Below are 57,001 nucleotides of genomic sequence, written 5' to 3' on the forward strand. Positions count from 1 at the left end.
CCGCCCACGCCTGGTCCAATGCTTCCACGTCGCTGAGCGAACGCCTGGTCGCGCCGGGCGGCACTTCGCCGCTCGTGCCGCAGGAACGCCTGGAGGCCATGATCGCCACCCTGCGCAGCCGCAGCGGCCATGTGGTCACCGCCGAGGGCATTCCATTGTTCTGGCGCGCGATCGATCCGGGCGACTACCGCCTGCGCTTCGGCTATCGCGCCGCCTCGAACGCGCACGGCGCGGACTTCTCGCTCGACTTCACCCCGCCGCAGGGCCCGGCGCCGGCGCCGCGCGGCACCGTGATCCTGCTGCACGGCTGGATGATGGACGGCGACTCGCTGCTGCCCTGGTCGCTGCAACTGGCGCAGGACGGCTATCGCGCGATCAGCATCGACCTGCGCAACCACGGCCGCTCGGGCGGCGGGCCGTCCGGCTACGGCACGCGCGAGGCCGACGACGTGGCGGCGGTGATCGCGGCGCTGCGCGCGCGCGGCGAGGTGCAGGGGCCGCTGTACCTGTTCGGCGTGTCCTACGGCGCGGCCACCGCGCTGTTCGCCGCGCAGGCGCTCGGCGACGAGGTCTCCGGCGTGGTGGCGATGGAATCCTTCGCCAATGCCGGGCGCGGCATCCGCGACATGGTGCCGCATCTGCTGCACGGCCAGCCGCAGGGCTGGGGCGCGCAGATGAAGACGCAGCTGGCGCGGCTGCGCTACGGCGGCCAGGACCTGGACGCGGTGATCGCCGACGCCGACAGGCAGCTCGGGCTCGACCTGGATGCGGTGGACGTGGCCGGCGCCGCGCGCGAGGCCAAGGCCTGCGTGCTGCTGCTGCACGGCCGCAACGACCGGCACATCCCGGTGAGCCATGGCCGCGCGCTGGCCGCCGCCGCGCCGCGCGCGCGCTACCTGGAAATCGACGGCGAGGACCACCTCACCCTGCCGATGCGGCTGGACCGCCTGGCGCCGACGGTGGAAGGCTGGCTGGATGCGCTGCAGGCGCGGCGCGCGGATGGCGCCGACTGTCCCGCGCCGGCCGGCGCGGGATTGCTGGCGCGCGCGCCGCTCAAGCCGGCGGGTCGATCCAGCGCCGGCTGACCGCCTCGGCCCATTGCTGCGGCGTATCCAGGTCGAAGCCCAGCGCCGCATCGCGCAGGCGGCCCATGCGCTCCCACGGCCATTCGGCCAGCACCCCGCGCAGGCCGCGATCGCCGTCGGCCGGCATGCGCGCCAGCAAGGCCGTCGGCACCACCGCCGGGGTGCCGGGATATCCGTCGTGGTCGGTGGCCGCGCACCCCGAAGGCGCCCGCGCCGCCGCGTCCAGCAGCCATTGCAGGTGATCCGCGCGCAATGCCGGCTGGTCGCAGCCCAGCCACAGCACGCGCGCGATCCCGTCGTCGCCAGCCTCTTCGAGCGCCTGGCGCGCGCGGTGCAGGCTGCCGGCCAGGCCGCGCTGCCAATCGGCATTGACGTGCACCTGCACGGGCAGGTCGACGACCGCCTCGGCGATCGCGTCCGCGTGCGCGCCGGCCACCAGCAGCAGGCGGCGCGGCGCGGTGGCGGCGGCCAGGCGCACCGCGCGATGCACCAGGGTTTCGCCGTCGCTGCGCAGTAGCTGCTTCGGGCGGCCGAGGCGGCGGCTGCCGCCGGCGGCGAGCACGACCGCGGCATGGTCGGCGGCGCGTTCGGTCATCCGCCGCCGTCCCCGTGACGCCAGGCCTGCAGCTGCGCGGCGATGCTCAGCGCGATGGCCTGTGGACCCTGCCCGCCCAGGCGCAATCCGACCGGCGAGCGCAGGCGCGTCGAGAGCGCCTCGCGGCACGCGGCCGGCAGCACGCGGAACAGGTCCTCGCGGCGGCGCGCCGGACCGAGCAGTCCGACGAAGGCAATGGCGCTGCCGGCCAACGCGTCGAGCGCTTCGCGGTCGAGCTCGAAGTTGTGGTGCATCACCAGCACGGCATCGAAGGCCGCCTCCATGCCCAGCGCGGCGGCCGGGCCGGCGTCGAGATGGCGGTCGGCGAAGCGCGCCTGCGCGCGCCAGCGTTCGCGGCGCTCGGCCAGCGTCGTGCGCCAGCCGGTCTGGCGCAGCAGCGGCAGCAGCAGCGGCGTTTCCGGACCGGCGCCGAGCACCAGGATCTCGGGCGGGGCCTCGATGCGCAGCGTCCATGCGCCGCCCGCCGTCGCCCATTCCGCCACTTCCGTCGGCAGGCGCCAATCGCGTCTCTCGCCGCCGGCGGAGAACGCCACCGCGCCGTCGCCGCCGAGGCTCAGCGCCAGCGGCGCGCGCCCGCGCTGCCATGCCGCCAGCGGCGCCTGCGCATCCGGCAGGCCGCGCAGCGGCAGCAGCGCCAGGCGCAGCCGTCCGCGACAGCCAAGCGCCGAGCCGGACAGCAAGTCCTCGTCCTCGCGGGTGTCGATTTCCATCCAGCGCAGCCGTCCGTCGGCGGCGGATTCGGCGGCCAGCCGTTCGATCGCCGGTTCCAGGCAGCCGCCGCTCAGCCATCCCGCCTGACCGGACCCGGCGCCGAACAGCGCCAGCGCGCCGGCGCGGGCGTAGGTGGAGCCTTCGGTGTCCACCACGACGGCCAGCGTCGCCGCATCGTCCTCGCGCAGCGCGCGCAGCGCGGCCTCCAACACACTTCGATGCTCAGACATGGACGGCCGCGCGCTTCCCGCAGACGGAGGGATCGCGGAACGATAGCGCCGCCGCCGGCACGGTGCCTATCCCCGGGTGGCGCGCATCAGCGCCGCGCGCGGCGGAACGCGTTCGGGGTCACGCCCTCGTGGGCCTTGAAGGCGGTGGTGAAATGGCTGTGGCTGGCGAATCCGGTGGCGACCGCGATCGTGGTGATGTCCTGCCGGGTCTCGGCGAGCAGCGCCTTGGCGCGCGCCAGGCGGCGCCGGATCACGTACTGCGCCGGCGTGGTGCCGAAGGCGGCGCGGAAGGCGACCAGCAGGCGGTGCACGCTCATCCCGGCGAGTTCGGCCAAGGCGTCGAGCGTGATCCGCCGGGACAGATTCGCCTCGATGTAGTCCTCCAGCCAGTAGCGGGCCTGCATCGACAGCCGCGCCGGGTCCGCGGCTGCGCCGGCCTTCGCGCCGTCCTCGCCATAGCGCTCGAGCAGGTGCAGGCCGATCACCTGGCTCAGCGCGGCGCCCATCATCCGCGACAGGTCGTCGTCGCGCCGCGCCTGCTCGGCCAGGCGCCGCACCGCCAGATGCAGGAACTCGTCGCGATGCATCAGCCGCGCCGGGAGATCGCGAAAGCCTCCGGCGCGATCGGTCAGCGCCTCGAAATGCTCCGGCGCGATGCGCAGCTCGGCGCATTGGAACCGGCCGCCGCGCGCCTGGCTGGCGTAGCGGCGCCCGGCCGGGATCAGCAGCACGTCGCCGCCGCTGGGCTCCGCGCGGCGGGCGCCCTGGCCCTCGATCTCCGTCACCAGGCCTTGCATCCGTCCCTCGAAATGCACGATCAGGGTATGCGCGCGGCCATGGATCGCCCAGTCGGCGGGGGCCAGGATCCGTTCGGACAGCAGCGACAGCTCCACCCCCGGCCAGGCGGCCAGGGTCTCGGTGCGGGGATTCGCGGCCGCGGCGGGCGCGGCGAATCCGCTCGGGAAATCTGCAAGCTCCACGGAGATTTTGGAAGCCGGTGCGGTGGGCCGGGACCATCATAGCCATCGGCCCGTTTTGTGCCCAACGTCGCACAACGCGCCGCGGCGGGCGCCGATCCGCCGCGCTCCCCCACTTCCGCCACACCACCAAGGAAATCCTCATGGCAGACCATTCCATCAAGGGCAAGACCGCCCTCATCGCCGGCGGCGCCAAGAACCTGGGCGGCCTGATCGCCCGCGACCTCGCGCAGCAGGGCGCCAGGGCGGTGGCGATCCACTACAACAGCGCGGCCAGCAAGGCCGAGGCGGAGGCCACCGTCGCCGCGATCCAGGCCGCCGGCGCCCAGGCCGCCGCCTTCCAGGCCGACCTGACCACCGCGGGCGCGGTGGAGAAGCTCTTCGCCGACGCCGTGGCCGCCGTCGGCCGCCCGGACATCGCCATCAACACCGTCGGCAAGGTGCTGAAGAAGCCGTTCGTGGAGATCAGCGAGGCCGAATACGACGAGATGACCGCGGTCAATTCGAAGGCGGCGTTCTTCTTCCTCAAGGAAGCCGGCAAGCACGTCAACGACAACGGCAAGATCGTCACCCTGGTGACCTCGCTGCTGGGCGCGTTCACGCCCTTCTACGCCGCCTACGCCGGCACCAAGGCGCCGGTGGAGCATTACACCCGCGCCGCGGCCAAGGAGTTCGGCGAGCGCGGCATCTCGGTGACCGCCGTCGGTCCCGGCCCGATGGACACGCCGTTCTTCTATCCGGCCGAGGGCGCGGACGCGGTGGCCTACCACAAGACCGCCGCGGCGCTGTCGGGCTTCACCAAGACCGGCCTGACCGACATCGCTGACGTGGTGCCCTTCATCCGCCACCTGGTCTCCGACGGCTGGTGGATCACCGGCCAGACGCTGCTGATCAACGGCGGCTACACCACCAAGTAAGGCGCGTTCCGGCCGGCGCCCGCGCGGCGCCGGCCCTTGCGGAGATTCCCGCGATGGCCAATCGATTCCAGGCGATCCTCGATGCGCAGCGGGCGCGCTTCGACAGCGACGCCACCAAGCCCCTTGCCTGGCGCATGGACCAGCTCGACCGCATGGAACGCATGCTGCGCGAGCGGCAGGACGCATTCTGCGCCGCGCTGCACCAGGATTTCGGCAAGCCGCCGTTCGAGCAGCTGTTCGAGATCACCGTGCCGCTGGGCGTGATCAAGTACTACCGCGAGCACCTGGAGGCGCTGATGGCGCCGCAGCCGGTGCCGATTCCCGAGGGGCTGGAAGCCACCGGCAACCGCGGCGTGATCTACAAGGAACCCTACGGCGTCACCCTGGTGATCGGCCCTTTCAACGCGCCGGTGCTGCTGTTGCTCGATCCGGCCATCGCCGCATTGGCCGCGGGCAATCCGGTGATCCTGAAGCCGGCCAACACCACGCCGGCGACCGCCGCGCTGTTCCAGGAATACGTGCCGCGGTATTTCGCGCCCGAGGACGTGGCGGTGGTGACCGGCGGCCGCGAGGAGATCACCGAGCTGCTGCAGCTGCCCTTCGACTTCATCTTCTTCACCGGCAGCTCGAACGTGGGCAAGGTGGTGATGCGCGCCGCCGCCGAGCATCTGACGCCGGTTATCCTGGAGCTGGGCGGACAGAACCCGACCATCGTCGACGAGACCGCCAACCTCGACATCGCCGCCGACCGCATCGCCTGGGGCCACAACGCGATATCCGGCCAGTGGTGCATTGCCCCCGGCTACGTCTGCGTGCACGAGCGCATCGCCGACGCGTTCCTCGACAGGCTCAAGGCCGCGATCGTGCGCATGTACGGCGCCGATCCGAGCCGAAGCCCCGACTTCGCGCGCATGATCAGCGAACGCGACGCCGAGCGCGTGGCGTCCTACATCCTGCCCGGGAAAGTGGTCCTGGGCGGCCGCTACGACATCCCCGCGCGCTACGTCGAACCGACCCTGCTCTACCCTTCGGACTGGGAGGACCCCGCGCTGCAGCAGGAGATCTTCGGCCCGGTGCTGCCGGTGATGCCCTACCGCGACCTGCGCGCGCTGGTGGCCGCGATCAAGAAGAAGCCCAAGCCGCTGGTCGCCTACATTTTCAGCAAGGACCAGGCCGCCATCGACTATGTGCTGGGCAGCCTGTCCTTCGGCGGCGGCTGCGTGAACCAGACCAACCTGCATTGCTGGATCGACAGCCTGCCCTTCGGCGGCGTGGGCTACAGCGGCATGGGCAAGTACTACGGCAAGGCCGGCTTCGACGCCCTGAGCAATACCAAGGCGATGCTGATCGGCAATCCGGACCTGGAGCTGGACGTGTTCCCGCCGTACGCGGGCAAGGACATCGGCAGGAGCCTGCGCCTGTTTTCCTGAGTCGACGCATTTTCGGACCGGGCGGCAAGGGTGTTGGGACTTTGGTCTTGCCGCGACGGAAACACTTGTCCGATGCCGTTGATGGCGTAGCATCGGAACCGCGGACATCCGGAGGAGACACGCTTTCAGGAGGCCGTCCATGGCGTAGCATCCTGACTTGCGGACAGCCCGGCCCGGCTCTCACCGCGCTGACGGCGCGGTTCGGCTTGGCCGGGCGTTCGGACCCGCATCCGATGCCGATAGGGCATCGGATAAACGCGGGTCCTCACCCAGCCATCGCCAGGGAGATGATCATGAAACTGCACGTCAACGGCTCCGAACGCGAGGTCGACGCACCGGCCGACATGCCCCTGCTCTGGGTGCTGCGCGACCTGCTCGGCATGACCGGCACCAAATTCGGCTGCGGCATCGCCCAGTGCGGCGCCTGCACCGTGCACGTGGACGGCGCCCCGCTGCGCGCCTGCGTGACGCCCGCCTCCGCGGTGGAAGGGCGCAAGATCACCACCATCGAGGGGCTGTCCAACGACGGCAGCCATCCCGTGCAGCGGGCCTGGGCGGAACTCGACGTGGTGCAGTGCGGCTACTGCCAGTCGGGCCAGATCATGTCGGCCGCCGCGCTGCTGACGCAGATCCCCAAGCCCACGGACGCCGATATCGATCAGGCGCTGTCGGGCAACCTCTGCCGCTGCGGCACCTACCAGCGCATCCGCGCCGCGGTGCATCGCGCCGCCGACCTCGGCAAAGGCTGATCCCCGCTCCTCTCCGCTTGCGCGAGGGGAACGCGGCGAAACGCCGCCTCCCCTCTCCTCAATCTTCCGGCCCGACGGCCGCCTTCCCCGCCCCGGGGAAGGGATCCCAGGAGGTTCCCGTGAACGCAGTTCCCGATCCTTCCCGCCGCCGCTTCCTCAGGACCGGCGCCCTCGTCGGCGGCGGCCTGGTCATCGCCTTCGTGGTGCCCGGCGCGAAACGCTTCGCCATGGCGCAGGCGCCGGCCGCGGCGAGCGCCGGCGCGGCGCCCTTCGCCCCCAACGCCTTCCTGCGCGTGGGCATCGACGACAGCGTCACCGTGCTGCTCGCGCATTCGGAGATGGGCCAGGGCATCTGGACCGCCCTGCCGATGCTCATCGCCGAAGAACTCGACGCCGACTGGTCGAAGATCAAGGTCGAGCACGCGCCTGCGGCACCGGCTTACAACAACCTGGCCTTCGGCAACATCCAGGGGACCGGCGGCTCCACCACGACCTGGAGCGAGTTCGACCGCTACCGCCAGGCCGGCGCCGCCGCGCGCGCGCTGCTGGTGCAGGCCGCCGCCGCGCGGCTGAAGGTGCCGGCGGAACAGCTGCGCACCGAGAACGGTGTCGTCGTCTCGGGCGAACAGCGCCTGCGCTACGGCGAACTGGTGGAAGACGCCGCGAAGCTGCAGGCGCCCGATCCGAAGTCGCTCAAGCTCAAGGACGCCAAGGACTGGAAGATCATCGGCAAGCCGACGCCGCGCCTGGACACGCCGGAGAAGATCACCGGCCGCGCCCAGTTCGGCATGGACGTGCAGTTCGAGGGCCTGCGCACCGCCGTGGTGGCGCGCGCGCCGGTGTTCGGCGGCAAGGTGAAGTCCTTCGACGCCACCGCCGCCAAGGCCGTGCCCGGCGTGCGCGACGTGGTGCAGGTGCCCAGCGGCGTGGCGGTGATCGCCGACCACTACTGGGCGGCCAAGCTCGGCCGCGACGCGCTGCAGGTGGAATGGGATCTCGGCCCGGGCGCCACGCTGGACAGTACTGCGCTGCGCGAACAGTTCGCCAAGCTCTCGCTCACGCCCGGCGCGGTCGCCGCGCGGGCAGGCGACGCGGTGGCGGCGATGTCCGGCGCCGCGCATACGGTGGAGGTGGAATACGCCGTGCCCTACCTCGCGCATGCGCCGATGGAGCCGCTCAACTGCACGGTGAAGATCGACGCCGACAAGTGCGAGATCTGGACCGGCACGCAGTTCCAGACCGTCGACCAGCAGGTCGCCGCCCGGATCACCGGCCTGAAGCCGGAACAGATCTTCATCCACACTGCGTTCCTCGGCGGCGGTTTCGGCCGGCGCGCCACGCCCACCTCCGACTTCGTCACCGAGGCGGTGGAGGTGGCCAAGGCCGCGAAGGTGCCGGTCAAGACGGTGTGGTCGCGCGAGGACGACATCCGCGGCGGCTACTACCGCCCCGCCTACGTGCAGCACGCCAAGGTCGGCCTCGACGCCGAGGGCAAGCCGGTCGCCTGGCTGCAGACCCTGGTCGGCCAGTCGATCACCGCCGGCACGCCGTTCGCGGCCTTCACCATCAAGGACGGCATCGACGCCACCTCGGTGGAAGGCGTCGCCGACTCCCCGTACGTGAAGGGCACGCCGGCGCACCGCGTCGACCTGCATTCGCCCGACACCGGCATCCCGGTGCTGTGGTGGCGCTCGGTCGGCCACAGCTACAACGGCTTCGTGATGGAAAGCCTGGTGGACGAGCTGGCGCATGCCGCCGGCAAGGAGCCGCTGGAATACCGCCGCCTGCTGCTCAAGGACCATCCGCGCCACCTGGCCGCGCTCAACCTGGCCGCGGAGAAGTTCGGCTGGAGCAAGCCGCTGGCGCAAGGGCGCGGCAAGGGCATCGCGGTGCACGAGTCCTTCGGCAGCTACGTGGCGCAGGCCGCCGAGATTTCCATCGAGAACGCGCCTGATGGAAGCAGCGCGATCAAGGTGCACCGCGTGGTCTGCGCCATCGACTGCGGCCTGGCGGTGAACCCGGGCGCGGTGGAAGCTCAGATGCAATCGGGCATCGCCTTCGGCCTCGGTGCCGTGCTGCATTCGCGGCTGACCCTCAAGGAAGGCCGCGTGCAGGAATCCAACTACCACGACTACACCGTGCTGCGCATGCACGAGATGCCGCTGGTGGAGGTGCACATCGTGCCCAGCACCGAGAAGATGGGCGGCGTCGGCGAGCCCGGCACGCCGCCGATCGCGCCGGCCGTGGCCAACGCCGTGTTCGCCCTCACCGGCCAGCGCTTGCGCGAGCTGCCCCTGCAACCCGCCCCCGCCACCGCGCCGAAGGCCTGAGAGGAGACCGACGATGAAGCACTCCGTCCTGTTGAGTCTCGCCGCCCTCGCGCTCGTGGCCTGCGCCCCGCGCGTCAGCCCCGAGCAGACGGCCAAGGCGATCGAGGCCTTCGCCACCGTGGAGAAGGTGTTCCAGCATCCGCGCTGCAGCAACTGCCACATCCCCGGCGACCAGCCGCTGCAGTTCGACAGCCAGAGCCCGCACGCGATGCAGGTGGTGCGCGGCCCGGAGGGCAAGGGCGCGGCCGGCCTGCCCTGCAGCACCTGTCACGGCACGCAGAACTCGCCGGCCAGCTACGGTGCGCACGCCCCGCCCGGCGCGCCGCACTGGCAGCTGCCGCCGCCCGACCACAAGATGGCCTGGATCGGATTGCCGGCCAAGGCGCTGTGCGAAATGATCCAGGACAAGTCCCGCAACGGCGACCGCGACTTCGCCGCGCTGATCAAGCACGTCAGCGAGGACAAGCTGGTGCTGTGGGGCTGGCAGCCCGGCGGCGAACGCAAGCCGGTGCCGGTGCCGCACGACCAGTTCGTGGCGGCGTTCAAGACCTGGGCCGATGCGGGCGGGCCGTGTCCGGCCGGATAAGTCCGCTGCGCGACTAGGCGGCGGACCGTCCTGGCGATCTGCACATCGGCTCATGTCGACGTGGCGGCAGGCCGATATCGCGCGTACAGCAATACCGAGGTCGCGGCGCATGCGCAAAAGCCGATCAGCGGCCAGGCCGTGTCCTTGGGCGCGACCAGCAGCGCCAGCGTGCCGCCGACGCCGACGAACAGGCTCTGCACGCAGTAGTAGAGCGCGGTGGCGGTGCCGGCGGCCTTGCCGAAGGGCGCCAGCGCGCCCTGGGCGGTGACCGAGCACGACAGCGCGATGCCGGCGGCGATCACCCAGACCGGCGCCATGAACGACCAGACCGCGCGCGGCGCCCAATGCTGCGCGAACGCCAGCAGCATCGCGCCCGCCAGCAACAGGCCCATGCCCCGCAGCAGGCAGCCGCGCACGCCCCAGCGCGCGAAACTCCAGGCGTTGCACCGGCCCGTCGCGATCATCACCAGCGCCGCGGTGGCGAACCACAGGCTGAAGGCGGTCGGCGTCATGCCGATCCTCTCCATCAGCACGCGCGGGGCCAGCGAGAAGTAGACGAAGAACGCGCCCATCGCGGCGCTGAAGCCGAGCGTGTAGGTCCAGAAGGCGCGATGGCCGAGGATTCCGCCCACCTGCCCCCACGACAGGCTGTGGCTGTCGCGCGGCCGCGTCTCGGGCCAGCGCGGGGCGGCATGCAGACCCGCGGCCGCCGTCGAGATCGCCAGCAGCCAGAAGATGCTGCGCCATCCGAGGCCGCGTTCCAGCAAGGCCCCGAGCACCGGGCCGACGGCGGGCACGCAGGCCAGCATCGCGCTCAGCAGGCCATAGACCACGGCGCCCTCGCTCCGCCCACCGTAGGCATCGCGCACGGTGGCGAAAGTGGCCAGCAGCATCGCCGCCGCGCCGATGCCCTGCGCCACGCGCAGGCCCAGGAACACCAGCGCCGATGCGGTGCAGGCCAGGCCGAGGGAGGCGGCCGCGAACAAGGCGGCACCGCCGAGCAGCACGGGGCGCCGGCCGATGCGGTCGGACAGCGGTCCGAAGACCAGCTGTCCGCAGCCGAGCACGACCAGGTACAGGCTGAGGGTGAGCTGCACCAGGGCCGGCGAGGCGTGCAGGATTTTCGGCATGCGCGCCACCAGCGGCAGGTACACGTCCATGCCGAGCGAGGCGAGCAGATTGAAGGGCGCCATCAACAACAGCGCCGTCGCCGGGCGATACGCCCAGGCTTTCGAGACAGACATAGGGATTCTCCACGCGTGGATCAGCGCGGCGACGTTCTGCCCAGAACGGGAAATCCCCGGGGAAACGCGGCCGCAACGGCTTCGGGTAAGCGGTTGCGGCCTAGCGGGATGCGGTGACGGTCGAACTCATGTCGAAAGGACCGGAATGCGGCACACGCGGATTATGCCGGCTCGGCCACGATGCGTCGACGCGAGCGCCACCAGCCCTCGCCCGCGAAGATCGCCAGTCCGACCCAGATGAAGACGAAGCCGATCAGGCGGTCGCGGTCGAAGGCCTCGTGCAGCACGAACACGCCGATCAGGAACTGCAGGGTCGGCGCGATGTACTGCATCAGCCCGACGATCGAATACGGGATGCGCCGCACCGCATAGGCGAAGCCGATCAGGGGCAGCGCGGTCAGCGCGCCGGCCAGCACCAGCAGCACATCCATGCCCGTGCCCCAGCCGCCGGCGAAGAACTGGCCGCTGCCCGTCGCCTCGCTCCACACCAGCAGCGCGATGGCCGGCAGGAACAGGTACAGGCTTTCCACGCCGAGTCCGGGGATCGAATCGACCGCCACCACCTTGCGCACCAGGCCGTACAGGCCGAAGGACGCCGCCAGCGCCAGCGCGATCCAGGGGAAGCTGCCGTAGTTGAAGGTCAGCCACAGCACGCCGATCGTGGCGACCGCCGCCGCCAGCCATTGCGCCGGGGTCAGGCGCTCGCGCAGCAGCAGCACGCCCAGCACCACGTTGAGCAAGGGGTTGATGAAGTAGCCCAGGCTGGTCTCGACCACGTGTCCGGCGTTGACTGCCCAGATGTACAGGCTCCAGTTGAAGGCGATCAGCGATCCGCTCAGCAACAGCAGCAGGGCCACGCGCGGCCTGGACAGCAGGGGGCGCCACCACTGCGCGCCCTGCTTCCAGCACAGCCAGCCCGCCACCAGCAGCGTGCTCCACACCACGCGGTGCAGCACGATCTGCAGCGAGGGCACCGCCTTGAGCGCATGCCAGTACAGCGGCATCAGGCCCCACAGCACGAACGAGGCGGCCGCGGTCCACAGGCCGCGACGATCGAGGGAAGCCGCCGGGCTCATGCCATGCCCTCATCGGGACGTCCCTCATCGGGACGTTCCTCGTCGGAACGCTCCTCGCCGGGACGCCGCGCCGGCGCGGGCGCCGGCTTGGCCGCCCGCGCCTTGCCCAGCGTGATCGCGACCACGCCGAGCAGGATCACCGCCATCGCGCCGATGTCGTGCGCGGTGAAGCGCTCGGCCGCCAGCAGCACGCCGAGGATCACCGCGATCACCGGGTTGACGTAGGCATAGCTGCCGGCCAGCGTCGCGCGCACGTTCTGCAGCAGCCAGACGTAGGCGGAGAACGCGACGATCGAGCCGAACAGCACCAGGTAGCCCACCGACAGCAGGGCTTTGGCCGAGGGCAGCGCGCTCAGCCGCTCGCCGAACAGCAGGCCGGCGACCAGCAGCACGCCGCCGCCGCACAGCATCTGCGCCGCCGCGCCCATGAACGGCGTCGGCAGGTCGCGGCCGCGGCTCCACACCGAGCCGAAGGCCCACACCGCCGAGGCGATCAGCAGCGCCACCAGCCCGCTCGGCGTGGCGGTCAGGCTGCCGCCGGCGTTGAGCCAGAGCACGCCGAGGAAGCCGATGCCCAGGCCGAACCATTCGATGCGCGCCGGATGCTGGCCGCGCAGCGTCGAGAACAGGCCGATCCACAGCGGCACCGACCCGACCGCGACCGCGGCCAGGCCCGAGGACACCGACTGCTCGGCGATGCACACCAGGCCATTGCCGCCGCCCAGCAGCAGCACGCCCATGAAGGCGCAGTTGCGCCACTGCGCCTTCGTCGGCGCCGGCACGCCGCGCAGGCGCAGCACGGCGTACATCAAGCTGCCGGCGACCACGAAGCGCGAGCCGGCCATCAGCAACGGCGGGAAACCGCCTTCCAGGGCGAAGCGGATGCCGAGGTAGGTCGATCCCCAGACCACGTACAGGGCGGCGAGCGCGAGCGCGACGGCAAGGCCGCGCGGCATGGCGGAGGCGGAATCGGTAGACATGCGGGGGTCCAGGTCGGAACTGCGACGGTCGCGCGGCGCGACGGGAGGTTCGGCAGTTCTATGGGTTCAGACTAGCGGGACGGCAAGCGCAGTGTTTGAATATTCGTGCGTCCAAACGCGAAAATTTTGCATAGCTGGCTTGAGGGACTTTCATGGCAAGCGCGCCCGCCCCGCTCGACGAGTTCGACCACCGCCTGCTCGACCTGCTGCAGCGCGACGCCGACGCCACCTTGTCCGCGCTCGGCGACGCGGTCGGCCTGTCGGCCAGCGCGGTGCAGCGCAGGCTGGTGCGCTATCGCAAGAGCGGCCTGCTGCGCCAGGTGGCGGTGCTCGATCCCGCCCAGCTCGGCAACCTCACCCTGGCCGCGGTGCTGGTCACGCTGGAGCGCGAATCGGTGAAGCACCACACCGCCTTCTACGCGCGCATGCGGGCCGCGCCGGAGGTGCAGCAGTGCTACGAGCTGGCCGGCGACTGGGACTACCTGGTGATCCTGGCGACCACCAGCATCGCGCATTGCCGCGAGGTCGCCGAGCGCCTGTTCTACGACGAGGGCAACATCCGCCGCTACGACACCCGCCTGGTGTTCGAGGCGGTGAAGCTGGGCCTGCAGCTGCCGACCCGGCCGCCGCCCGCGCGCCGCCGCCGGTGAGTCCTCACGCGGCGGCATCGCGGCCGGTCCGCTCGCGCTGCAGCAGGCGTTCCTTGAGCGGCAGCCCCCAGCGGTAGCCGGCCAGCGAACCGTCGCCGCGCACCACGCGGTGGCAGGGCACGATCACCGCGATGCGGTTGTGGGCGCAGGCGGCGGCCACCGCGCGGCTGGCGCGCGGCGCGCCCAGCGCGTTCGCCACCTCGGCGTAGCTGCGCGTCTGCCCGGCCGGGATCTTCATCAGCGCATCCCAGACGCGCTTCTGGAAGGCGGTGCCGAGCAGGTCGACCGGCACCGAGCCGCGCTTGCCGGCCAGCGTGTCGGCCACCGCGCGCACGCGCGGGGCGAGGAACTCGTCGCGCCCGGCATCCACGCGCTCGCGGCGCGCGTTGGGGAATTCGGCCTGCAGCCTCGCCTCCAGCGCGGCCTCGTCCGCTTCGCCGGCGACGACCTCGACCATGCAGATGCCGCGTTCGGTAGCGGCCACCAGGGCGCGCCCGAGCGCGGTGTCGATCACGCTCCAGCGGATCGATTCGCCGGCCCCGCCGGCGCGGTAGCGCGCCGGCGTCATGCCCAGGCGGGCGGCGCCGCTCTCGTACACGCGCGAGGGCGAGCCGTAGCCGGCGTCGTAGAGCGCGCCGCTGATGTCGTCGCCCTCGCGCAGCGCCTGCTTGAGCAGTTCCAGCTTGCGCTGGGCGCTGTACTCGGCCGGGCTCAGGCCGAACCGGTCGCGGAAGCGGCGCTGCAGGTGGGAGGCGCTCAGGCCCACGGCACCGGCCAGCTCGGCGAGCGAGAGGTCCTCGCCGTCCAGGAGCTTGCGGGCGCGTTCGAGTTGTTCGCTGATCTTGTCCATGGATGCACGATATCGGCGCCGCCGCGGCGCTGCTATCCGATTCTTGCGCGTGCGCCGATGCCCGTCGGCGGCGGCGCGGCGGGCCCTAGGCGGTCCGTCCCGGCGCTGCCGGCAGCCGGCGCGCCACGACCCAGAACGCCAGCATCGCAATCTCCACCAGCCACAGCCAGGCGGGGAAGCTGTCGAACGATTCCAGCAGGCACAGGCCCAGCGCCAGCGGCACGCCGGCCGCCAGCCAGCACCACAGACGCGCCAGCCGCAGCCTGCGCAGGATCAGATAACCGGGCACGAGCACCAGCAGCACCACCGGGATGGCGATCGGCACGAGAAAGAGGCCGCTCCAGATCCCTTCCATGAACGCCGCGGCCAGCGCCGGCGGCTCGCCGTCGAGGCCCTGCGCGCGGAACTCCCACCGTTGCCGGGCATGGCGCACCAGCTCCAGCAGCAGGGAGGCCAGCGGAATCGCTGCGATCGCCGCGAACGCGGCAAGCGCCATCCGCGCCATGCAGGCCAGCGCGCCGGCCCCGTCGGGAGGCGAAGCGGCGGGGGCCGGCGATGTCACGTCGGCCCCGCGCGCTGGATCAGTCGGCCCAGTGGCCCGGCGTCTTCGCTTCCGGCAGCACCTGCCCGGCCAGCGTGCGGTCGTCGTGCAGCAATTGGACCGCATCGCCCAGGATCGCCGCCGACTCGCGCAGCAGCGGATCGGGACGCTTCTCGGCGGCCTTCTCGCGCTCGGCGTCCTTGGCCACGTCGCGCTCGTTGTACTGCAGGCCGTCGTCGGCGGCATCGTCGGCCAGCGGATCGAGCGGCAGGCCCAGGGCCTTGCGCTGCTCCTGGCGCGACTTGCGCTTGGCGTCCTGGCGGTCGCGCTCGGCGCGGCGTTCGGCCTCGTTGAGCGAGACGTACTTCTTGGCTTCCTCGGCGCGGAACTCGGCCACGTCCTCCTCGACCCACTGGAACTCCTTGTCCGCGGCCACGCGCGCCTTGTGCAGGCTGTCCAGGCGCGGCAGCAGCAGGGCGAAGTTGCCGTACTGGGTGTGCGGCACGCCGGCGATGCGCGTCCACGGCAGGGCGTTGTCGTAGGTGCTCTCGCCGAACTTGGAGGCGTCCACCATCACCGGGAACTGGATGTCCGGCACCACGCCCTTGTTCTGCGTGCTGCTGCCGCCGGGCAGGAAGAACTGCGCGATGGTCAGCTTCACCTGGCCGTAGCGCTTCTTTTCGCTGCCGGGCCAGCGGTCGAGGTCGACCAGGTTCTGCACGGTGCCCTTGCCGAAGGTGGTCTCGCCGATCACCAGGCCGCGGCCGTAGTCCTGGATGGCGCCGGCGAAGATCTCCGAGGCCGAGGCCGAACCGCGGTTGACCAGCACCGCCAGCGGGCCGTCCCAGGCGACGCCGGCGTCGTCGTCGCCGTTGACGCCGACGCGGCCGCCGGACTCGCGCACCTGCACCACCGGGCCGCGATCGATGAACAGGCCGGTGAGCTCGACCGCCTCGTTGAGCGAACCGCCGCCGTTGTTGCGCAGGTCCAGCACCACGCCGTCGATCTTCTGCGTCTTGAACTGCTGCAGCAGCTTGGCCACGTCGCGCGTGGCCGAGGCGTAGTCGCCGTTGTTCTTGCGGCGCCCGTCGAAGTCCTGGTAGAACGCCGGCAGCTTGATCACGCCCATGCGGCGCTCGGGCTCGCCGTTGCCGGCGGGCAGGCTGATGATCTCCGACTTGGCCGCCTGTTCCTCCAGGCGGATGCGCGCGCGGGTGAGCACGATGCGCACCGGCTTGCTGTCCAGCGTGGCCTCGGCCGGCACCACGTCCAGGCGCACCTGGGTACCGCTCTTGCCCTTGATCTTCTCGACCACGTCGTCGATGCGCCAGCCGATCACGTCGTCCATCGCGCCGCTGGTGCCCTGGCCGACGCCGACGATGCGGTCGCCGGGCTTGAACTTCTTGCTCAGCGCGGCCGGTCCGCCGGCGATCAGCTCGCGGATCACCACCACGTCGTCCTGCTTCTGCAGCTGCGCGCCGATGCCTTCCAGCGACAGCGACATGCTCTGGTTGAAGCGGTCGGCGTCGCGCGGATCGAAATAATCGGTGTGCGGGTCGATCGAGGAGGCGTAGGCGTTGAGGAAGCTGGAGAAGGCGTCGTTGCCGTCGAGCTGGGCGATCGAGGAGGCGTTGTTGGCGTAGCGCTTGTCGAGCGTCTTGCGGATCTCCTCGGGCTTCTTGCCGGCCAGCACCAGGCGCAGCCAGTCGTTGCGCACCGACTGCTTCCACAGCGTGTCCAGCTCGGCCTCGTCCTTGGCCCAGGGAGCGTCCTTGCGCTCGTAGTACCAGCGGTCGCTGCCGCCGAAGTCGAAGATGTCCTGCTTGAGCAGCCCGCGCGCGTAGGCGAAGCGCTGGCTCACGCGCTGCTTGTAGGCGGCGAAGATCGCGAAGGCCGGATCGAGCTCGCCGGTCTTCACCGACTCGCCCATGTTGTTCCTGTAGGCGTCGAACTTGGCGATGTCGGCGGCGGTGAAGAACACCTTGCTGCCGTCGAGCGCCTCGAGGTAGCGCTTGAAGATGTCGGCCGACAGCTTCGCGTCCAGTGGTCCGGGGCGATAGGCGTAGCGGCTGTCGGACAGCAGCCCGTAGACCAGCTTGGAGGTGGTCGCCTGGTCGGCGCTGGCCGAGGCCGGAATCGCGTTGTCTTCCCCGCGCGCCATCAGCACCAGCGGTACCGAGAGGGCCAGGGCAATCAGGGAAACGGACAGCGTGCGGGACAGATTCATGCGTTCACTCGGATAGGGCGCCGCGGCGGATGCCGGATCGGCATCGGCTCAGGCGCCGGGCACCCGGCCTCGGGCCGGGCAAGGGGAGCCGCAATCCGGAATCCCGTACTGCGGACGACACCACTATAGGGTCCGGCTTGGACGACGCAACAGTATCGAAAGTTGCATGCGCCCCACTCTACCGAGCAGGTCCGGGGCGGATGTGAACGATTCGTGGGTCCCGGACCCCGGCTCGGGGGTGCGTCTTGGCCTGCCGTTCAGGCGGCGACGCCGGCCTCGGCCGCCTGGCGGTCGGCATGGTAGGAGGAGCGCACCAGCGGACCGGAGGCGACGTGGGTGAAGCCCAGCGACATGCCGTAGTCCTCCAGCGCCTTGAATTCCTCCGGCGTCCAGTAGCGCAGCACCGGATGGTGGTGCGCGCTGGGCTGCAGGTACTGGCCGATGGTGACCATGTCCACGTCGTGGGCGCGCAGGTCGCGCAGGGTGGCCTGCACCTGCTCCATGGTCTCGCCCAGGCCGAGCATGATCCCGGACTTGGTCGGCACGTTCGGATGCTGGCGCTTGAACTGCTGCAGCAGGGTCAGCGACCACTGGTAGTCGGCGCCCGGGCGCACGTTGCGGTACAGGTCCGGCACGGTCTCGACGTTGTGGTTGAACACGTCCGGCGGGTTGGTGGCCAGGATCTCCAGCGCGCGCTCCATGCGGCCCTTGCCGCGGAAGTCGGGCGTGAGGATCTCGATCCGGGTGTTCGGCGTGCGCGCGCGCACCTGCGCGATGCAGTCGACGAAATGCTGGGCGCCGCCGTCGCGCAGGTCGTCGCGGTCGACGCTGGTCACCACCACGTACTTCAGGCCCATGTCGGCGATGGTGTTGGCCAGATTCACCGGCTCCAGCGGATCGGGCGGCTTGGGACGGCCATGGGCCACGTCGCAGAAGCTGCAGCGGCGCGTGCACACCTCGCCGAGGATCATGAAGGTGGCGGTGCCGTGGCCGAAGCATTCGTGGATGTTCGGGCAGCTCGCCTCCTCGCAGACGGTGACCAGGCGGTTCTCGCGCAGCTTGGCCTTGAGCGCGGCGACCGCACCGTTGCTGGGGATGCGCACGCGGATCCAGGACGGCTTGCGCAGCACCGGCGCGTCGACGAACTGCACCGGCGAGCGGGCGATCTTGTCCCCGGCGACCTGCTTCGCGCCCGCCTGCAGCGCGCCGGCGGCGGGCTGCGCCTCGGCGGAGACGACTTGCAGGGGGATGGCGCGGGGCGTGATGTCGCTCATGGGGGTTCCGGGTGGGGCGCGCGGCCGTCAGGCCGCCTGCGAGAGGTCCGGCAATTGCGCTTCGCTGCGCAGGTCCAGGCCGAACTGGCGGGCCAGCTCGGCCAGCAGCGGCGTCTTCACCGCCTCCAGGCCGGACGGTCCGCCCAAGTCTAGCACCGAGGTCACCTGCAGCCCGGCGTAGCCGCAGGGATTGATGCGGTGGAAGGGCGAGAGGTCCATCGCCACGTTGAAGGCCAGGCCATGGAAGGTGCAGCCGCGGCGCACGCGGATGCCCAGCGCCGCGACCTTGGCGTCGTTCACGTAGACCCCGGGCGCACCCTCGCGGCGCTCGGCCTGGATGTTCCAGCCCGCCAGGGTGTCGATGATGGCCTGCTCGATGCGGGTCACGTAGTCGCGCACGCCCACCTTCAGGCGCTTGAGGTCCAGCAGCGGGTAGACCACGATCTGGCCCGGCCCGTGATAGGTCACCTGGCCGCCGCGGTCCACGTGCAGCACCGGGATGTCGCCGGGCATGAGCACGTGCTCGTCCTTGCCGGCCTGACCCAGGGTGAACACCGGATCGTGCTCGACCACCCACAGCTCGTCGGGCGTGTCCGCGCCGCGCAGGTCGGTGAAGCGCTGCATCGCCCGCCAGACCGGCTCGTAGGGCTGGCGGCCCAGGTCGCGGACGATCGCCGGCAGCGGCCCGGCTACAGCGTCCATTTCACTTCCGGATGGCTGCGCAGGGCCTCGTGCGCCGCCTCGTACTGGGCGCGGTCGTCGGCCCGGAAGCTGAGCTTGACCGAGACGAACTTGCCGCCGCTGGATTCGCGCCAGCTCACGGTCTCGTGCAGCACCTGGATCCCGGCGGCGGTCAGCAGCCTGGGGATTTCCGCCTCCAGGCCGGCGCTGGCGGCGCCCATCGCGGTGATCTCGAATTCGCCCGGGAACTGGAAGCCGTGCTCGGGGTTGTCGGATTTGATCTCCATGCCGCGATTATGCGGCCGGGTTGGCGCAATCCCAAGATCGCGGCGCGGCCGGGCGGGCAACACGGCGTTGCAGCCGCGTCGATCGCGCGCGGGGCGGCCTGCGGCGCGAATCGCCGGCCGGGAAAGCAAAAAGGCCGGCATTGCCGGCCTTTTCGTCTCCGGCGCGCGCCGGACGGGGATCATTCCGAATCCCACCACATCCAGAAGGTATCCCACAGGCGCCCGAAGAAGCCGGCCTCCTCGATGCCGTCGATGGCCACCAGCGGCGCGGTGGCGACGACCTTGCCGCCCAGCGCGACCTTCACGGTGCCGACCTTCTGGCCCTTCTTGATCGGCGCGACCAGGGTCTTGGGCACGTCCATGGTCGGCTTGAGCTGCGCGTACTTGCCGCGCGGCATGCTCACCAGCAGCGGCTGCGCCACGCCGAGCTGCACCTCCTCGGCCTGGCCCTTCCACACCTTCTGCTTGGCGATGGCCTTGCCGGCGTCGTAGAGCTTGTGCGTTTCGTAGAAGCGGAAACCCCAGTTGAGCAGCGCCTGCGAATCCACCGCGCGCTGGTTCTCGCTGGTATCGCCCATCACCACGCTGACCAGGCGCTGGTCGCCGCGCTTGGCCGAGGCCATCAGGCAGTAGCCGGCCGAGGAGGTGTGGCCGGTCTTGATGCCGTCCACGCTCGGATCGCGCCACAGCAGCAGGTTGCGGTTGGGCTGGGTGATCGGGCCGACGGTGAACTGCTTGATGCTGTTGTAGCTGTAGGCCTCGGGGAAATCGCGCACCAGGGCGCGGCCGAGCAGGGCCAGGTCGTGCGCGGTGGAGTAGTGGCCCTCGGCCGAGAGGCCGGTGGCGTTGACGAAATGCGAGTTCTTCATGCCGATGCGCTGCGCATAGGCGTTCATCAGCGCGGCGAAGGCCTGCTCGCTGCCGGCGGTGTGCTCGGCCAGCGCGATGGCGGCGTCGTTGCCCGACTGCACCACCATGCCCTTCTCCATCTCCACCAGCGGCGCGCTCTTGTTGACCTCGAAGCCGCTGTAGCTGCCGTCGGTGCCGGCGCCGCCGGTGCGCCAGGCGTTCTCGCTCATCAGCACCTGGTCCTCGCGCTTGATCTTGCCGGCCTTGAGCTCGGCGGCGAGCACGTAGGAGGTCATCACCTTGGTGATGCTGGCCGGCTCCACGCGGACGTCGGCGTTCTCGCCCGCCAGCACCTGGCCGGTGGCGAAATCCAGCAGGATCCACGACTTGGACACCTTGGGCGCCGGCGCCGGCGGGATCGGCAGGTTGTCGCTGAGCGCACCGCCGGCGGCGGGCTTGGCCGCCGGCTGCGGCTGCGGCGTCTGCGCGAGGGCAACCCCGAAGGCGGAAGTGAGCACGCAGGCGGACAGGGCGGCGAACAGGGCGGCGCGCGCGGCAACGGCGGTTTTCATCGACAGCGGAACTCCAGGACGATCAGGCGCCGGCATGCGACGCCAGGTTTGGGATGACTGAAACATCCGCACGAGGCGCGCGGACGGCTGCGGGGGAGCCCGCAGAACCACGAAATTTTACTCGCGAACGACTTGCGGTTGACCGAATCCCAGACCGGCGACGCGGGACGACAGTTCCGCCACGCGCGTGCCGTCGATCGGGCCGATGCGCAGGCGCCAGATCGGCTTGCCGCCGGACACGCCGTCGAGCAGGCGCGCGTCGGAGACCCCGGCCCCCTTGAGCATCGACAGGGCGCGCTCGGCATTGGTGCGCGCGCCGAAGGCCGCCACCTGCAGGGTCACCCCGCCCTTCGCGGCGGCCGGCGCTTCGGCGGCGACCACCGCCGCGGCCGGCTCGGCCTCGTCGGCCTTGCGGGCGGCGACGCGGGTCTCCTTGGCCGGCTTGGCCTTCCCGGCCTTGCCGCCGGCCAGGGCGCGGGCCTCGGGCGCGGCCGAGCCGTAGGGATCGGGCGTGCCGGCCTTGCCGGTGGCCACGCGGGCGCGACGCGACTTCATCCAGGCGTCGAACTCGTCGGCGGTCATGGCGCGGCCGTTCTGGTTCATGTCGAAGCGCCAGTCCAGATCGCTGCCGCCGGCCGGCTTGTCGGCGGCGGCCGCGGACGAGGCCGGCGTCGGGGCGGATTTCGCCGCGCTCGAGGCGACCGCCTGCGGCGGCCGTTCGCTGGCATTGGCGCTGGCGATGGGCAGGGCCTGCACCAGGGTATCGATGGCGCTGGAGGATTTCTGCGCCGCCGCGCCCGCCGAAGCCGCCACGGCGGCGGGCTTGCCGGTGGCGATGCGCACCCCCGGCGGCAGCTTCGCCGCGCCGCCGGACGGCGCCGGCGCGGCGCGCGCGGCGATCGCGTCGTAGTCGTGGCGCGCGTTCTCGCCCGGGCTCAGGCCCACCACCTCGACGCGACCGGTGCCGCGCGGATGGATGCCGAGCTTCACCGCGGCCGCGTAGCTGAGGTCGATCAGGCGCCCGTCGTGGAACGGGCCGCGGTCGTTGACCCGCACCACCACCGACTTGCCGTTGTCCAGGTTGGTCACGCGCGCGAAGCTGGGCAGCGGCAGCGTGCGGTGCGCCGCGGTGAAGGCGTACATGTCGTACACCTCCAGGTTCGAGGTGCGCCGGCCGTGGAACTTGTTGCCGTAGTAGGACGCGGTGCCGGTCTCTTCGTAGTTCTTGGCGGTGTCCAGCACGCGGTACGACTTGCCCAGCACCTTGTAGGGCGAGCGGTTGCCGTACGACGAACGCGGCTCGTCGACCACCTCCGGCTCGGGGATGGCGTCGACGTCGGGAAGATGGTCCGGCGCGCTGTCGGCGATGTGCGGGGCGTACAGGCCGCCGCGCGTGTAGTTGCCGCGCTTGCCGGGGTCTTCCTGCGCCGGCGCGTACGGCGAGCGCCTGCTCCCGGCCGGCAGCGCCGAGCGGCCGACGTGCCCCCTGTCGGGCAGCGCCACGGACTCGGAGGCGGATTTCTTGGGGTTGCCGGCGCAGGCCGCCAGCAGCAGCGGCACGGAAACGAGCAGCGTCGAGGGAAGCAGCCAGCGCCTCATGATGCGCCGTTGCGGATCGCCTGCGACAACTGGTAGACGGCCAGCGAGTACATCGGCGAGCGGTTGTAGCGGCTGATGACGAAGAAGTTGCGGTAGCCGAACCAGTACTCCTTGCCGGCCTCGCCGTCCAGCGAGAGCAGCGTGGCGCCGTCGCCGACCGGTTCGCCGGCCTGCGGGCGGTAGCCGCGCGCGGCCAGGCCGCTCAGCGGATAGATCGGATCGAGCGAGCCGAGCGCGAAATCGACGCCGTCGGCCGCGCGCGTGGCGCGCGCCACCACCGGGCCGCCGCGCTGCCAGCCGTGCGCGACGAAATAGTTGGCGATGGAGGCGAACACGTCGGGCTTGTGGGTGAGCAGGTCGCGGCGGCCGTCGCCGTCGCCGTCCTTGCCCCAGTTGCGCCAGCTCGAGGGCATGAACTGGCCGAAGCCCATCGCGCCGGCATAGCTGCCCTTCAGGCCGTTGATGTCCAGCTGCGGCTCTTCCTTGACCAGCGCGAACAGCTGCGCCAGCTCGCCGGCGAAGAACGGCGCGCGCTTGGGATGCCAGAACGCCAGCGTGTACAGCGCGTCGATCACGCGGTAGTTGCCGGTGATGCGACCGTAATGGGTCTCCACGCCGATGATCGCCACGATCATCTCGGCGGGCACGCCGGTCTCGGCGCTGATGCGGTCCAGCGCCGCGCGGTTCTCGTTGTAGAAGGCCACGCCGCCCTGGATGCGGGCGTCGGTCATGAAGATCGGCCGGTAGTCGCGCCACGGCTTCACGGCCTCGGCCGGGCGGGTGATCGCGTCGATGATCTTCTGCTGGTATTGCGCCTGCGCCAGCGTGGTGCGGATGAAGGCCGGATCGACGCCGTAGGTCTGCGCGGTGTAGTCGACGAAGGCGTCGATGCGCCGCTGCAGCGGAATCGCCGGATCGGTCACCGAGGGCGGCGCCACCGGGCGTTCCGGCGGCTGCGGCACTTTCGGCAGCAGCGTTTCGGCCGGTGGCGGCGGGGTGCCGGGAGCGAGGGTGGCGGGCGCGGCGGGCGGAGCCGGCGGGATCGCCTGGGTCGCGCACGCGGCCAGCGCGAGCGGAAGCAGGACGATGAACGGTGCGGAGGCGTGAGCGCGTCGGATCATCGGCGCGAGGGTAGCACGCTCGCGCGGCCGCACGCCGTCTGCGCGCGGCCGCGCGGCGGTTTCGATGCCGCGCCGTTCAGTCTCCATCGCGCCGCACGCATCGGCATGCAGCGCGGCCACGGCGAAGCGCTCGCGTTGCTACTGCTCCTTGATCGGCGCCGGCAATACCTTCAGACGAACCGGCATGCCGAGCAACCGCTCCGCCTGCCGCTTCCTGTCGTCGTCGGCGCCGCGCAGATCATCCTCGGCCAGCACGTAGAGGACTTTCTCTCCCGTCCTGGCGTCGGTGTACATGCCCTGCAGCGTGGGGAACCAGGTTTTCAGCCTCGCTTGCGTGGACTGCGCCGGCGGCGCGGGATCGGCGGGCGGCGCCGCCGGTTCGGGCTGCGCCTGGCAGGCCGCCAGCCACCCCGACATCGCGCACAGCATCAGCGCCAGACCTGCCTGCTTGTCGTTCATCGCATGGCACTCCCGAGGATGGGCGTGGAATCGATGCCCGGCGACTCGCGTCACCGGGCATCGCGGTCCTCAGGGACCGTACACCAGCTGCAGGCCGAGCGCCGAGATGCGGTCGGTGCTGGTGTAGACCGCCAGCGCGCACTGGCCGATGCCCGTCCCCGTCGACGAGCCCGCCTTGTGCAGGCCGGTGGCCACGGTGCTGATGAACCAGGGACCGCCGCTGTCGCCGCCCGCGCAGGCCAGCCCCGTGCCGGAGGCCGGCGGCTCCAGGGCGATGTAGGTGCTCGCGCAGGTCGTGGCGCCGCAGGTGACGTTGCTGTAGCTGGTGGAGACCACGTCGCCGCAGCTGTAGCCGGTGGTCTTGCCGTAATGGCAGATGTTGTTGCCCACCGCCGTGCTGGCCTGGGTGCGACGCCCGGTCAGGGTCCGCAGCGAGGTGGCGCTGGCATAGAACTTCGGCTCGTCGGCGGCGCTGGTGGTATGCCACTGCGCGTCGTCGCTGGCGGTGTAGGACTCGCTCTGGAAGGTCATGGTCGAGGTCGCCCCGTCCAGGCCGGTGTAGGACTGGCTGTTGCCGCAGTGCGCGGCGGTGGCCAGGCCGGTGTTGCCGGTCGCCGTGTGCTTGACGACGAAGCCCCCGGTGCAGGTGGTCAGATGTCCGCTGCCGCGCACCGCCTGCTCCACGACGGGCGCCGGCAGCGTCTTGATGCGCGCGGGCACGCCGAGCAGCGCGCTGGCGGCAGCCTGGCGCGCCGAGGCGTCGGCCGCCTCGCCCGTCACGTACAGCACGACGTCGCCGGTCTTCTCGTCGGCGTACAGGCCTTGCAGCCCGGGCAGGCGGGACTTCAGCGCACCGATGTTGCGGTCGACTATGCCCTGCAGCTCGCGCTGGGTATGCGCGGCGCCGGACTGGAAATCGACGGCGACCATGTCCGCGCCCACCGCGACCAAGCGCGGGCTCACGGGCGCGGCGCCGGCCAGGCGCACGACCACGCGCGGCGCGGGCGCGTACTCGACGTAGATCCCGGCCACGCGGTCGCGATAGGCGCTGCGCAGGCTCTCGATCAGTTCGGCGGTGCCCGCCTGCAGGTTCAGGCGACGCAGGGCCTCGTCGACGCCGACGCCGTGGTGCCTGGCGTATTCCTGCGCGTCCACCTTCAGGAAATGCTCGTATTCGAGGGTTTTCTCGAGCGAGACGGGTCCGGCCGACGAGGCGCTCCCGACGGTCAGGGCGATTGCGAACGCGAACGGTACGACGGTATGCAACGGCTTGATGTCCATTTCGTCCTCCTGGATTGAATGCATCCGGTCACCACGCCACATGCGTGGCGATCGGACTCTAGCAATCGCGATCCGGACGCGATCTCACGGACCCGTCACATGAATAAATCGGGATTCGGACAGAAGCGGAGACGCTCGAAACGAACGAGCCGATGCGCGTTCAGGCGTGGATCGGGCGATGGTTGCGCACGGCCATCACCACGCCGATGCCGGCCAGCAGGGACACCGCCGCGGTGCCGCCGTAGCTGAGCAGGGGCATCGGCACGCCGACCACCGGCAGCAGGCCGGAGATCATGCCGCCGTTGACGATCACGTAGACGAAGAAGGCCAGGCCGAGGCTGCCGGCGAGCAGGCGCGAATAGCCGTCGCGCGATTCGGCCGCGATCCACAGGCAGCGGCCGACGATGAACAGGTACAGCGCCAGCACCACCGCCACGCCCGCCCAGCCGAATTCCTCCGACAGCACGGCGAAGATGAAGTCGGTGGTGTGCTCGGGCAGGTAGTTCAGGTGCGACTGCGATCCCTGCCCCCAGCCCTGCCCGGTCATGCCGCCGGAGCCGATCGCGATCTTCGACTGGATGATGTTCCAGCCGGTGCCCAGCGGATCGGATTCGGGGTCGAGGAAGGTGAGGATGCGGTCCTTCTGGTAGGGCCGCAGGAACCAGAACCAGGCCACCGGCGCCGCCGCCGCCACGCCGCCGAAGCCGAGCGCGAACCACCACCACGGCAGTCCGGCCAGGAACAGCACGAACGCGCCGCTGATCAGGACCAGCATCGCGGTGCCGAAGTCCGGCTGCAGCATCACCAGCCCCGTGGGCACGATGATGATGAGCGCGGTGACCAGCACCGTGCCCACGCGCGGCGGCAGCCACTGCCGGTCCAGATACCAGGCCGCCATCATCGGCAGGCTGAGCTTGAGCAGTTCGGAGGGCTGGAAGTAGAACAGCTTCAGGTCCAGCCAATGCCGGCCGTGCTTGCCGGTGCCGATCGCCAGCACCAGCAGCAGCGGCACCAGGGTCGCGGCGAACACCGTCGGCGTGGCGTCGCGCAGGCGCAGCGGCGACAGCCACGACAGCGCCCACATCGCGGCCAGACCGACCACGTAGCGCGCGCTCTGCGCCAGCACCAGCTGCGAACCGCTCTCGCCGCCGGCGCTGTAGAGCACGGCCAGCGCGATCGCCATCAGCGCCACCAGCGGCGCGATCAGCGCCCAGTCGAGCGTGCGCGTGACGCGCAGGAACATCTCCAGGAGCCAACGCAGGATGATGCTCATGCGCCCTGTCTCCGGATATCTTCCGTCGCCATCCCTGGCGCGACCTGGTCGGCTCCGGAGCGCCCTGCCCGGCCATCCATGGCCGGGCGCTCAGCGTCGCAGCAGACGCCTTGATGGCGTCCGCTGAGCACGCGACGCTTCGCCCAACGCAGGAGGATCTTCAATGCGTGGCTCCGGGCCGCGGGTCGGCGCCGCTGGCCGCGACGGCCTCCGGATCGGGGACGTCGTCCGGAGCGGCGTCGGGATCGGCATCGGGCGCCGCCTCTTCCCCGGTGAACTCCACCGGCATCGCCGGCGCGGAGGCGGCGGGCGCGGCGCCGGAGACGGGCACGAAGCGGCGCGCGCGTTCCTTCACCGCGTCCTCGGCGCGCGGCGGCATCCGCCCCGCGTCGGTGGCGGCGATGGCCTCGGCGCCGAGCGCGGTGAACGGCACGCTGTCCGCATCGGGTTCCGGCAGCCTGCCCAGCAGCCAGGCGTCGAACACCTTGCGCGCCACCGGCGCCGCCGCGCTGCCGCCGAAGCCGCCGTGCTCGACGATCACCGCGATCGCGATCTGCGGATCCTCGGCCGGCGCGTAGCCGACGAACCAGGCCTGGTGGCGCAGGTGCAGCGGCAGGCTGTGCGGGTTGAGGCTGACGTTGCCGCGCCGGCTGATCTTCTGCGCCGTGCCGGTCTTGCCGGCCATGCGATAGGCGGCGCCGCGCGCCATCGCGCGCCCGGTGCCGCCCGGATCGTAGATCGTGCCTTCCATGCCGCCCTGGATCTGGCGCACGTGCCCGACATCGGCGGCCAGCGCCGTGGGCACGGGCTGCGCGATCGGGGCCCACGGCGCGTCGAAGCCGTCGCGGCGGTCGCGCGCCAGGTGCGGGCGGCGCAGCTGCCCGTCGTCGGCGATCGCCGCCACGCCGCGCGCCAGCTGCAGCGTGGTCGCGATCCAGTAGCCCTGGCCGATGCCGGCGATCACCGTCTCGCCGGCGTACCAGGGCTCCTTGCTGCGCTTCTTCTTCCACTCCGGCGAGGGCACGATGCCGTCGTTCTCGCCGGCCATGTCGATGCCGGTCGGCTGGCCGAAGCCGTAACGGCGCATGTAGCGGTCGAACCGCTCGATCCCCATCTCGTAGGCGAGCTTGTAGTAGTAGTAGTTCACCGAGGCGGCGATCGACTTGCGCAGGTCGGTCCAGCCCGCGCCGCCGTGCGCGTCGCGGTAGCCGCGCCGCTGCCCGGGGATGTGGAACTCGCCGGTGGAGAAGACCTTGTCCTGCGCCCGGCGCATGCCGCTCTCCAGGCCGGCCAGGGCCACGAACGGCTTGATCGTCGAGCCGGGCGGGCCGCCGCCGAGCACGTTGCGGTTGAACAGCGGCCGCGACGGGTTGTCCATCAGGCGGCGGTAGTCGGCGTTGGAGATGCCGTTGACGAACAGGTTGGGGTCGTAGCTGGGCAGGCTGGCCATGGCGAGGATCTCGCCGGTCTTGGGGTCGATGGCCACCGCGGCGCCGTCGTTGTCGCCGAAGGCCGCGACCATGGCACGCTGCAGGTCGATGTCCACCGACAGGCGCAGATCGGTGCCGGCGGTGGCGGGCACGCGGCCGACGCGGCCGAGCGGGCGGCCCTCGACATTGGTCTTGACCTCCTCGAAGCCGATCTTGCCGCGCAGGATCTCGTCGTAATAGCGCTCCACGCCCGAGCGCCCGGTGTGGGTGAACACGCCGTGCTCGGCGCCGAAGGCGGCGATGTCCTTCTCGTCGGTGCGGCCGACGTAGCCGACGATGTGCGCCAGCAGGTCGCCGTAGGGGTAGCGCCGCGTCAGGTAGGGCTCGACCGTCACGCCGGGAAAGCGCCACTGGTCGACCGCGAAGCGCGCGATCTCGTCGGGCGTGAGCCGCAGCTTCAGCGTGACCGCACGGAAGCTGCGGTTGCCCTTGCGCGCGCGCTCGAACTGGGCGATGTCCTCCGGCGTCAGCGCGACCATCCTGGACAGCCGCGCGAGCAGGGTCGGGATGTCGCCGGCCGTTTCCGGCACCACGTCGAGGCGGAAGGCCGGCACGTTGTCGGCGAGGATGCGGCCCTTGCGGTCGTAGATCAGCCCGCGCGCGGGCACCACCGGGCGCGGCTTGACCCGATTGGCCTCCGAGCGCCTGGCGTAGTCGGCGTGGTCGACGACCTGCAGCTTGAAGTACCAGCCCGCCAGCCCGCCCAGGCATAGCAGCACCACGGCGAAGCCGAGCAGCGCGCGCAGGCGGAACTGCGCGGCTTCCGCGACCTGGTTCTTGATCCGCTGGCGCCGCTGACGCATCACCGCAGTCTAGTTCCGTCCCAGGCGCAGCGCGTCGAACAGCAGGAACAGCGGCGCCCACAGCAGCATGCCGATCAGCGGCGCCCACCAGTAGCCCCAGGCCAGCTGCGGCACGCCCAGCGCCAGGTGCACGGCCGCGGTCACCACGCGGTCGTTGAGCAGCAGGCCGCCGATCGCCAGCGCCTGCTGCGACAGCGGGAAGAAGCGCAGCTGCGAGCGGAAGCGCTGCAGGATGAAGGCCATCACCGTCATGCGCAGCGCCTGCTCGCCGAGGATGCCGCCGAAGGCCAGGTCGCCGAGCACGCCCATGGCGAAGGCGAACCCCAGGCCGGCGCGCTCGGGCGTCTCGATCACCCAATAGGCCACCACCAGCGCCAGCCAGTACGGCCGGAACGGCTGCAGCCCGGCCGGCAGCGGCAGCAGGCCCAGCAGCAGGGCCAGCAGCACGCTGACCGGCAGCAGCCAGCCGCGGCGGGCGCGGCTCATCGGGCCGGCCCCTGGGAAGGCGGCGGTGCCGGAGACGGCGCGGGCGCAGCGGCGCCTTGCCCGCCCGCCTGCGTGCCGGCGCCTGCCGGCGCGGGCGTCTGCGCGGGCAGCTCGACGCGCGTGGCGGTGGCCGCCGACACCGGATCGAGCGGCATCGGCGATGTCGCCACCGGCGCCGCCGTGGCGGCGGCCGCCGCGACGCTGCGCAGCAGCAGCACGTCGCGGCCGCGGTCGAGCTGGGCGGCGGGCTTGAGCTTGCCGACCAGGAAGGCGCGGCTGTCGTCGGGATGCAGCTCCGCCACCTCCCCGACCGGGAAGCCGGCCGGGAAGCGCCCGCCGATGCCGGAGGTGATGATCACGTCGCCCTCCTTCACGTCGCTGGAGAGGGGGATGTTGGCCAGGTCGAGCTCGTCGCTGCGGCCCTTGCCGTAGGCGATCAGGCGCACGCCGTTGCGCGCCACCGCCACCGGCACGGCGTGATCGGGATCGGTGATCAGCAGCACCGTGGCCGTGGTCGGGGTGACCTCGATGATCTGGCCGACCAGGCCGCCGGCATCGATCACGCTCTGGCCCAGGCGCACGCCGTTGCGGCTGCCGGCGTTGAGGATCAGGCGCTGCCGGGTCGGATCGAGGTCGATGTCCAGGATCGGCGCCAGCTGCACGTCCAGGCCGCCGCGCCCGGCCGCGCCGAGCAGGCCGCGCAGGCGCTCGTTCTCCGCCGCCGCCACCTGCAGCCGCGCCTGGCGCGCGTTGCCGACCAGGATCTGGTTGCGCAGGCGGCGGTTCTCCTCGCTCAGCCGGGTGCGCGTCGCCGCGTCCTCGCGCATGCTGTCGCCCAGCCGCGCCGGCAGCCCGGCCAGCCACCACAGCGGCTGCACCGCCACGTTGGCCTGGGCGCGGAACGCCGACAGCCAGCCGCCGCGATGGTCGAGCACGATCAGCGCGATCGACAGCGCCAGGAACGCCAGCAGCCGCAACGTGCTGGCGACATCGCCGGTGTTGCTCGGAGTTGGGCTGGCGTAGGCGGGCACGGGCGTGACGGGAGGGTCTCAATCCCGAGCGTAGCGCGGGACGGGCTTCGGGAAACAGGTTTCAGGACACGTTGCAGGCAGCGGATGCCTCGCTGCGCCCGGCACGGCTCGCATGGCGCTTGTCCGAAGCGGCGCGCCGGCGCCGCGCCCGGATCACTCGTACGCGAAGAATTCGTTGCCGTGCGTGTCCAGCAGTTCCAGCGCGCGCCCGCCGCCGCGCGCCACGCAGGTCAGCGGATCCTCGGCCACCTGCACGTGCAGGCCGGTTTCCTCGCTCAGCAGGCGGTCGAGGTCGCGCAGCAGCGCGCCGCCGCCGGTGAGCACGATGCCGAGCTCGGCCACGTCCGCGCACAGCTCCGGCGGGGTCTGCTCCAGGGCCTGCTTGACCGCGCTGACGATGCCCGACAGCGGCTCGCGCAGGGCCTCCAGGACTTCCCTGGAGTTGATCTTGACCATCTTCGGCACGCCCTCGGCCAGGTGGCGGCCGGAGACTTCCATCTCCAGCACGCGCTCCTGCGGGTAGGCGCAGCCGATGTCGATCTTGATCTTCTCGGCGGTGGTGTCGCCGATCAGCATGCCGTGGTGGCGGCGCACGTAGTTGATGATGGCCTCGTCGAAGCGGTCGCCGCCGATGCGCACCGACTGCGAGTAGACGATGCCGTTGAGCGCGATCACCGCCACCTCGGTGGTGCCGCCGCCGATGTCCACGACCATCGAGCCGCGCGCCTCGGTCACCGGCATGCCGGCGCCGATCGCGGCGGCCATCGGCTCCTCGATCAGGGAGACGTCGCGGGCGCCGGCCTCCAGGGCCGATTCCTTGATCGCGCGCTTCTCCACCTGGGTGGACCCGCAGGGCACGCAGATCAGCACGCGCGGGCTGGGGCGCAGGAAGCGCGACTTGTGCACCTTGCGGATGAAATGCTTGAGCATTTCCTCGGTATAGGTGAAGTCGGCGATCACGCCGTCCTTCATCGGCCGGTGGGTGGTGATGTGGCCGGGGGTGCGGCCGAGCATCTGCTTGGCGGCGGTGCCGACCTCGGCCACCGTCTTGGGGCCGCCGGCGCGGTCCTGGCGCACCGCCACCACCGACGGCTCGTTGAGCACGATGCCCTGCCCGCGGACGAAGATCAGGGTGTTGGCCGTGCCCAGGTCGATGGACAGGTCGTTGGAGAACAGGCCGCGGAACTTCTTGAACATCGGGGGAGAATGTCCGTTGGGGGGGGCTGGGGAAAAGGGCGGTTAGCCTAGCAAAAAAGCGCTGCCTTGACGGGATTTTTTGCGCCGTCGCCGCCGTCGCCGCCTGCCCCCCTGCGGGCCGCCCGCCCCGTCCCGGCCCGGCGGCCGCGGCCGGACGCGTGGCGGCATCGCGCGCCTTGGCTTACCCTACCCCGCTTTGGACGACCGACGGCGAGTTCGAGCATGGCTGCACTGATCTGCGGTTCCCTGGCCTACGACACCATCATGGTGTTCCCCGACCAGTTCAAGAACCACATCCTGCCGGACAAGGTGCACATCCTGAACGTCTCGTTCCTGGTGCCGCGCATGCGCCGCGAATTCGGCGGCTGCGCCGGCAACATCGCCTACAACCTCAAGCTGCTCGGCGGCAACCCGGTGCCGATGGCCACCGTGGGCCAGGACTTCGCGCCCTACCGCGAACATTTCCAGGAAATGCAGATCACCCTCGACCACGTCAAGGAGATCCCGGAGCTGTTCACGCCGCAGGCCTTCATCACCACCGACCACGACAACAACCAGATCACCGCCTTCCATCCGGGCGCGATGATGCGCTCCTACGAGAACCACGTGCGCGACGTTCCGGACGTCACCATCGGCATCGTCAGTCCCGACGGCTACGAGGGCATGCTGCAGAACGCCAAGGAATTCAACGAGGCGGGCATCCCCTTCATCTTCGACCCCGGCCAGGCCATGCCGCTGTTCAACGGCGCCGAGCTGCGCGCCTTCATCGACCAGGCCGACTACGTCACCGTCAACGACTACGAGTCCAACCTGCTGCAGGAGCGCACCGGGTACGGCGAGAAGGAGATCGCCGGCAAGGTGAAGGCCTACATCGCCACCCGCGGCCCCAAGGGCGCGGTGATCTACGCCGGCGGCAAGACCTACGACATCCCGCCCGCGCACGAGCGCCGCGTCACCGACCCGACCGGCTGCGGCGACGCCTTCCGCGCCGGCCTGCTGTTCGGCATCGAGCGCGGCTACGACTGGGTCACCATCGGCCGCATCGGCAACCTGATGGGCGCGCTGAAGGTGGAACACCCCGGCACGCAGAACCAGCGCTTCGACTACGACGAGTTCGCCGAGCAGTTCAAGCAGCAGTTCGGCTACGCGCTGTAGGCGCACGGCGGCCCGGCCGCGCATCGACACCGTCAGGAGTTCCGCCATGCCCCGCGCCGCCCACGTGCTTCTCCTGCTGCTGACGCTCGCCGCCGGCAGCGCGCAGGCCGAAGGCCTCGGCCTGCGCCTGCTCAAGACCCACGAGCCGGTGACCGGCACCGACGTGCCGTTCGCGGTCATCTACCCCGCCGCCGCCAGGCCCGATGCGGTCACGCAGATGGGCCCGTACGCGGTGCAGGCGCAGCTGGACGCGCCGATCGCCAAGGGCCGGCATGCGCTGATCCTGCTCTCGCACGGCCATGGCGGCAGCAAGTTCGGCCACCACGACCTGGCCGAGGCGCTGGCGCGGCACGGCTACGCGGTCGCGATGCCCGACCAGACCGGCGACAGCTACGACGATCTTTCCGGTGCCGGCACCGACCGCGTGCTGCTCGGCCGCGCCTGGCAGGCCAGCGCCACGATCAGCGCGGCCCTGGCCGACCCGCGGCTCAAGGGCCACCTGGACGCCGGGCGCATCGGCGCGGCCGGCTTTTCCGCCGGCGGCTACACCGCCCTGCTGCTGGTCGGCGCCCATGCCGACTTCTGGCGCTTCAAGTCGTTCTGCGAGAAGTACCCCAAGACCCCGGAGGTCTGCCCGACCGGCGCGGTGGCGCCGCCGAACTGGAATCCGTACACGATCAAGGACCCGCCGCCGACCGTCGATGCGCGCGTGCGCGCCGCCTTCTCGATGGCGCCGCTGAGCCTGATCATCGGCGATAACGACCTGAAGGACGTGCGCAATCCGGTGTTCCTCTACGCCTCGTCCAAGGACCAGGTGCTGCTGCCGGAGGAGAACGCGCGGCGCATCCGCCCGCTGCTGCCCAACCTGTACCGCTATCGCGAGATCGAGGGCGCCGAGCACTACGTCTTCCTGCCGCCCTGCCCGCAGGCGCTGGCCGAGGCGGTGCCGCAGATCTGCACCGACCCGCCCGGCGTCGACCGCGCCGCGGTGCATCGCCAGGTCAATGCCGACGCGGTGGCGTTCTTCGACGCCGTCCTGAAATGAGGCGGCCGCGCCGGCGCGAGGGCGCGGCGCGGTTTCCGTCCGGGGTCGCCACGGCCTAGCGCCGCGGCTGGCCATCCTGTCCCGGCGCGGCCTGCGCCGGGTCGTGCCGCGCCGGCGCCCCGGTGCCGGACGGGGACGCCACCAGCCCGCGGAGCAGGCTCTGCGCGTCCTGCGCCCGCGCGAACAGCCAGCCCTGCCCCATGCGTACGCCATGCGCGCGCAGGGTTTCCGCCTGCGCCTCGGTCTCGATCCCTTCGGCGACGATGTGCAGATGCAGGGATTCGGCCAGGTCGATCATGTGCAGCACGACCTCGCGCGCCGGCCCTGTCCGATCCGCCATCTGCACGAAGTAGCGGTCTATCTTCAGGCCGTCCAGGGGATAGGAGGCCAGATAGCGCAGGTTGGAAAATCCGGTCCCGAAATCATCGATGACCACGCGCATTCCCAGCGCGCGGATGGCCTCGATCGCGCCGTCGGCCAGGCTCGCGGACAACAGGCTGTGCTCGGTGATCTCGACATGGAAGCTACCGGCGTCCGCCCCCGTGCCCGAGAGCAGGGTGTTTTTCAGCTGCGCGACCAGGTCCGGCGACTCCAGGTCGCCGGCCGCCAGATTGAGGGCCAGAAAGAAGCCCTGCCTCGCGGCGAAGAACGCGGCCGCATCGCGCGCCGCCAGTTCGAGCACGCGGGCGGTGAGCCTGCGCGACAGTCCCTGTCGCTCGGCCACGGGCACGAACAGAGCCGGATCCTCGCTGCGCCCGTCCGCGCGCTGCCAGCGCAGCAGCGCCTCGGCGCCCACCCACTGGCGCGTCTCCAGGTCGACGATGGGCTGGTAGAACAGCTCGAACTCTCCCTTGCGCAGTGCCCGCCGCAGCGAGAGCCCGGACACGCCGAGCATCCCGCGCGCGACGAACAGGATCCATGTCGCCACGCCGACTCCGGCGACGATGGCAAGCGCGGTGACCGCGGTCACCAGCTCCCGCCAGGTCCACTCGCGTATCTGCAGCGGGTACGCGACCACCACGCCGGTCGGATAGGTCTTCGACTCCACGACGGCGACCGCGAACCCGCCGTCGATGAACGTCCTCTCGCGCCCGCGTTCGCCGGCCGCGATCCAGGCCTGGCTGATCCGTCCCCTCGATGTCCTGATCCGCCTGGCGATCGTCGAATAGGTGGCGACGACCGCCCTGGAATCGATGGGAATGTCCATCACGTGGGACGGAAAGATGAAGAGGACATATCCGTCGCGCTCCACCGCCATCAGCGAGGCCTTGGGCGCGTACGGGAGCGTCACCCGCGTCCTGACGTTGAACTGGCCATGGAAGTCGGCCTCCCCCAGGGAGATCGCCCGGTCCGGGAACGGCAGGGACGAGCACAACAACCGGTCCCCCTGCAGGTATCCGGCCGCGACGAATTCCGGAAACATCAAGGTGATCTGCCGCATCGCATCGACGCTGGCCTGCGCGCAGGGTCCCGCGCCGCGCCTGGCCTCCAGGATCGCAAAGCCCTGCCGCAACGAGCGCGACATGCGCTCGGAACGCACGAGCACGTCCTGCGCGTAGCCCGCGGCGATGTTGCGCTCGATGGTCATCGACAGCTGCTGCGCGGCGAGGTAAACGGCCACCGGCAAGCCGATCACGGCCAGGCATACGGCCAGGGCGATGCTGCCGTAGAAACGCCATCTTCGAAACGTTTGCCTCCTGGGCATGGAGGCCGCTCCCTTCGTGGACAGGCGCGAGGCTAGCAAGAATCCGGTGCGGATCGAGTGGATTCTCCATGAATCCGTTCAGATGTCTCGCCCAGGATCAGGTGCCGCTGCCGGAGGAGCTCCCGCGGCGCATCCGTCCACTGCTGCCAACCCGGCCGCGATGCAGCGCCAGGTCAATGCCCGCGCCGGCGCGAGGGCGCGGCGCGGTTTCCGTCCGAGGTCGCCGCTAGCGCCGCGGCTGACCACCCTGTTCCGGCGCGGCCTGCTCCGGCCCGTTCTGCGCCGGCGCCTGGGATTGCGGCTGCGGCTGCGTCTGCACTTCCCGCTCCGGCAGCTTGCCGACGCTTTCCAGGGCCGGGGTGGTCGCGGCCTGGCGCGCGTCGATGCTGAGCTTGTTCGAGGCCGGCGTCAGCGCCGAGACGTCCGGCTCCTGGCCGATGAACAGGTTCTGCTGGCCGTTCACCGGCTTGCCCAGCGCGACGTAGCCGATCTTGGGCAGGCCGCCCTTGTCCGCCAGCACCGCCAGGCTCGCCGCAGTCTCGGTGACCGGCAGCGCCTTGTCCGCCGGCAGGCCGCGATTGAGCCCCTCCACCTTGTCGCGGGCCTGGGAATACAGCTGCTGCGCCTCGCCCGAGCGCGTCTTCATCGCGCGGTCCACCGGATCGGCCGTTTCCGCCGCCGCCGGCATCGACCGATCGGAAAGCTCCGGCCTGCCGAGCGGTTCGGGAAGCTCCGGCGCCGGCGCGATCCTGCGCCTGCTGCCGCCACCGCCGCCCAGCGGGATGCTGATGCCGACCTTGAAGCCGTGATCCTTGCCGTCGGAGAACGCGCCCGCGGAATAGGTGACGTTGTTGCGGGTGTATTCGCCGCCCAGGTTGAAGTTGGTGCGCTCGCCCTTCTTGTCCTCGATCGAGAAGGTCGCCTTGAGCTTCGACTCGTCGCGGAACATCTTGGAGATCTCCGCGCCGGCGATGAACTTGTCGTTGGGATCGACCGTGAGGTTCAAGCCGACCCGCGAGCCGAGCTGATCGTACTGGTAGCCGCCGCTGGCGCCGAAGTAGACGCCGGTGGCGCCCTTGCCGATGTTGCCGTTGAGCTTGGCGTCGTTGGGACCGCTGACGCCCAGCGAGGCGTCCCAGCTCTTGTCGGCGCTGTTGTACTTGCCGTTGGCCACGCCCGACCACTGGTCCGACAGCGCGAAGCCCGAACCGCCGGACAGCTTGAAGCCGTCGGCCGTGCGGCTGTAGTCGACGTTGACGTGGTTGCGCGCGTCGAGCAGCAGCTTGGTGCCCAGCGTCTGGTTGCCGGCCGGGTCGCGCAGGTAGTTGAAGTCGAAGCGGCCTTCCTCGCCGAAGCGGCCCCAGCCGTTCAGGCCGATCCCGGTGCCCTTGGGCTCGAAGCTGCCCTTGAGCTGCAGGTTGAAGCGGTCGTCGCGGCCGCCCTCGAGGGTGATGTCGGTCTTGCTCTGGGCCTCGTTCCAGACCACCTGCCCGCCAAGGTTGCCGTCCGCGCCGATCTTGCTCTTGCCGCTGAAGTCGACGGCCCCCATGCCCTTGGTGTCGCTGGCGGCCAGGGCGAACTGCCGGCGCGGATCGGTGTAGCCCAGGTTCAGCGCGTTCTTGCCCTGCGCCTCGTCCCAGGTGAACTTGCCGGTGAAATTGCCGTCGCTGCCGATCTGCGCCTTGCCGCTGACATCGACGAAGCCCATGCCCTTGGTGTCGCTGGCCGCGAGGCCGAACTCGCGGCGGGGATCGAGATAATTGAGATTGAGCGCGGTCTTGCCCTGCGCCTCGTCCCAGTTGAACTTGCCGTCGATGCTGCCGTCCGCGCCTACCTTGCTCTTGCCGGTCACGTCGACCAGGCCCTCGCCCTTGGTGTCGCTGGCCGACACGCCGAACTGCTGGCGCGGGTTGGCATAGTTGAGATTCAGCGCGGTCTTGTCCTGCGCCTCGTCCCAGTTGAACTTGCCGTCGATGCTGCCGTCCGCGCCTACCTTGCTCTTGCCGGTCACGTCGACCAGGCCCTCGCCCTTGGTGTCGCTGGCCGACACGCCGAACTGCTGGCGCGGGTTGGCATAGTTGAGATTCAGCGCGGTCTTGTCCTGCGCCTCGTCCCAGGTGAAATTGCCGTCGATGCTGCCGTCGGCGCCCACCTTGCTCTTGCCGGTCACGTCGACCAGGCCCTCGCCCTTGGTGTCGCTGGCCGACAGCCCGAACTGCTGGCGCGGGTTGAGGTAGATCAGGTTCAACGAGGATTTGCCCAGCGCCTCGTCCCAGTTGAACTTGCCGTCGATGCTGCCGTCCGCGCCCACCTTGCTCTTGCCGGTCACATCGACCAGGCCCTCGCCCTTGGTGTCGCTGGCCGACAACCCGAACTGCTGGCGCGGGTTGAGGTAGTTCAGGTTCAACGAGGATTTGCCCAGCGCCTCGTCCCAGTTGAATTTGCCGTCCAGGCTGCCGTCGGCGCCGATCTTGCTCTTGCCGGTCAGGTCGACGGAGCCCATGCCCTTGGTGTCGGTCGCGGCCAGGTCGAACTGCTGGCGGGGATTGGTGTAGTTGAGATTCAGCGCGCTCTTGTCCTGCGCCTCGTCCCAGTTGAATTTGCCGTCCAGGCTGCCGTCGGCGCCGATCTTGCTCTTGCCGGTCAGGTCGACGGAGCCCATGCCCTTGGTGTCGGTCGCGGCCAGGTCGAACTGCTGGCGGGGATTGGTGTAGTTGAGATTCAGCGCGCTCTTGTCCTGCGCCTCGTCCCAGTTGAACTTGCCGTCGAAGCTGCCGTCCCGGCCGATCTTGCCCTTGCCGGTCAGATCGATCAGGCCCACGCCCTGGGTACTGCTGGCATTGAGGTCGAACTGCTGGCGGCCGTTGCTGTAGTTGCCGGTCAGCGCGTAGACGTCGGTGCCGGCGTTGCCCGACAGGCCGCCGCGGAACTGGTGCTCGCCGCGTCCGCCCTGCGCCCCGGCGGCGAACAGCAGGTCGTTGCCGTGCAGGCCGATGCCGCCGACATAGGTGCCACTGCCGCGCGTGGTGCCGAACAGCAGGTCGTGGGTACCGGCGCCGAAATTGCCGGAATAGCCGCCCAGCGTGGTGCCGCCGCGGCCGTCCACGTAGCGCCCGATCGCGTCGAACACCGGCTGGTTCTTGTCGTTGAAGCCGAAGCGCGAATTGAAATCGCTGCCGTCGCCCGACAGCGTCAGCCCGGGCCAGGCCAGCCCGACGGGCGGCGTGGCGGTCTTGAAGATCTCGGGAATGCGCGTGCCCGGCGGATCGCCCGGCCCGGCGGCGGGCGGATCCTGCGAAGGCTTGGGGGTCTTCTTGTCGTCGTTCTGGTCGTCCATTGCCATCTCCATCCGTCCCATCCATGGGAGGTTCGACAGTGGCCATCGCAGCGATGGCATGCGCATTAACTATTACATGAATGCGCCATTGTCAAGAAAAACCGCAGGAAAGCGCGACCTCAGCCGCCCCAGGCGGGCAATTTGGCTCGATCCAATCCGCCCACCTCGAACACCGCCGTGCGCGTGCCGCCGGCGCGCACCGGGAACTCGATCGCGATCGACTTCGCGCCCCTGGTCATGCGCCACAGCGCGCGCTGGTCGTTGACGAACATGGCGATGGCATCGTCGGTCTTCGGCCGCAGGGCCGCCATCGTCTTGGGCGCCGCCTCGTCCACCTTCACCTTGACCTTGCAGCCGCCGTAGCAATCGAAGTCGCCGGCCTGCAACACCAGGTAGCTGCTCTTTCCCCATTCGGGATGGTCGCGGAAGATCAGCCGCACGGGCTTGGCGCCGCTGCCGTCGCTATCGACCTCCTCCTTCGAATAGATCGCCGCCGACAGCTGCTGCCCGCCCTTCACGGTTTCGGTGTTGTAGCTCCACAGCGCGGCCAGCCGCGATTGTTCGCGCGCGGCCTCGGCCTTGGCCTTCACTTCCTCGTAGCGCGGCCGGATGCGCTTGGCCGCCTCGGTCTGGGGAAACTGGTCGAACAGTACGTCGGCCTGCGCCTTGGCCAGCGGCCAGTTCTCCTTGGACACGGCATCGTCGAAGCCGGTGGCGTTCTCCTGCGCCGCCTTCTCGTTGGCGGCCGCCGTGGCGGCCGCCTGCGCGGCGGCATCGGCGGCGCGGTCGCGGCAACCGCCGGCCAGCGCGACGGCGAGCAGGGCGGCGGACAAGGGGATGTTCGGGGTCATGCGGGTGCTCCTGTCTCGGTCGCCGGCGTGCGCCCGGCGGCGGCTTCGACCAGGCCCGCCACCGCGGCGGCGACCTCGTCGGGCTGTTCGATGATGGGCGAATGGCCGCTGCGATCGAGCAGCAGCTGCCGTGCCTGCGGGATCTGCGCGGCGTAGGCGGCCATCGCGCTGGGATCGATCACCTGATCGTGCGCGCCCCACACCAGCAGGGCGGGCTGGCGAATCCGCGCCGCCTCCGCGCCCGGCAGGAACTGGTCGGCGCCGCGGCCGATGTGCTCGAGGATGGACTGCTCGAAGGCGCCGTCGGCGCGGCGCTGGGCGATGACGATGTTCGACACCGGCCAGGGAATCGGCGGCAGGACGCGGCGGTCGTGCACCACGATGCCGAGGTAGCGCTGCAGCGAGGCCGCGTCGGTGACCCCGAAGGGATTGCCGCCGGCCAGCACCTCGCGGGCGAAGCCGTTCTCCTCGAAGTTCACGCCGGCCGCGTCGATCAGCGCCACGCGCGCCACCAGGTCCGGATGCCGCGCCGCGGTCAGCGCGGCGATGCCGCCGCCCATCGAATGGCCGACCAGCACCACCGGCGCGCCGCAGACCGCGCGGATGAAGGCGGCGACGTTCTCGGCCTGCGCGGCATAGCCGTAGTCGGCGTCGGCATCGCGCTGGCTTTCGCCCCAGCCCGGCAGGTCGGGAATGACCAGCCGATAGCGCCCGCGCAGCCGTTGCGCCAGGCGATACCAGTTTTCCTTGCTGCCGGTGTAGCCGTGGACCATCACCAGCGTCGGTGCCCCGGATCGGTCGGCGGCGCGTTCGGCATAGGCCCAGCGCTTGCCGCCGATGACCACGCTCTGCGCCTTCAGCCCGGCGCCGGCGCGCTGGCGCGCGTACTCGGCGCGCACTAGCGCGAAGGGATCGCGCCACAGGCGCCAGGCCAGCAGCAGCGCCCACGCGGCCGCCAGCAGGGCGACCGCGATCAGCACGAGCTGCCAGTTCATGGCCTCAGGTCGCCGGCTTTGGCTCGGCGGCGGGCTGCGCAGCGGGCGCGGCTTTCGGCTTGGCCTCGTCGATCAGCTTCTGCACCGTCCCGGTGGTGATCGGGTGATAGCCCGGCTTGGCCTTGGCGAACACCTGTCTGGCCAGCGCCAGGCCGGCGTCGGTCTTCACCAGTTCCTCGTAGGTCGGCACGATCAGTTTGCGGCGCCCCACCCGCTCCAGGAAGGCCGCGATCGCCTCGTTGGCCTGGGCATAGCCGCTGCGCACGGCCAGCGGATACCAGCGCTGGGCGATCTCGCCGTTGGCCGTGCCGGTGAAGCGGTAGGCGGCATCGAGCTGGGCCAGCTGCTCGGGCTTGAGCGTGGCCGGCAGGCCCTCGATGAAATGCACCCACTCGTGCGTGCTCCAGGCGCCGGTGATCGCCGGCGGCGGCAGCTGGCCGCTGCCGAGCCAGGCCAGGCGCGCGGAATCGACGATGCCGAAGCGCGCGGCCAGCACCTGCGGCGCGGTCGGCGGGATGCCCGGCTCGTACAGCCAGGCGTCGAAGTCGGCCTGCGAGACCTTGTCCGGATGCTTGGCGAGCAGGTTGGCCTTGGCGTAGTCGGCGAACTGCTGGCTGTTGATGCTCTGGAAGGCGAAGTGGTCGAAGTAGCCGCGCAGGAAGGCGTCGAAGTCGGCGCGGCCGAAGCGCTCCTCCAGGAACTGCAGGAACCAGGCGCCCTTGGTGTAGACGGTGGAGGCCGAGCTGTTGTCCGGGTCCTTGAGGTCGCCCGGCTTCTCGGCCAGCACCTGCAGGTTCGGCGCGACGGTCTTGAACTCGGCCTTGAGCTCGTTGCGCGCGATCACGCGCTCCATGTCGGCCTGTTCCTTGCCGTACAGCGCCTCGACGATGCGGTTCTCGACGTAGCTGGTGAAGCCTTCGTTGAGCCAGGCGTCCTTGGCGCTGGCGAAAGTCACCAGGTTGCCCGACCAGCTGTGCGCCAGCTCATGCGCGACCAGCGAGACCAGCGACTTGTCGCCCACGATCACCGTCGGCGTGGCGAAGGTCAGGCGCGGGTTCTCCATGCCGCCGTAGGGGAAGGACGGCGGCAGCACCAGAATGTCGTAGCGCTCCCAGCGGTAGGGGCCGTAGAGCTTCTCGGCCGTCTCGATCATCTTCTCGGTGTCTTCGAACTCCTTGGCTGCCTTCTTCGCCATCGCCGGCTCGGCCCACACGCCCGAGCGCTGCGACAGCGGCTCGAACACCAGGTCGCCGGCGGCGATCGCCATCAGGTAGGAGGGGATCTTCTGCGGCATCTTGAAGCTGTAGTCGCCATCGCGCGCCGCCTTGGGGTCGTTGTCGGCGCTCATCAGCACCATCGCGTCGGGACGCGTCGCCACGTGCGCGCTGTAGGTGTAGCGCACGCTCGGCGTGTCCTGCAGCGGCACCCAACTGCGCGCGTGGATCTGCTGCGACTGGCTGAACATGAAGGGCAGCTTCTTGCCCTCGGTCATCGCCGCGTCCAGCCACTGCAGGCCGGAGGCCTCGGGCGAGGTGGTGTAGGTCACGCGCACGTGCGCGTTCTGCGCCGGCGTCTCGATGGTGAACTTGCTGCCGAGGATGTCGTCGCGCTTGGCCAGCCCGTACTGCAGCGGCTGCCACTGCCCGGCGGCGTCCTCGCCCTCGACCTTGTCGATGCTCAGGTCGCGCGTGTCCAGCACCAGCTGCTTGGCGGCCTTGTCCTTCCACTCCAGGGTGTAGGTGGCCGTGCCGCTGAGCGTCTTGGCGTCGAAGTCGAGCTTGAGATCGAGGGCGAGATCGGTGATCGCGACCTTGTCGGCCTCGGCGTAGGAGTGCTCGTCGCGTTCGACCTTCATCTTGGCGGCGGGCTTGGCGGGCGCGGGGGCTCCCGGCGAGGGAGCGGATTCGTTCGAACAGCCTGCGGCCACGACGGCCAGGCAGGACAGCAACAAGGCAAAACGACGCATGGACGGTTCCGGAAACGAACGGAGACCGTCGATTCTAGAGCATGTGGCCGCCGGGCAAGGACGCGCCGGCAATCGTTAACGATTCGTACGGCGTTCCCGCCGTCGTCGGGAACGCCCCGGGCCGCGCAGCGCCTCAGGCCGACGGCTGGCAGACGTCCACCCATTGCCCGTCGGCCAGCGCGGCCAGACGCTCGGGCGACAGGCGCACCGCGCTGTTGGTGGCGCCCGCGGCCGGCACCACCTCGTCGAAGGCGCGCAGCGAGGCATCGCAGTACACCGGCAACGGCGTCACCAGGCCGAACGGGCACACGCCACCGACCGGATGGCCGGTGAGGGCCAGCACCTGCGCCGGATCGAGCATCTTGGTGCGGCCGTTGAAGGCGGCCTTCATCTTGGCGTTGTCGATGCGCGCGTCGCCGCGCACCACCACCAGGAAGGCGCGGTCGTCGGGACCGCGGAAGGCCAGGGTCTTGGCGATGCGGCCGGGCTCGACGCCGTGCATCTGCGCCGCTTCGTGCACGGTCGCGGTGGAGCCCTCGGATTCGATGACCTGCAGGTCCGGCGCCCGTTCGGCCAGGAACGCGCGCACCGATTCCAGGCTCATCGTGCGCGCCTCAGACCTTGTAGCCGCTGTGGATCGCCACGATCCCGGCCGACAGGTTCTTGTAGCCGCAACGCGCGAAGCCGGCCTCTTCCATCATCGCCTTGAGCGCGTCCTGCGGCGGATGCTTGCGGATCGACTCGGCCAGGTACTGGTAGCTGTCGGCGTCTTGGGCGAACAGCTTGCCCAGGCGCGGCAGCACGTTGAAGGAATGGAAATCGTAGATCGGCCTGAACCAGTCGGCCTTCACTTCCGAGAACTCCAGCACCCGCGCCTGTCCGCCGGTCTTGAGCACGCGCAGCATCTCGCGCAGCGCGGCCGCCTTGTCGGTGACGTTGCGCAGGCCGAAGGCGATGGTGACCAGGTCGAAGCTGGCATCCGGGAACGGCAGGCGCTCGGCGTTGCACTGCACGTACTCGAAACCGCGCACGTTGCCGCGGTCGGTCATGCGGTCGCGGCCCACGCGCAGCATCTCGCCGTTGATGTCGCCCAGCACCAGTTCCCCGGCCTCGCCGACGCGATTCTTCAGCAGCGCGGCGATGTCGCCGGTGCCGCCAGCCAGATCGAGCACGCGGTCGCCGCGCTTGACCTGCGCGGTGGCGACGAAATAGCGCTTCCACACCCGATGGATGCCCAGGCTCATCAGGTCGTTCATCAGGTCGTAGTTGCCGGCGACCGAGGAGAACACCTGGCCGACCAGCTTCTGCTTCTCGCCCACGGGCACTTCGCGGTAGCCGAAGTGGGTGGTTTCGGGCTTCTTGTCTGCGGGCTCGCTCATGCGGCGATTATCGCATCCCCGCCGCGCCCGTGCCCGCCGCTCGACGCAGCGGCGCGGGAGCGGCAGACTGCCCCATTCCTTCCGCGCGAAACCCGACCATGATCGCCACGCCCGACTACCGCGCCCTGCTCGACACCGCCATCCGCGAAGCCCGCCAGGGCCTGGCCGAGGGCGGCATCCCGATCGGCGCCGCGCTCTACCACGAGGACGGCCGCCTGCTCGGCTGCGGCCACAACCGCCGCGTGCAGGAAGGCGATCCTTCCGTGCACGGCGAGACCGACGCCTTCCGCAAGGCCGGCCGCCAGCGCCGCTACAAGGACACCATCATGGTCACCACGCTGGCCCCGTGCTGGTACTGCAGCGGCCTGGTGCGCCAGTTCAACATCGGCACCGTGGTGGTCGGCGAATCGGTCAACTTCGCCGGCGGCCTGGATTGGCTGCGCGAGAACGGCGTCAAGGTGATCGACCTGGCCAGCGAGGAATGCGTCGCCATGCTCGGCGACTGGATCGCAGCCAATCCCGAGGTGTGGAACGAGGACATCGGCGAGGACTGAGCCTGCGCACCGCGCGAAGGCGCCGGACATGACTTTCGACCGTGCGCATCGCGCGCACGCGGGAGTAGAGTCGGCCCGGGCCTTACGGGAGTCGGGAATGCGCAGGCATTGGCTCGTGGGAGCGATACTGCCGCTGGCGGTCTGCTTCGGCGCACAGGCGCAGGGCGATCCGGCCCGGTCGCGCACGGTGCTGCGCCCGTCGGCGGCCGCCGTGGAGGTCCGCAAATCCTCGTACACGGCCACGGACGGCACGGTGCTGCCCTTCGACGTCTATTACGACGGCACGCGCGCGGGAAGACGCGCCACCTTGGTCCTGCTGAGCGGAAACGACGACCCGCGCGCCTGGGGCGCGTACGCCGACCTGGGCCGCCTCGCGGCGCAGCGCGGATTCGCCGCTGTCGTGACGGCCAAGCGCTTTCCGCGCACCAACGCCGGCATCGAGTCGGGATACGGCGACGTGCAATCCCTGCTCGAACAGCTTCAGGAGCGCGTCGACGTCGCGGACCGGGAGCGGACCTGCCTGTGGGGATTCTCCGCGGGCGGACGCCTGTTGTCGCTGGCCTTCGCGCCACAGGCGCCCGCCTTGCGCTGCGCGATCGGCTTCTACCCCGTGTTCACCGCCTTCGCCGATGCGCCCTCCGACTGGACGCGCCGCTTCATTCCCGTCGATGCCGTGCTGGCCAGCGGCACGGCGTCTTCGCCGCCCATGCTGATCGTCCGCGCAGGCAAGGACACGGCGGAGATCAATCAGGGCATCGGATCCTTCGCCTCGAACGCCCTGCGCCGCAACGTCCCGATCACCGTCGTCAACCTGCCCGAAGCACGGCACGCATTCGATTGGCATGACGATACCGCCTGGTCGCGGCAGGCGATCGAGGACACCTTCGAGTTCGCCAAGCGCGCCACGGCGCAAGCCGCGGATTGACGGCCGCGCGCGGACGCCGGCACGCCTTATGCGATGTGCCTCACGATGAAAACCCATTGGCGCCCACGACCAGAACGGTACGTGTCGCCGGATCCGTGGATTCATTGGCAGGCATGCGCACAAACCAGCAGAATCCCTCCCCTCCCCACAGGAACCCACCCATGTCCCAGCACCTGGCCTCGATCCGTTGGACGCGCGAGGGCAAGCCCTTCGACTACGACAGCTATTCCCGCGATCACGACTGGCAGTTCGACGGCGGCCAGCGCCTGCGCGCCTCGGCGGCGCCCGGCTATCTGGGCAGCGCCGAGGGCGTGGATCCGGAAGAGGCCCTGGTCGCGGCCCTGTCGTCCTGCCACATGCTGACCCTGCTGGCGATCGCGGCGAAGAAGGGGCTGGTGATCGATCGCTACGAGGACGACGCGGTCGGCACCATGGGCAAGAACGAGGACGGCCGCCTGGCCGTCACCCAGGTCGTGCTGCGCCCGCGCATCGTCTTCGAAGGCCAGGCGCCGGACGCCGCGGCGCTGGCGCGCCTGCACGAGCAGGCGCATACCCATTGCTTCATCGCCAATTCGGTGAGGACGGCGGTGACGGTGGAGCCGCAGGACGCCTGATCCTCAGGTTCCCACGTGGTAGTCGTTCTCGCATTCGGCGCAGCCGATGCGCTCCAGCGCGATCGACAGCGCCTCGGCATAGCTCTGCGCGCCATAGCCGTTGACCACGGCCAGCACCGGCCCGGCGCGCGGGGCGATCACCGGCTCCTGCTGGCCGACGAAATCGTCATGGACCTCGATATAGGGCACTTCCAGGCGCGCCAGCGCCTGGCGCAACGCAGGCTTGGCCTGGGAATAGGCGCCCGGATCGAGCAGCACGATCTCGGCCCCGTCCTCGCGGACGCGTTCCAGCCGTTCCAGCAGCTCGCGCTCGCAGGTGCAGTGGTAGCGGCGCAAGGCGCGGCCGGCGCGCGCGGCGCGGGCCTGCAGGCCGCCGAGGATGCCGGGCAGCAGCGCAGGGTCGTACTGCGCGGGCGATTGCGGCTCGGACATCCGGATCATCACGATCGACATGACTGATGCACTCCGTGCGCGCTTCGGCACCGCTGCCGCGCAGCGATCGGCCCTCGCGCACGACAGCACGATAGGCGCGCGGCTCGTAAAGCCGCTATGCCAGACGTCCGTGCGTCGCGTAAATCTCCCGTAAATCCGCCGATCGATCATCGATCGGGTATCGGAATGCGGCGACGCCGCGGCATGCCGCGGCGTCGCTCCGGAAGTCCGCCAAGGAAACCCGTCAGGGAAGTCCGCTACAGGATGTAGCGCGACAGATCCGGATCCTGCACCAGTTCGCCCAGATGCGCATCGACGTAGGCGCGGTCGATCGACACCGCCCCGCCCTTGTCGGGCGCCTCGTAGCTGAGCGTGTCCAGCAGCCGTTCCAGCACGGTATGCAGGCGGCGCGCGCCGATGTTCTCCTGGCGCTCGTTGACCTGCGCGGCGATCTCGGCCAGGCGATCCACGGCATCCGCGGAGAAACCGAGCTGCACGCCTTCGGTCTTGAGCAGTTCCACGTACTGCCGGGTCAGCGCCGCCTTCGGCTCGGTGAGGATGCGCACGAAGTCGTCCTTGCTCAGCGCCGAGAGTTCGACGCGGATCGGGAAGCGACCCTGCATTTCCGGGATCAGGTCGGAAGGCTTGGCCAGATGGAACGCGCCGCTGGCGATGAACAGGATATGGTCGGTCTTGACCGGGCCGTACTTGGTGCTGACGGTGGAACCCTCCACCAGCGGCAGCAGGTCGCGCTGCACGCCCTCGCGCGAGACGTCCGCGCCCATGCCCTCGCTGCGCTTGGCGACCTTGTCGATCTCGTCGATGAAGACGATGCCGTGCTGCTCGCAGGCCTCGATCGCCGCCTCGCGCACCTCCTCCTCGTTGACCAGCTTGGCGGCCTCCTCCTCGACCAGCTGCGGCCGCGCGGCCTTGATGCTCAGGGTGCGCTTGTGCGTCTTGCCGCCGCCGAGGTTGGAGAACATCTGCCGCAGCTGCTGGCCCATCTCCTCCATGCCGGGCGGCGTCATGATGTCGACCGGGCCGGTGGCGGCCGCGAGTTCGAGCTCGACCTCGCGCTCGTCGAGCTCGCCGGCGCGCAGCTGCTTGCGGAATTTCGCCCGCGTCTCGTTGTCCGGGGCCTGGTAGTCCTCGGCCGGCTTCTCGGCGCCGAAGCCGAAGCCGCCGGGCATGCGCCGCGGCAGCAGGGCATCGAGGATGCGGTCCTCGGCGCGCTCCTCGGCCTGGGTGCGCACGCGCGTCTTGGCCTGCTCACGGTACAGCTTGACCGCGGTGTCGGCCAGGTCGCGCACGATCTGCTCGACGTCCTTGCCGACGTAGCCCACCTCGGTGAAGCGCGTGGCCTCCACCTTCACGAACGGCGCGTTGGCCAGCGTGGCCAGGCGGCGCGCGATCTCGGTCTTGCCCACGCCGGTCGGCCCGATCATCAGGATGTTCTTCGGCATCACCTCGTTGCGCAGTTCCTCGGGCAGCTGCGCGCGGCGCCAGCGGTTGCGCAGCGCGATCGCCACCGCGCGCTTGGCCGACTGCTGGCCGACGATGTGGCGGTCGAGTTCCTGCACGATCTCGCGCGGGGTCATGGTGGCGGAGCTGCTGGCGAATTTATTGGACATGGGCGATGGACGATGATGGGCGGGCGCCCTCTTCCGCGTCGCGGGAGAAGGATTCTTCGACGGAATTACAGCTCTTCGACGACGACGTTGCGGTTGGTGTAGATGCAGATGTCGCCGGCGATGTTCAGCGCCTCGGTCGCGATCTGCCTGGCGTCGAGCTCGGTATGCGCGGCCAGCGCGCGCGCCGCGGACAGCGCGTAGGGGCCGCCGGAGCCGATCGCGACGATGCCGTCCTCCGGCTCGATCACGTCGCCCGTGCCGCTGACCACCAGCGAGGTCTCCCTGTCGGCCACCGCGAGCAGCGCCTCGAGCTTGCCGAAGCGGCGCTCGGTGCGCCAGTCCTTGGCCAGCTCGACGGCCGCACGCAGCAACTGGCCGTGCTTCTCCAGCTTGGATTCGAACAGCTCGAACAGAGTGAAGGCGTCGGCGGCGGCACCGGCGAAGCCGGCCAGCACCTGGCCGTCCTTGCCGAGGCGCCGCACCTTGCGCGCATTGGCCTTCATCACCGTGTGGCCGAGCGTGACCTGCCCGTCGCCGGCGATGGCGACGCGGCCGCCGCGGCGGACCGAGACGATGGTGGTGGCGTGGAAAACGTTGGGGTTCTGACTGGGATCCATGCAGCCTCCTGGTGGCCCCTTCGAGGTGGGGCCATGGCCGACGGGTTCAAGCCCCGTGCCACCCGCGCCTTGGCGTCCACCCGCGCGGCGCGCCCTAGAGCGGTCCGGCGATCGCGGTGCGCCAGGCCTGCGGCTGCAGGTGCTCGCTGAGCACACGATTGAGTTGCGCGTGGGTGACGGCCATGGCACGGGGCTCGAACGCCAGCAGCGCATCGCGGGGCCAGCCCCGCGCGGCGGCCGACAGGATCGCCTCGCTCAGGCCGTCCAGTGTCGCCAGCCCGATCTGGAAAGCGCCGATGGCGGCGCGCCGCGCCGCCTCGAATTCCTCGCCCTCCGCTCCGCCGGCCACGAAATCGGCGACGACCGCGCGCGTGGCCTCCAGCGCAGCATCCAGTTTGCCGGGACTGGCGGACAATCCCACCTGCCAGTGGCCGCTGCCGCGGCGCGGAGCGACGAGTTCGGAGCGGATGAGATAGCTCAGCCCGCACCGCTCGCGCACCTCGCCGACCAGGCGCGAGGCGAAGGAGCCGCCGAGGATGCGGTTGGCCAGCTGCAGGGCGAGATAGTCCGGATGCGCGGGTTCGAGCCGCAGCCGCTGTCCGAGCGCGACGCCGAAGCTCTCCTGCCCCGGCAAGGGGACCCGTGTCGTCGTCGGCGCCTCCTGTCGGGGCGCTTCCGGCATCGCCGCATCGACGGCGGATGGCGGCCATGCCGCGGTCTCCGCCTCGATCACGCGGGCTGCTGCCTCGGGATCGAGATCCCCGACCACCGCGATGCGCAGATCGTTCGCGCCGTAGTGCGCGCGATGATAGCCGCGCACGTCGGTGGCGGTGCACGCCTGCAGTTGCGCGATCTGCGCCGGGACCTCGTCGACATGCAGGGGATGTCCCGGCGGATAGAGCAGGCGTGTCAATGCATCCGACGACGAAGCGCCCGGATCGACGGCGCGATACTGCAACTCCGCCATCAGGCGCGCGCGCTCGGCCTCGACGCGTGCCTGCTCGAACGCCGGTTCGCGCAGGCAGGCCATCAGCAAACCGACGACCTCCCGGAAGTCGGCGACGCAGGCACGCACGGAAAAGCGCACCTCCCCCGCGCCGGACTCGATCGACAGGCGCGCCCCGCGCGCCTCCAGCAATTCGGCGATCTCGAAGCCGCCGTGCCGGCCACCGCCGCTGGCCGCCAGCGCAGCGGTGAGGCGCCCCAACACGGATTCGCCGCGCAGGGCGGCGGCGCCCGTGCGGAACGCTCCGCTCAGCGCGAATATCTCCGGCGCATCGACGCGCAACCCATGGAACTCGCCGTGCGCGAGCCCGAACGTGGTCACCGGCGCCGGTTTCGGCAGGACCGCCTCGATATTCATTGCGTCGCCGTGTCCCGATCCTGGCCGTCCGCGAGGTATCCCACGGTGAGCGCGCGCTCGGTCAGATAGCGGCCCGCCACGCGCCGGAGGTCGGCGGCCGTCACCGCGCCGATCCGGTCGACCGCCGCGGCGTACAGCCGCCAGTCGCCGGCTGCGATGGCCTCGTTCAACTGCATGGCGATGGCCAGCGGCCCGTCGCGCGAGGTCAACAGCTCGCCGCGCGCGCGGGCTTTGGCGCGCGCGAGTTCCTCCTCAGCGACGCCGTCGCTGCGAACGTCCTCGATCGCCTCGCGCATCGCCTGCTCCACCTGGCGATGCGCGCGCTCCCGATGCACGACGGCGCCCAGCTGCAGGAGGCCCGGTTCGCGGAGCCGCGACACGGCCGTCCAGGTCTCCGAAGCCAGACCGGCGGCATCCAGGCGGCGGTGCAAGCGCGACAGCCGGCCGCCGGCCAATACCAGCCCCAACAGCTCCAGCACATCGAGATCGGCGTCGGCGCCCGCCGGCGACTTGTAGGCCAGCATCACGATGCCGGGCGCTCCCGGGCAAGCGACCGTCACCCGGCGCTCGCCCGCCTGCACCGGTTCGGGCGGGGTCGCTTGGGGCGCGCCACCGGCAGCCGCGATGGACGCGAATCGCCTGTGCACGATGTCCATCGCCACCTCAGACTCGACGTCGCCGATGACGGCGATCGTGGCGTTGTCCGGCCGGTAGTGCGTGCGGTAGTGCGCCAGCAGGCGCGCGCGCTCGAATGCCTGGATGTCCTCGCGCACGCCCATCACCGGCGTGCCGTAGGGATGCCGGGCGAAGGCGGCGCGCCAGACCGCCTGGTGCAGTCGTTCGAGCGGATCGCCGAGGTGGCGGTCGTATTCGTTGAGCACGACCGCCTTCTCGGTCTCCAGGTCCGCCGCGTCCAGGCTCAGGTCGCACATCCGGTCCGCCTCGATCCGCGCGACCAGATCCAGGCCCTGGCGCGGCACGAGGGAGAAGTAATGGGTGCGGTCGTACCAGGTGGTGGCGTTGACCTGCGCGCCCAGCGGCAGCAGCTGCTGATGGATCGAGTTGCCGTGTCGCCTGTGGAAGCGCGCGCTGCCCTTGAACATCATGTGTTCGAGCATGTGGCTCGCGCCGCGCATGCCCGGCGCCTCGTGCCGGCTGCCGACCTCGTAGGTCAGCATCAGCAAGGCCACCGGCGCGGCGCGCACGGGCAGGTGCAGCAGGCGCAGGCCGTTGTCGAGGCGATGTTCCTCGAACCCAGCCGTCTCCGATCGCCTGCCTGCCGTCATCCGCGCCTGCCCCGCTACCTGGCTGCCGGAACGGTTTCGGCGGACGAAGCCTCCGGCACGCCGCGACGCCCGAATGCGCGATGCAGGAACCAGCCGGCCATGGCGGCCTGCGCCAGGCCGGCGCACACCATCGCGCCCCAGATCCAGACCGGCCGGAAGCCCGGCAGCAGCGACAGGCCGCCCGCCAGCGAGACCAGCGACGCCATGTGCGCCACCTGCGCGACGAACCCGGCGCGGGTATTGCCGGTGCCCGACAGCACGGCGAAGACCATCGAGCCGAAGCAGAGCGGCAGCAGGTCCAGGGCGGTGATGCGCATGAACACCGCTCCGGCCGCGACCACGGCCGCGTCGTCGGAGAAGCGGCTGCCGATCCAGGGCGCGAACGTCTCGAACACGACCAGCAGCAGCGGCACCAGCACCGCCGCGAACAGCAGCCCCGTGCGCAGCGCCTCGCGCACACGCCCGGGCAAGCCGGCGCCATGGTTCTGGCCGACGACGATGCACACCGCTCCGGCCAGCGCGGTCACCGGCATCAACCCGGCCTGGAAGGCGCGCTGGCCGATGCCGAAGGCCGCCTGCTCGACCGCGCCGAAAGGCCGCAGCAGCAATCCGACCGTGAGCAGGGACACGGCCACCACCGCGCTGCCGATCCCCGCCGGGACGCCGATCCGCAGCACGGCGCCCAGCTCGCGCGGACGTGCCAGCCAGGTCGCCGGGCGCATGCGCAGGTAGGCATTCCGGCGCGCCAGATAGGCCAGCAGGCCGAGCATCGTCACCGAGCACGAGAGCAGCGCCGCCAGCCCGGCGCCGTCCACGCCCATCGCCGGCAGGCCGAGCCAGCCGAACATCAGCATCGGCGTGAGCAGCGCGCCCAGGGCGACAGTGCCCGTCTGCGCGATCGCACCGGCGCGGACGTTGCCGGTGAACTCGAGAATGCCCGCCAGGATCAGCATCGGGATCTGCACCGCCACCGAGGGAATGAACCAGGCGTAGTAGGCCGCGATCACCGCGGCGGTGGCCGCGTCGCCGGTCATCAGATGGCTGAAGGTATCGCGGCTGCTCCACGCCAGCAGCGCCACCAGCGCCGAGACGATCAGCGAGGCGCCGAAGGCTTCGTTGAAGATCCGGTTGACGCGGTCGCGGTCCTTGGCCCCGACCGCATGCGCGATCAGCACGCCGGCGCCCATGCTGATCACCGGCAGCAGCACGAGCACGAGCATGATCGGCATCGCCGCCAGCGTCACCGCCGCCTGCGCCGTCACGCCCAGCCGCCCCAGCCAGTAGATGTTGATCAGCGAGAAGACCGTGCCGGCCAGCGCGTTAAGCAGCAGCACGCCGGACATCCGCAACAGATGCCGGCCGATCGGCCCTTCGGTCAGGTCGCGCATGGAAGCCTTCCGCGTGCCATCGTCAGCGGCGCGCCACAGTGCCGGCGAAATCCGTCGGACGCACGACCGAGGCGATGACCATCTTCACGCGCTCCGGATCGGACACCCGCAGGTGGTAGCGCGTGGCCAGCAGGTGGGCCATCAGGATCAGCTGCGACAGTCCGAGATTGGCGCCGATGCAGGACTTGGGCGCCCAGCCGAACGGCACGTAGCTGCCGTGCGGGCACCGCTCGCGGCTCTCGGCCAGCCAGCGGTCGGGGTCGAACGCCTCCGGGTCCGACCACTTGCCGGCGTCGTGATGGATGAAGAAGGAGCTCAGCACGTAGACCTGGCCGGTCTTGAGTTCGGTCTGCCCCTGGCAGATGTCCGTGCGCACGCGACGCGTCACGATCGGCGGCGAACTCCAGATCCGCAGCACCTCCTTGGCGAAGCGCGCCGTCGCCGGCGCCGCGCGCACGGGCGATGCGTACAGGGCCTGCTCCGGCACCTGCGTCAGCTCCTCCACCATGCGCTCGCGCCAGGCGGGCTGCCGGTGCCACTCGTAGAACAGGCAGGCCGCGGCCGCGCCGGGCGAGGCGGTGAGCGCCGTCAGCAGCGCCGTCACCGCATCGGCCGCGCGGTCCAGACCCAGGCCGGGCAGCAGGTCCACCATCGGATCGGTCAGGTCCTGGCGACGCGGCCGGGTGCCGTGGGCGCGGCCTTTCAGCTCGCGCCTGACCTCCAGTCCGACGATGAACTGGTAGGCCCACATCCTGGTCTTGTGCAACGGCGGACAACGGTGCCGGTCGACGTCCGACAGCACCAGCGCCACCTTGGACATGACCTCCCGCACCACGCGCCGATGCGCGCGCGGCGAGAGCCCGTCGATGATCGTGGCCACCAGCGGCTCGACCATCGCGCGCTCGGCCAGCCAGACCAGATCCTGCTCGCGCCCTAGCTCGGCATCGAGCAGTCGCTGCATGCGCCCCGCCAGCCCGCGCAGGCCCTCGGCGTCGGCGAGACCGCGCATCTGCGTCAGCCATGCCGCGCGCACCTGGTGCCAGGACATCGGCTCGCTGGCCCGCCCGCGTATCACGTCGGAAAAGCCGTCGAGCATGGTCAGGTCGGCGTAGTTGGCCGATTCCACCTGCTGCGCGGTCTGCGGATCGAAGATCGCCAGCGCATCGTCCTGCAGCCAGAACACCTCGCCGTCCTCGCGCAGGCGGCGGCGGAAGTTCTGCACCGAGGGGATTTCCACCACGTTCGAATCCTGCATCGTCCCTGCCCCAGGCTTGCGAGGTCCGCGAAAACCGGGAGCGGCACGAGACCGCTCCCGGGCATTACTGGCTCAGATGTTGTGGTAGATCACCCAACGCCAGCTGGTAATGCCGCAGCCGGATGCACCACGCACACCGAAAGCGGCTCGCATTGCGCAAATGACTTTCTTCATATCGAGTTTCTCCTTGTAGATATGTTGATGTTGACTGCGTTTACGCCAGAACGTGCGGACCGTGATGCGTTCGCGCGCCCTGGTGCCCTTGCTGCGGCGCACGCGTGGCGATCGCCGCGAAAACCTTCCCGCCTGCCTCCACTCCTCAGCCGGATGCCCGGAACGTCAAGGTGAACGGCGGCGGCGCCATCGCGGCGGCGATGGTGGGACGGTCGCCCCGCACGGCGACGGTCGCGTCGCCAAGGCCGCGGATGCTCTCCAGCATGTCGGCGACCAGTTGCGTCGCCAGCTCCGCCGCCACGCAGCGATGCGGGCCGTGGCCGAAAGGGATGAAGGCCGGATTGCGCCAGGCCTGCGGGTCCGCCCAGCGCTCGGGCCGGAACTCCGCCGGCGAGGACCAGTGGGCCTGGTTGCGCTGGACCAGGTAGGGACAGACGACCACCTCGTCGGAGACGTCGACCCGCACGCCTGAGATCTCGTGCGCCTGCACCGGACGTCGTCCGAGCTGCCAGGCCACCGGCCACAGGCGCAGCGCTTCCTGCACGATCCATTCGGCGGGCGCGTCGCGGCGCGGATGCGTTCCCCACAGGTACACCGACCAGGCGAGCACGAAGCCCACCGATCCGGCGATCGCGAACAGGAACGACAGGAAGACCTCGGCCAGTTCGTCCAGCCGCTGCCCCGGCTCGGCCGCGCCGGCGACGATATCCAGGATGTCGGCCGGCGGCGTTCGCGCCTCGCGCTGTCGCGCCGCGATCGCGCGCGAAAGCTGCAGCGTGGTGTTGAACTGCAGCAGCATGCGCCGCCATCGCGGCTGGCGCGCGCGGGCATTGGCCAGCACCGAGCGTTCGACCAGCTGCTCGAACAGCCGCCGCAACGACTGCGGCCGATCGGGAGCGAGCAGCACCGGCGACAGGTAGCGGTACGCCAGCCAGTTCCCCGCGTCCGGCCATTGGCTGGTGGAAGCGAGCCGGTCGCGGATGAAATCGCGCAGCGCGCCCGGCGCGCGCGCGTCGAGAAAGGCCCGCAATAACGCGCGCGCCTCGCGGCGCATTTTCAGCTGCGCCGAGCGCGGCTCGAAATATCCGTGTCGGGTATGGAAAAAATCGGAGTGTTCGAGATAGCTGCCGTCGGCGTTGCGCAGCACGGAGCGGGCGTGGTCGGCGTCGCCCAGGCAATATTCGTTCTGGCCGGTCTGCACGATGCCGTCGCCGTCGGACAGCCTCCGATCCAGGAACCCGAGCGGGTCCCGCTGGAAATCGGGCCAGACCTCTCCCTTCAACACACGCCCTCCGATCCTGAATCACGGGTGTTGTCGCGACGACGCATTTTGTGGACGGTGACGTCGTTCGCGTTCCTGAAAATACCGGAATATTTATCGCCGATGCCGTCGAATCGAGTATAGGTTCGCTTTCTTCGGAGCGTCAAGCGCGGAAAATTCCCGCAGCCGTCCTGCCGGCATTCGTCACCGGATTATCGCCATTCGTCACATGCGCCCGCCGTTACGAACGATGCGCACGCGGCGGATCTCCCCGAAAAACGCTATCGCGCTCAGCCGTTCTTGCCGGAAGATTTTCGCTTGGCGCGCGGATGCGCGGCGTCGTACACCTTCGCCAGATGCTGGAAGTCCAGGTGCGTGTAGATCTGCGTGGTGGCGATGTCGGCATGGCCCAGCAGTTCCTGCACGCCGCGCAGATCGCCGGAGGATTCCAGCACGTGGCTGGCGAAGCTGTGGCGCAGCATGTGCGGATGCACGTGCTTGAACAGGCCCTGGCGCACACCCAGCTGCTTGACGCGGATCTGCACCGCGCGCGGCGAGATCGGGGCGCCGTGGCGGCCGGGAAAGACCGGCGCGTCGTTGGCGGCGCCGGTCTGCCCGCGCCAGGCGCGCAGCGCCTCGCGCGCGTGCGAGCCCACCGGCACGCTGCGCTGCTTGCTGCCCTTGCCGAGCACGGTGACTAGGCCGCCGTCGAGATCGAGGTCGCGCCAGCGCAGGCCGCACAGCTCCGACAGCCGCAGGCCCGAGGAATAGAACAGCTCCAGCAGCGCGCGGTCGCGCAGGCCGAGCGCGGCGTCGGTGGGCAATTCGACCAGCCGCACCGCCTCGTCGGTGTCGAGCACCTGCGGCAGCTTGCGCGGCGCCTTCGGCGCGCGCACCGAGACGGCGGGGTTGGCCGCGATCCGGCCGTGCTTGAGCAACCACTGGTAGTAGCTGCGGCAGGCCGACAGGCGCCGCTGCAGGCTGGTGGCGGACAGGCCGCGCCGCCGTTCGGCGGCGACGAAGGCGCGGATGTCGGCATCGCGCAGCGCGGCCGGATCGTCCATGCCCTGCGCCCGGGTCCAGGCCGACAGCGCGTCCAGGTCGCGCCGGTAGGCGTCCAGCGTATGCGCCGACAGCCGGCGCTCGACCTGCAAGTGCGCGATGAAATCGGCGATCGCCATGTTCCGTGCTCCGAACGGTTCGCTCCGAACGGTTCGCTCCGAAGCGCCTCGCTTCGAAACGCCCCGCGCCGCTACGCCCCGGCGTCGAAGCGGCGCAACGCCGCCGCCAGCGCCTCGCCCATCATGCGCAGGAACAGCGTGCCCATGCCGGGATAGAAGCGGTTCGGTTCGCGGCTGCCGACGCCGACCAGGGCCACGCCGTCCAGCGGCAGCAATGCGCTCGACTGCACTTCCTCGGCGCGCATGCCGTACAGCAGCGCGTTCTTCTCCGGCTGCAGGCGTCCG

The 57,001-nt window shown here is 70.5% G+C and carries 51 protein-coding genes and 1 pseudogene (1 of these 52 running past the window's edge); 12 read left to right on the plus strand and 40 right to left on the minus strand.

Annotated features, from left to right (window positions below; genetic code table 11):
• Positions 1-1,085: alpha/beta hydrolase family protein (locus MD221_RS14125; RefSeq protein WP_242112492.1), on the plus strand; the 1,085-nt coding region annotated here is incomplete at its 5' end.
• On the opposite strand, the gene MD221_RS14130 is transcribed toward MD221_RS14125, so the two are convergent.
• The 3 genes from MD221_RS14130 to MD221_RS14140 all read right to left on the minus strand — a co-directional run bounded on the left by MD221_RS14130 (position 1,054) and on the right by MD221_RS14140 (position 3,622).
• Positions 1,054-1,680 (minus strand): nucleotidyltransferase family protein, encoded by a 627-nt coding sequence (locus MD221_RS14130; RefSeq protein WP_242112493.1) that lies wholly within the window; start codon positions 1,678-1,680, stop codon positions 1,054-1,056. The genes MD221_RS14125 and MD221_RS14130 overlap by 32 nt on opposite strands.
• Positions 1,677-2,624 carry an XdhC family protein gene (locus MD221_RS14135; RefSeq protein ID WP_242112494.1) on the minus strand — a complete coding sequence of 316 codons (948 nt, stop codon included), beginning with the start codon at positions 2,622-2,624 and terminating at the stop codon, positions 1,677-1,679. The genes MD221_RS14130 and MD221_RS14135 overlap by 4 nt, the downstream gene beginning before the upstream one ends.
• 104 nt (positions 2,625-2,728) lie before the next feature.
• Complete coding sequence (locus MD221_RS14140) at positions 2,729-3,622, minus strand: AraC family transcriptional regulator (RefSeq protein WP_242112495.1); 894 nt, start codon at positions 3,620-3,622, stop codon at positions 2,729-2,731.
• 140 nt (positions 3,623-3,762) lie between these two features.
• Here MD221_RS14140 and MD221_RS14145 point away from each other — a divergent pair, with 140 nt between their 5' ends.
• From MD221_RS14145 to MD221_RS14165, 5 genes are all read left to right on the plus strand, one after another.
• A complete protein-coding gene (locus MD221_RS14145) occupies positions 3,763-4,536 on the plus strand; it encodes an SDR family oxidoreductase (RefSeq protein ID WP_242112496.1) in 774 nt (257 codons plus the stop codon).
• Between the two features lie 53 nt (positions 4,537-4,589).
• Positions 4,590-5,966 carry an aldehyde dehydrogenase family protein gene (locus MD221_RS14150; protein ID WP_242112497.1) on the plus strand — a complete coding sequence of 459 codons (1,377 nt, stop codon included), beginning with the start codon at positions 4,590-4,592 and terminating at the stop codon, positions 5,964-5,966.
• A gap of 293 nt (positions 5,967-6,259) precedes the next feature.
• Complete coding sequence (locus MD221_RS14155) at positions 6,260-6,715, plus strand: (2Fe-2S)-binding protein (protein ID WP_277928914.1); 456 nt, start codon at positions 6,260-6,262, stop codon at positions 6,713-6,715.
• Between the two features lie 119 nt (positions 6,716-6,834).
• Positions 6,835-9,045 carry a xanthine dehydrogenase family protein molybdopterin-binding subunit gene (locus MD221_RS14160; protein WP_242112498.1) on the plus strand — a complete coding sequence of 737 codons (2,211 nt, stop codon included), beginning with the start codon at positions 6,835-6,837 and terminating at the stop codon, positions 9,043-9,045.
• A gap of 13 nt (positions 9,046-9,058) precedes the next feature.
• Positions 9,059-9,631, plus strand: a complete 573-nt coding sequence (locus MD221_RS14165) for a hypothetical protein (protein ID WP_242112499.1) — start codon at positions 9,059-9,061, stop codon at positions 9,629-9,631.
• A 50-nt stretch (positions 9,632-9,681) separates the two neighbouring features.
• On the opposite strand, the gene cml is transcribed toward MD221_RS14165, so the two are convergent.
• From cml to yedA, 3 genes and pseudogenes are all read right to left on the minus strand, one after another.
• Positions 9,682-10,875 (minus strand): CmlA/FloR family chloramphenicol efflux MFS transporter, encoded by a 1,194-nt coding sequence (gene cml / locus MD221_RS14170; protein ID WP_242112500.1) that lies wholly within the window; start codon positions 10,873-10,875, stop codon positions 9,682-9,684.
• Between the two features lie 161 nt (positions 10,876-11,036).
• A complete protein-coding gene (rarD, locus tag MD221_RS14175) occupies positions 11,037-11,951 on the minus strand; it encodes an EamA family transporter RarD (RefSeq protein ID WP_242112501.1) in 915 nt (304 codons plus the stop codon).
• Positions 11,952-12,046: 95 nt separating this feature from the next.
• Positions 12,047-12,931, minus strand: a pseudogene (gene yedA, locus MD221_RS14180) (drug/metabolite exporter YedA); the annotation flags it as partial.
• A gap of 152 nt (positions 12,932-13,083) precedes the next feature.
• Between yedA and MD221_RS14185 the strand changes: the two are divergent.
• Positions 13,084-13,581 carry an Lrp/AsnC family transcriptional regulator gene (locus tag MD221_RS14185; protein WP_242112503.1) on the plus strand — a complete coding sequence of 166 codons (498 nt, stop codon included), beginning with the start codon at positions 13,084-13,086 and terminating at the stop codon, positions 13,579-13,581.
• Positions 13,582-13,585: 4 nt separating this feature from the next.
• Here MD221_RS14185 and MD221_RS14190 read toward each other — a convergent pair whose 3' ends face one another.
• The 16 genes from MD221_RS14190 to MD221_RS14265 all read right to left on the minus strand — a co-directional run bounded on the left by MD221_RS14190 (position 13,586) and on the right by MD221_RS14265 (position 31,602).
• Complete coding sequence (locus tag MD221_RS14190; protein WP_242112504.1) at positions 13,586-14,431, minus strand: bifunctional transcriptional activator/DNA repair enzyme AdaA; 846 nt, start codon at positions 14,429-14,431, stop codon at positions 13,586-13,588.
• An 85-nt stretch (positions 14,432-14,516) separates the two neighbouring features.
• Complete coding sequence (locus tag MD221_RS14195) at positions 14,517-14,993, minus strand: hypothetical protein (protein ID WP_242112506.1); 477 nt, start codon at positions 14,991-14,993, stop codon at positions 14,517-14,519.
• 19 nt (positions 14,994-15,012) lie between these two features.
• Positions 15,013-17,199 carry a carboxy terminal-processing peptidase gene (locus MD221_RS14200; protein WP_242112507.1) on the minus strand — a complete coding sequence of 729 codons (2,187 nt, stop codon included), beginning with the start codon at positions 17,197-17,199 and terminating at the stop codon, positions 15,013-15,015.
• A gap of 257 nt (positions 17,200-17,456) precedes the next feature.
• Positions 17,457-18,473 carry a lipoyl synthase gene (gene lipA / locus MD221_RS14205; protein WP_242112509.1) on the minus strand — a complete coding sequence of 339 codons (1,017 nt, stop codon included), beginning with the start codon at positions 18,471-18,473 and terminating at the stop codon, positions 17,457-17,459.
• 27 nt (positions 18,474-18,500) lie between these two features.
• Positions 18,501-19,175, minus strand: a complete 675-nt coding sequence (lipB, locus tag MD221_RS14210) for a lipoyl(octanoyl) transferase LipB (RefSeq protein WP_242112510.1) — start codon at positions 19,173-19,175, stop codon at positions 18,501-18,503.
• Positions 19,163-19,441, minus strand: coding sequence for a DUF493 family protein (locus tag MD221_RS14215; RefSeq protein WP_242112511.1), 279 nt, complete (start codon positions 19,439-19,441; stop codon positions 19,163-19,165). The genes lipB and MD221_RS14215 overlap by 13 nt, the downstream gene beginning before the upstream one ends.
• Before the next feature lie 179 nt (positions 19,442-19,620).
• A complete protein-coding gene (locus MD221_RS14220) occupies positions 19,621-20,862 on the minus strand; it encodes a D-alanyl-D-alanine carboxypeptidase family protein (protein WP_242112512.1) in 1,242 nt (413 codons plus the stop codon).
• Positions 20,863-20,979: 117 nt separating this feature from the next.
• A complete protein-coding gene (locus tag MD221_RS14225) occupies positions 20,980-22,461 on the minus strand; it encodes a septal ring lytic transglycosylase RlpA family protein (protein WP_242112513.1) in 1,482 nt (493 codons plus the stop codon).
• Positions 22,458-23,582: a lytic murein transglycosylase B gene (gene mltB, locus MD221_RS14230; protein WP_242112514.1), complete on the minus strand. Its 1,125-nt coding sequence runs from the start codon at positions 23,580-23,582 to the stop codon at positions 22,458-22,460. The genes MD221_RS14225 and mltB overlap by 4 nt, the downstream gene beginning before the upstream one ends.
• 138 nt (positions 23,583-23,720) lie before the next feature.
• Positions 23,721-24,041, minus strand: a complete 321-nt coding sequence (locus MD221_RS14235) for a hypothetical protein (RefSeq protein ID WP_242112515.1) — start codon at positions 24,039-24,041, stop codon at positions 23,721-23,723.
• A gap of 69 nt (positions 24,042-24,110) precedes the next feature.
• Entirely contained in the window at positions 24,111-25,322 is a 1,212-nt protein-coding gene (locus tag MD221_RS14240; RefSeq protein ID WP_242112517.1) for a S1 family peptidase, read from the minus strand.
• A gap of 160 nt (positions 25,323-25,482) precedes the next feature.
• The gene (gene rodA, locus MD221_RS14245; RefSeq protein ID WP_242112518.1) at positions 25,483-26,595 is read right to left on the minus strand and encodes a rod shape-determining protein RodA; all 1,113 of its coding nucleotides are present in this window, start codon (positions 26,593-26,595) and stop codon (positions 25,483-25,485) included.
• Positions 26,596-26,755: 160 nt separating this feature from the next.
• The gene (gene mrdA / locus MD221_RS14250) at positions 26,756-28,888 is read right to left on the minus strand and encodes a penicillin-binding protein 2 (RefSeq protein WP_242112520.1); all 2,133 of its coding nucleotides are present in this window, start codon (positions 28,886-28,888) and stop codon (positions 26,756-26,758) included.
• Between the two features lie 9 nt (positions 28,889-28,897).
• Positions 28,898-29,374 carry a rod shape-determining protein MreD gene (gene mreD / locus MD221_RS14255; protein ID WP_425602284.1) on the minus strand — a complete coding sequence of 159 codons (477 nt, stop codon included), beginning with the start codon at positions 29,372-29,374 and terminating at the stop codon, positions 28,898-28,900.
• Entirely contained in the window at positions 29,371-30,405 is a 1,035-nt protein-coding gene (gene mreC, locus MD221_RS14260) for a rod shape-determining protein MreC (RefSeq protein WP_425602285.1), read from the minus strand. Before mreC ends, mreD begins: the two co-directional genes overlap by 4 nt.
• Positions 30,406-30,558: 153 nt before the next feature.
• A complete protein-coding gene (locus MD221_RS14265; protein ID WP_242112522.1) occupies positions 30,559-31,602 on the minus strand; it encodes a rod shape-determining protein in 1,044 nt (347 codons plus the stop codon).
• 222 nt (positions 31,603-31,824) lie between these two features.
• On the opposite strand from MD221_RS14265, the gene MD221_RS14270 reads away from it, so the two are divergent.
• Positions 31,825-32,757 (plus strand): carbohydrate kinase family protein, encoded by a 933-nt coding sequence (locus MD221_RS14270; RefSeq protein ID WP_242112523.1) that lies wholly within the window; start codon positions 31,825-31,827, stop codon positions 32,755-32,757.
• Positions 32,758-32,803: 46 nt separating this feature from the next.
• Complete coding sequence (locus MD221_RS14275; protein WP_242112524.1) at positions 32,804-33,802, plus strand: alpha/beta hydrolase family protein; 999 nt, start codon at positions 32,804-32,806, stop codon at positions 33,800-33,802.
• Positions 33,803-33,857: 55 nt separating this feature from the next.
• Here MD221_RS14275 and MD221_RS14280 read toward each other — a convergent pair whose 3' ends face one another.
• The 7 genes from MD221_RS14280 to ubiE all read right to left on the minus strand — a co-directional run bounded on the left by MD221_RS14280 (position 33,858) and on the right by ubiE (position 44,035).
• Positions 33,858-35,507 carry an EAL domain-containing protein gene (locus MD221_RS14280; protein WP_242112525.1) on the minus strand — a complete coding sequence of 550 codons (1,650 nt, stop codon included), beginning with the start codon at positions 35,505-35,507 and terminating at the stop codon, positions 33,858-33,860.
• A 226-nt stretch (positions 35,508-35,733) separates the two neighbouring features.
• Complete coding sequence (locus tag MD221_RS14285; protein ID WP_242112526.1) at positions 35,734-38,844, minus strand: translocation/assembly module TamB domain-containing protein; 3,111 nt, start codon at positions 38,842-38,844, stop codon at positions 35,734-35,736.
• A 119-nt stretch (positions 38,845-38,963) separates the two neighbouring features.
• Positions 38,964-39,695 (minus strand): hypothetical protein, encoded by a 732-nt coding sequence (locus MD221_RS14290; RefSeq protein WP_242112527.1) that lies wholly within the window; start codon positions 39,693-39,695, stop codon positions 38,964-38,966.
• Positions 39,692-40,690, minus strand: a complete 999-nt coding sequence (locus tag MD221_RS14295) for an alpha/beta fold hydrolase (RefSeq protein ID WP_242112528.1) — start codon at positions 40,688-40,690, stop codon at positions 39,692-39,694. Before MD221_RS14295 ends, MD221_RS14290 begins: the two co-directional genes overlap by 4 nt.
• 4 nt (positions 40,691-40,694) lie before the next feature.
• Positions 40,695-42,656: a M1 family metallopeptidase gene (locus MD221_RS14300; RefSeq protein WP_242112530.1), complete on the minus strand. Its 1,962-nt coding sequence runs from the start codon at positions 42,654-42,656 to the stop codon at positions 40,695-40,697.
• A 133-nt stretch (positions 42,657-42,789) separates the two neighbouring features.
• Positions 42,790-43,260, minus strand: a complete 471-nt coding sequence (locus MD221_RS14305) for a YbaK/EbsC family protein (protein ID WP_242112531.1) — start codon at positions 43,258-43,260, stop codon at positions 42,790-42,792.
• A 10-nt stretch (positions 43,261-43,270) separates the two neighbouring features.
• On the minus strand, positions 43,271-44,035 hold the full coding sequence (ubiE, locus tag MD221_RS14310; RefSeq protein WP_242112532.1) for a bifunctional demethylmenaquinone methyltransferase/2-methoxy-6-polyprenyl-1,4-benzoquinol methylase UbiE: 765 nt from the start codon (positions 44,033-44,035) through the stop codon (positions 43,271-43,273).
• Positions 44,036-44,133: 98 nt separating this feature from the next.
• On the opposite strand from ubiE, the gene MD221_RS14315 reads away from it, so the two are divergent.
• From MD221_RS14315 to MD221_RS14325, 3 genes are all read left to right on the plus strand, one after another.
• Positions 44,134-44,589, plus strand: a complete 456-nt coding sequence (locus tag MD221_RS14315) for a nucleoside deaminase (RefSeq protein ID WP_242112533.1) — start codon at positions 44,134-44,136, stop codon at positions 44,587-44,589.
• Positions 44,590-44,704: 115 nt separating this feature from the next.
• Positions 44,705-45,514 carry an alpha/beta hydrolase gene (locus tag MD221_RS14320; protein ID WP_242112534.1) on the plus strand — a complete coding sequence of 270 codons (810 nt, stop codon included), beginning with the start codon at positions 44,705-44,707 and terminating at the stop codon, positions 45,512-45,514.
• Positions 45,515-45,675: 161 nt separating this feature from the next.
• Positions 45,676-46,128 (plus strand): OsmC family protein, encoded by a 453-nt coding sequence (locus MD221_RS14325; protein WP_242112535.1) that lies wholly within the window; start codon positions 45,676-45,678, stop codon positions 46,126-46,128.
• Positions 46,129-46,131: 3 nt separating this feature from the next.
• Here the strand turns inward: MD221_RS14325 and MD221_RS14330 are convergent, their stop codons facing one another.
• The 11 genes from MD221_RS14330 to MD221_RS14380 all read right to left on the minus strand — a co-directional run.
• On the minus strand, positions 46,132-46,581 hold the full coding sequence (locus MD221_RS14330; RefSeq protein ID WP_242112536.1) for a type II 3-dehydroquinate dehydratase: 450 nt from the start codon (positions 46,579-46,581) through the stop codon (positions 46,132-46,134).
• A gap of 236 nt (positions 46,582-46,817) precedes the next feature.
• The gene (hslU, locus tag MD221_RS14335; protein ID WP_486624460.1) at positions 46,818-48,191 is read right to left on the minus strand and encodes an ATP-dependent protease ATPase subunit HslU; all 1,374 of its coding nucleotides are present in this window, start codon (positions 48,189-48,191) and stop codon (positions 46,818-46,820) included.
• Between the two features lie 65 nt (positions 48,192-48,256).
• Positions 48,257-48,808, minus strand: a complete 552-nt coding sequence (hslV, locus tag MD221_RS14340; protein ID WP_242112537.1) for an ATP-dependent protease subunit HslV — start codon at positions 48,806-48,808, stop codon at positions 48,257-48,259.
• Positions 48,809-48,902: 94 nt separating this feature from the next.
• Complete coding sequence (locus MD221_RS14345) at positions 48,903-50,171, minus strand: M16 family metallopeptidase (RefSeq protein ID WP_242112538.1); 1,269 nt, start codon at positions 50,169-50,171, stop codon at positions 48,903-48,905.
• A complete protein-coding gene (locus MD221_RS14350) occupies positions 50,168-51,457 on the minus strand; it encodes a M16 family metallopeptidase (protein ID WP_242112540.1) in 1,290 nt (429 codons plus the stop codon). Before MD221_RS14350 ends, MD221_RS14345 begins: the two co-directional genes overlap by 4 nt.
• A 14-nt stretch (positions 51,458-51,471) precedes the next feature.
• Entirely contained in the window at positions 51,472-52,845 is a 1,374-nt protein-coding gene (locus tag MD221_RS14355; protein ID WP_242112542.1) for an MATE family efflux transporter, read from the minus strand.
• Between the two features lie 22 nt (positions 52,846-52,867).
• A complete protein-coding gene (locus MD221_RS14360; protein ID WP_242112544.1) occupies positions 52,868-54,100 on the minus strand; it encodes a cytochrome P450 in 1,233 nt (410 codons plus the stop codon).
• A 72-nt stretch (positions 54,101-54,172) separates the two neighbouring features.
• Complete coding sequence (locus MD221_RS14365) at positions 54,173-54,376, minus strand: hypothetical protein (protein ID WP_242112546.1); 204 nt, start codon at positions 54,374-54,376, stop codon at positions 54,173-54,175.
• A 43-nt stretch (positions 54,377-54,419) separates the two neighbouring features.
• The gene (locus tag MD221_RS14370) at positions 54,420-55,556 is read right to left on the minus strand and encodes a cytochrome P450 (RefSeq protein ID WP_242112547.1); all 1,137 of its coding nucleotides are present in this window, start codon (positions 55,554-55,556) and stop codon (positions 54,420-54,422) included.
• A gap of 269 nt (positions 55,557-55,825) precedes the next feature.
• Positions 55,826-56,716: a tyrosine recombinase XerC gene (xerC, locus tag MD221_RS14375; RefSeq protein ID WP_242112548.1), complete on the minus strand. Its 891-nt coding sequence runs from the start codon at positions 56,714-56,716 to the stop codon at positions 55,826-55,828.
• 71 nt (positions 56,717-56,787) lie between these two features.
• On the minus strand, positions 56,788-57,001 hold the final stretch of the coding sequence (locus MD221_RS14380; protein ID WP_242112549.1) for a DUF484 family protein. It continues 467 nt past the right edge of the window; the window shows 214 of its 681 coding nt (coding positions 468-681); its start codon lies beyond the right edge, outside the window; its stop codon occupies positions 56,788-56,790.

The organism is Luteimonas aquatica, assembly GCF_022662575.1.
Taxonomy (GTDB): Bacteria; Pseudomonadota; Gammaproteobacteria; order Xanthomonadales; family Xanthomonadaceae; genus Luteimonas; species Luteimonas aquatica.

Bases quoted from the DNA above. Each gene is read 5' to 3' on its own strand.
- MD221_RS14130 (WP_242112493.1), bottom strand. From the start codon at position 1,680: ATGACCGAACGCGCCGCCGACCATGCCGCGGTCGTGCTCGCCGCCGGC.
- MD221_RS14145 (WP_242112496.1), top strand. From the start codon at position 3,763: ATGGCAGACCATTCCATCAAGGGCAAGACCGCCCTCATCGCCGGCGGC.
- MD221_RS14150 (WP_242112497.1), top strand. From the start codon at position 4,590: ATGGCCAATCGATTCCAGGCGATCCTCGATGCGCAGCGGGCGCGCTTC.
- MD221_RS14155 (WP_277928914.1), top strand. From the start codon at position 6,260: ATGAAACTGCACGTCAACGGCTCCGAACGCGAGGTCGACGCACCGGCC.
- MD221_RS14165 (WP_242112499.1), top strand. From the start codon at position 9,059: ATGAAGCACTCCGTCCTGTTGAGTCTCGCCGCCCTCGCGCTCGTGGCC.
- cml (WP_242112500.1), bottom strand. From the start codon at position 10,875: ATGTCTGTCTCGAAAGCCTGGGCGTATCGCCCGGCGACGGCGCTGTTG.
- rarD (WP_242112501.1), bottom strand. From the start codon at position 11,951: ATGAGCCCGGCGGCTTCCCTCGATCGTCGCGGCCTGTGGACCGCGGCC.
- MD221_RS14185 (WP_242112503.1), top strand. From the start codon at position 13,084: ATGGCAAGCGCGCCCGCCCCGCTCGACGAGTTCGACCACCGCCTGCTC.
- MD221_RS14190 (WP_242112504.1), bottom strand. From the start codon at position 14,431: ATGGACAAGATCAGCGAACAACTCGAACGCGCCCGCAAGCTCCTGGAC.
- MD221_RS14200 (WP_242112507.1), bottom strand. From the start codon at position 17,199: ATGAATCTGTCCCGCACGCTGTCCGTTTCCCTGATTGCCCTGGCCCTC.
- lipA (WP_242112509.1), bottom strand. From the start codon at position 18,473: ATGAGCGACATCACGCCCCGCGCCATCCCCCTGCAAGTCGTCTCCGCC.
- lipB (WP_242112510.1), bottom strand. From the start codon at position 19,175: ATGGACGCTGTAGCCGGGCCGCTGCCGGCGATCGTCCGCGACCTGGGC.
- MD221_RS14215 (WP_242112511.1), bottom strand. From the start codon at position 19,441: ATGGAGATCAAATCCGACAACCCCGAGCACGGCTTCCAGTTCCCGGGC.
- MD221_RS14220 (WP_242112512.1), bottom strand. From the start codon at position 20,862: ATGAAAACCGCCGTTGCCGCGCGCGCCGCCCTGTTCGCCGCCCTGTCC.
- MD221_RS14225 (WP_242112513.1), bottom strand. From the start codon at position 22,461: ATGAGGCGCTGGCTGCTTCCCTCGACGCTGCTCGTTTCCGTGCCGCTG.
- mltB (WP_242112514.1), bottom strand. From the start codon at position 23,582: ATGATCCGACGCGCTCACGCCTCCGCACCGTTCATCGTCCTGCTTCCG.
- MD221_RS14235 (WP_242112515.1), bottom strand. From the start codon at position 24,041: ATGAACGACAAGCAGGCAGGTCTGGCGCTGATGCTGTGCGCGATGTCG.
- MD221_RS14240 (WP_242112517.1), bottom strand. From the start codon at position 25,322: ATGGACATCAAGCCGTTGCATACCGTCGTACCGTTCGCGTTCGCAATC.
- rodA (WP_242112518.1), bottom strand. From the start codon at position 26,595: ATGAGCATCATCCTGCGTTGGCTCCTGGAGATGTTCCTGCGCGTCACG.
- mrdA (WP_242112520.1), bottom strand. From the start codon at position 28,888: ATGCGTCAGCGGCGCCAGCGGATCAAGAACCAGGTCGCGGAAGCCGCG.
- mreD (WP_425602284.1), bottom strand. From the start codon at position 29,374: ATGAGCCGCGCCCGCCGCGGCTGGCTGCTGCCGGTCAGCGTGCTGCTG.
- MD221_RS14265 (WP_242112522.1), bottom strand. From the start codon at position 31,602: ATGTTCAAGAAGTTCCGCGGCCTGTTCTCCAACGACCTGTCCATCGAC.
- MD221_RS14270 (WP_242112523.1), top strand. From the start codon at position 31,825: ATGGCTGCACTGATCTGCGGTTCCCTGGCCTACGACACCATCATGGTG.
- MD221_RS14275 (WP_242112524.1), top strand. From the start codon at position 32,804: ATGCCCCGCGCCGCCCACGTGCTTCTCCTGCTGCTGACGCTCGCCGCC.
- MD221_RS14280 (WP_242112525.1), bottom strand. From the start codon at position 35,507: ATGCCCAGGAGGCAAACGTTTCGAAGATGGCGTTTCTACGGCAGCATC.
- MD221_RS14285 (WP_242112526.1), bottom strand. From the start codon at position 38,844: ATGGACGACCAGAACGACGACAAGAAGACCCCCAAGCCTTCGCAGGAT.
- MD221_RS14290 (WP_242112527.1), bottom strand. From the start codon at position 39,695: ATGACCCCGAACATCCCCTTGTCCGCCGCCCTGCTCGCCGTCGCGCTG.
- MD221_RS14295 (WP_242112528.1), bottom strand. From the start codon at position 40,690: ATGAACTGGCAGCTCGTGCTGATCGCGGTCGCCCTGCTGGCGGCCGCG.
- MD221_RS14300 (WP_242112530.1), bottom strand. From the start codon at position 42,656: ATGCGTCGTTTTGCCTTGTTGCTGTCCTGCCTGGCCGTCGTGGCCGCA.
- MD221_RS14305 (WP_242112531.1), bottom strand. From the start codon at position 43,260: ATGAGCCTGGAATCGGTGCGCGCGTTCCTGGCCGAACGGGCGCCGGAC.
- ubiE (WP_242112532.1), bottom strand. From the start codon at position 44,035: ATGAGCGAGCCCGCAGACAAGAAGCCCGAAACCACCCACTTCGGCTAC.
- MD221_RS14315 (WP_242112533.1), top strand. From the start codon at position 44,134: ATGATCGCCACGCCCGACTACCGCGCCCTGCTCGACACCGCCATCCGC.
- MD221_RS14325 (WP_242112535.1), top strand. From the start codon at position 45,676: ATGTCCCAGCACCTGGCCTCGATCCGTTGGACGCGCGAGGGCAAGCCC.
- MD221_RS14330 (WP_242112536.1), bottom strand. From the start codon at position 46,581: ATGTCGATCGTGATGATCCGGATGTCCGAGCCGCAATCGCCCGCGCAG.
- hslU (WP_486624460.1), bottom strand. From the start codon at position 48,191: ATGTCCAATAAATTCGCCAGCAGCTCCGCCACCATGACCCCGCGCGAG.
- hslV (WP_242112537.1), bottom strand. From the start codon at position 48,808: ATGGATCCCAGTCAGAACCCCAACGTTTTCCACGCCACCACCATCGTC.
- MD221_RS14345 (WP_242112538.1), bottom strand. From the start codon at position 50,171: ATGAATATCGAGGCGGTCCTGCCGAAACCGGCGCCGGTGACCACGTTC.
- MD221_RS14350 (WP_242112540.1), bottom strand. From the start codon at position 51,457: ATGACGGCAGGCAGGCGATCGGAGACGGCTGGGTTCGAGGAACATCGC.
- MD221_RS14355 (WP_242112542.1), bottom strand. From the start codon at position 52,845: ATGCGCGACCTGACCGAAGGGCCGATCGGCCGGCATCTGTTGCGGATG.
- MD221_RS14360 (WP_242112544.1), bottom strand. From the start codon at position 54,100: ATGCAGGATTCGAACGTGGTGGAAATCCCCTCGGTGCAGAACTTCCGC.
- xerC (WP_242112548.1), bottom strand. From the start codon at position 56,716: ATGGCGATCGCCGATTTCATCGCGCACTTGCAGGTCGAGCGCCGGCTG.